The organism is Leifsonia poae (genome assembly GCF_050632195.1).
Taxonomy (GTDB): domain Bacteria; phylum Actinomycetota; class Actinomycetes; order Actinomycetales; family Microbacteriaceae; genus Leifsonia; species Leifsonia poae_C.
Window position 1 is genome coordinate 617120 of sequence record NZ_CP192580.1, and the last position, 56110, is coordinate 673229.

56 protein-coding genes and 1 tRNA gene are annotated in these 56110 nt (G+C 67.1%); 36 read left to right on the forward strand and 21 right to left on the reverse strand.

Features of this window, described 5'->3' with window-relative positions; translation table 11 throughout:
- Positions 1-9: 9 nt before the first annotated feature.
- The 7 genes from ACQ86A_RS03205 (at position 10) to ACQ86A_RS03235 (ending at position 5181) form a co-directional block, all read left to right on the forward strand.
- Positions 10-888, forward strand: a complete 879-nt coding sequence (locus ACQ86A_RS03205; protein WP_431279182.1) for an alpha/beta fold hydrolase — start codon at positions 10-12, stop codon at positions 886-888.
- A gap of 352 nt (positions 889-1240) precedes the next feature.
- A complete protein-coding gene (locus tag ACQ86A_RS03210) occupies positions 1241-2284 on the forward strand; it encodes a transporter (RefSeq protein ID WP_431279183.1) in 1044 nt (347 codons plus the stop codon).
- Between the two features lie 165 nt (positions 2285-2449).
- The gene (locus ACQ86A_RS03215) at positions 2450-3211 is read left to right on the forward strand and encodes a DUF2510 domain-containing protein (RefSeq protein ID WP_431279184.1); all 762 of its coding nucleotides are present in this window, start codon (positions 2450-2452) and stop codon (positions 3209-3211) included.
- Between the two features lie 75 nt (positions 3212-3286).
- Positions 3287-3377, forward strand: a tRNA-Ser gene (locus ACQ86A_RS03220).
- 69 nt (positions 3378-3446) lie between these two features.
- On the forward strand, positions 3447-4007 hold the full coding sequence (locus tag ACQ86A_RS03225) for a suppressor of fused domain protein (protein WP_431279185.1): 561 nt from the start codon (positions 3447-3449) through the stop codon (positions 4005-4007).
- Between the two features lie 369 nt (positions 4008-4376).
- Positions 4377-4718, forward strand: coding sequence for a hypothetical protein (locus ACQ86A_RS03230; RefSeq protein WP_431279186.1), 342 nt, complete (start codon positions 4377-4379; stop codon positions 4716-4718).
- Between the two features lie 229 nt (positions 4719-4947).
- A complete protein-coding gene (locus ACQ86A_RS03235; protein WP_431279187.1) occupies positions 4948-5181 on the forward strand; it encodes a hypothetical protein in 234 nt (77 codons plus the stop codon).
- A 43-nt stretch (positions 5182-5224) separates the two neighbouring features.
- Here the strand turns inward: ACQ86A_RS03235 and ACQ86A_RS03240 are convergent, their stop codons facing one another.
- The 3 genes from ACQ86A_RS03240 to ACQ86A_RS03250 are packed head-to-tail and all read right to left on the reverse strand — an operon-like array spanning position 5225 to position 8536.
- Positions 5225-6385 (reverse strand): Gfo/Idh/MocA family protein, encoded by a 1161-nt coding sequence (locus ACQ86A_RS03240; protein WP_431279188.1) that lies wholly within the window; start codon positions 6383-6385, stop codon positions 5225-5227.
- A complete protein-coding gene (locus ACQ86A_RS03245; RefSeq protein ID WP_431279189.1) occupies positions 6273-7187 on the reverse strand; it encodes a sugar phosphate isomerase/epimerase family protein in 915 nt (304 codons plus the stop codon). The genes ACQ86A_RS03240 and ACQ86A_RS03245 overlap by 113 nt, the downstream gene beginning before the upstream one ends.
- A gap of 47 nt (positions 7188-7234) precedes the next feature.
- Entirely contained in the window at positions 7235-8536 is a 1302-nt protein-coding gene (locus ACQ86A_RS03250) for an MFS transporter (RefSeq protein ID WP_431279190.1), read from the reverse strand.
- A gap of 157 nt (positions 8537-8693) precedes the next feature.
- Here ACQ86A_RS03250 and ACQ86A_RS03255 point away from each other — a divergent pair, with 157 nt between their 5' ends.
- A complete protein-coding gene (locus ACQ86A_RS03255) occupies positions 8694-9296 on the forward strand; it encodes a TetR/AcrR family transcriptional regulator (RefSeq protein WP_431279191.1) in 603 nt (200 codons plus the stop codon).
- Positions 9297-9313: 17 nt separating this feature from the next.
- Here the strand turns inward: ACQ86A_RS03255 and ACQ86A_RS03260 are convergent, their stop codons facing one another.
- Positions 9314-9586, reverse strand: coding sequence for a hypothetical protein (locus tag ACQ86A_RS03260; protein ID WP_431279192.1), 273 nt, complete (start codon positions 9584-9586; stop codon positions 9314-9316).
- Positions 9587-9774: 188 nt separating this feature from the next.
- On the opposite strand from ACQ86A_RS03260, the gene ACQ86A_RS03265 reads away from it, so the two are divergent.
- The 9 genes from ACQ86A_RS03265 to ACQ86A_RS03305 all read left to right on the forward strand — a co-directional run bounded on the left by ACQ86A_RS03265 (position 9775) and on the right by ACQ86A_RS03305 (position 20357).
- The gene (locus tag ACQ86A_RS03265) at positions 9775-10782 is read left to right on the forward strand and encodes a LacI family DNA-binding transcriptional regulator (protein WP_431279193.1); all 1008 of its coding nucleotides are present in this window, start codon (positions 9775-9777) and stop codon (positions 10780-10782) included.
- 231 nt (positions 10783-11013) lie between these two features.
- Positions 11014-12291, forward strand: a complete 1278-nt coding sequence (locus ACQ86A_RS03270; RefSeq protein WP_431279194.1) for an ABC transporter substrate-binding protein — start codon at positions 11014-11016, stop codon at positions 12289-12291.
- A gap of 62 nt (positions 12292-12353) precedes the next feature.
- Complete coding sequence (locus tag ACQ86A_RS03275) at positions 12354-13292, forward strand: carbohydrate ABC transporter permease (protein WP_431279195.1); 939 nt, start codon at positions 12354-12356, stop codon at positions 13290-13292.
- Positions 13292-14218 (forward strand): carbohydrate ABC transporter permease, encoded by a 927-nt coding sequence (locus ACQ86A_RS03280; protein ID WP_431279196.1) that lies wholly within the window; start codon positions 13292-13294, stop codon positions 14216-14218. The genes ACQ86A_RS03275 and ACQ86A_RS03280 overlap by 1 nt, the downstream gene beginning before the upstream one ends.
- A gap of 32 nt (positions 14219-14250) precedes the next feature.
- Positions 14251-15756 carry an alpha-N-arabinofuranosidase gene (locus ACQ86A_RS03285; RefSeq protein WP_431279197.1) on the forward strand — a complete coding sequence of 502 codons (1506 nt, stop codon included), beginning with the start codon at positions 14251-14253 and terminating at the stop codon, positions 15754-15756.
- Positions 15753-16007, forward strand: coding sequence for a hypothetical protein (locus ACQ86A_RS03290; RefSeq protein WP_431279198.1), 255 nt, complete (start codon positions 15753-15755; stop codon positions 16005-16007). Before ACQ86A_RS03285 ends, ACQ86A_RS03290 begins: the two co-directional genes overlap by 4 nt.
- Positions 16004-17056, forward strand: coding sequence for a hypothetical protein (locus tag ACQ86A_RS03295; protein ID WP_431279199.1), 1053 nt, complete (start codon positions 16004-16006; stop codon positions 17054-17056). The genes ACQ86A_RS03290 and ACQ86A_RS03295 overlap by 4 nt, the downstream gene beginning before the upstream one ends.
- A gap of 4 nt (positions 17057-17060) precedes the next feature.
- Positions 17061-19355 carry a beta-L-arabinofuranosidase domain-containing protein gene (locus ACQ86A_RS03300; protein WP_431279200.1) on the forward strand — a complete coding sequence of 765 codons (2295 nt, stop codon included), beginning with the start codon at positions 17061-17063 and terminating at the stop codon, positions 19353-19355.
- 63 nt (positions 19356-19418) lie between these two features.
- Positions 19419-20357, forward strand: coding sequence for a DUF1214 domain-containing protein (locus ACQ86A_RS03305; protein ID WP_431279201.1), 939 nt, complete (start codon positions 19419-19421; stop codon positions 20355-20357).
- A gap of 34 nt (positions 20358-20391) precedes the next feature.
- Here the strand turns inward: ACQ86A_RS03305 and ACQ86A_RS03310 are convergent, their stop codons facing one another.
- The 5 genes from ACQ86A_RS03310 to ACQ86A_RS03330 form a co-directional block, all read right to left on the reverse strand.
- Positions 20392-21558 carry an ROK family protein gene (locus ACQ86A_RS03310; protein ID WP_431279202.1) on the reverse strand — a complete coding sequence of 389 codons (1167 nt, stop codon included), beginning with the start codon at positions 21556-21558 and terminating at the stop codon, positions 20392-20394.
- Between the two features lie 68 nt (positions 21559-21626).
- The gene (locus tag ACQ86A_RS03315) at positions 21627-22967 is read right to left on the reverse strand and encodes an ABC transporter substrate-binding protein (RefSeq protein WP_431279203.1); all 1341 of its coding nucleotides are present in this window, start codon (positions 22965-22967) and stop codon (positions 21627-21629) included.
- On the reverse strand, positions 22964-25435 hold the full coding sequence (locus ACQ86A_RS03320) for a glycosyl hydrolase family 95 catalytic domain-containing protein (protein ID WP_431279204.1): 2472 nt from the start codon (positions 25433-25435) through the stop codon (positions 22964-22966). Before ACQ86A_RS03320 ends, ACQ86A_RS03315 begins: the two co-directional genes overlap by 4 nt.
- Positions 25432-26388 carry a carbohydrate ABC transporter permease gene (locus ACQ86A_RS03325; RefSeq protein ID WP_431279205.1) on the reverse strand — a complete coding sequence of 319 codons (957 nt, stop codon included), beginning with the start codon at positions 26386-26388 and terminating at the stop codon, positions 25432-25434. The genes ACQ86A_RS03320 and ACQ86A_RS03325 overlap by 4 nt, the downstream gene beginning before the upstream one ends.
- Positions 26388-27353, reverse strand: coding sequence for a carbohydrate ABC transporter permease (locus ACQ86A_RS03330; protein ID WP_431279206.1), 966 nt, complete (start codon positions 27351-27353; stop codon positions 26388-26390). The genes ACQ86A_RS03325 and ACQ86A_RS03330 overlap by 1 nt, the downstream gene beginning before the upstream one ends.
- 86 nt (positions 27354-27439) lie before the next feature.
- Here ACQ86A_RS03330 and ACQ86A_RS03335 point away from each other — a divergent pair, with 86 nt between their 5' ends.
- From ACQ86A_RS03335 to ACQ86A_RS03355, 5 genes are all read left to right on the forward strand, one after another.
- Positions 27440-29653: an alpha-galactosidase gene (locus ACQ86A_RS03335; protein ID WP_431279207.1), complete on the forward strand. Its 2214-nt coding sequence runs from the start codon at positions 27440-27442 to the stop codon at positions 29651-29653.
- A gap of 100 nt (positions 29654-29753) precedes the next feature.
- On the forward strand, positions 29754-32234 hold the full coding sequence (locus ACQ86A_RS03340; RefSeq protein ID WP_431279208.1) for a X2-like carbohydrate binding domain-containing protein: 2481 nt from the start codon (positions 29754-29756) through the stop codon (positions 32232-32234).
- A 16-nt stretch (positions 32235-32250) separates the two neighbouring features.
- On the forward strand, positions 32251-32823 hold the full coding sequence (locus ACQ86A_RS03345) for an SGNH/GDSL hydrolase family protein (RefSeq protein ID WP_431279209.1): 573 nt from the start codon (positions 32251-32253) through the stop codon (positions 32821-32823).
- Between the two features lie 46 nt (positions 32824-32869).
- Positions 32870-33790: an acetylxylan esterase gene (locus tag ACQ86A_RS03350; protein ID WP_431279210.1), complete on the forward strand. Its 921-nt coding sequence runs from the start codon at positions 32870-32872 to the stop codon at positions 33788-33790.
- A gap of 27 nt (positions 33791-33817) precedes the next feature.
- Entirely contained in the window at positions 33818-34579 is a 762-nt protein-coding gene (locus ACQ86A_RS03355) for a ParA family protein (RefSeq protein WP_431279211.1), read from the forward strand.
- A gap of 34 nt (positions 34580-34613) precedes the next feature.
- Here ACQ86A_RS03355 and ACQ86A_RS03360 read toward each other — a convergent pair whose 3' ends face one another.
- The gene (locus ACQ86A_RS03360; protein WP_431279212.1) at positions 34614-35369 is read right to left on the reverse strand and encodes an SDR family NAD(P)-dependent oxidoreductase; all 756 of its coding nucleotides are present in this window, start codon (positions 35367-35369) and stop codon (positions 34614-34616) included.
- A gap of 121 nt (positions 35370-35490) precedes the next feature.
- Between ACQ86A_RS03360 and ACQ86A_RS03365 the strand changes: the two genes are divergently transcribed.
- Positions 35491-35820 carry a TetR/AcrR family transcriptional regulator gene (locus ACQ86A_RS03365; protein ID WP_431279213.1) on the forward strand — a complete coding sequence of 110 codons (330 nt, stop codon included), beginning with the start codon at positions 35491-35493 and terminating at the stop codon, positions 35818-35820.
- A complete protein-coding gene (locus tag ACQ86A_RS03370) occupies positions 35817-36062 on the forward strand; it encodes a hypothetical protein (protein ID WP_431279214.1) in 246 nt (81 codons plus the stop codon). Before ACQ86A_RS03365 ends, ACQ86A_RS03370 begins: the two co-directional genes overlap by 4 nt.
- Here the strand turns inward: ACQ86A_RS03370 and ACQ86A_RS03375 are convergent.
- A complete protein-coding gene (locus ACQ86A_RS03375) occupies positions 36043-36609 on the reverse strand; it encodes a TetR family transcriptional regulator (protein ID WP_431279215.1) in 567 nt (188 codons plus the stop codon). The two genes, ACQ86A_RS03370 and ACQ86A_RS03375, sit on opposite strands and share 20 nt — an antisense overlap.
- Before the next feature lie 88 nt (positions 36610-36697).
- Between ACQ86A_RS03375 and ACQ86A_RS03380 the strand changes: the two genes are divergently transcribed.
- Entirely contained in the window at positions 36698-37594 is an 897-nt protein-coding gene (locus ACQ86A_RS03380) for an SDR family oxidoreductase (protein ID WP_431279216.1), read from the forward strand.
- 113 nt (positions 37595-37707) lie between these two features.
- Positions 37708-38478 carry an SDR family oxidoreductase gene (locus ACQ86A_RS03385; RefSeq protein WP_431279217.1) on the forward strand — a complete coding sequence of 257 codons (771 nt, stop codon included), beginning with the start codon at positions 37708-37710 and terminating at the stop codon, positions 38476-38478.
- 70 nt (positions 38479-38548) lie between these two features.
- Here the strand turns inward: ACQ86A_RS03385 and ACQ86A_RS03390 are convergent, their stop codons facing one another.
- Positions 38549-39166, reverse strand: coding sequence for a DUF4097 family beta strand repeat-containing protein (locus ACQ86A_RS03390; RefSeq protein WP_431279218.1), 618 nt, complete (start codon positions 39164-39166; stop codon positions 38549-38551).
- Positions 39167-39442: 276 nt separating this feature from the next.
- On the opposite strand from ACQ86A_RS03390, the gene ACQ86A_RS03395 reads away from it, so the two are divergent.
- From ACQ86A_RS03395 to ACQ86A_RS03405, 3 genes are all read left to right on the forward strand, one after another.
- A complete protein-coding gene (locus tag ACQ86A_RS03395; protein WP_431279219.1) occupies positions 39443-40171 on the forward strand; it encodes a MarR family transcriptional regulator in 729 nt (242 codons plus the stop codon).
- Positions 40172-40391: 220 nt separating this feature from the next.
- Entirely contained in the window at positions 40392-40763 is a 372-nt protein-coding gene (locus ACQ86A_RS03400; protein WP_431279220.1) for a VOC family protein, read from the forward strand.
- 37 nt (positions 40764-40800) lie between these two features.
- Entirely contained in the window at positions 40801-41502 is a 702-nt protein-coding gene (locus ACQ86A_RS03405; protein ID WP_431279221.1) for a hemerythrin domain-containing protein, read from the forward strand.
- Here ACQ86A_RS03405 and ACQ86A_RS03410 read toward each other — a convergent pair.
- Positions 41499-42119: a TetR/AcrR family transcriptional regulator gene (locus tag ACQ86A_RS03410; protein ID WP_431279222.1), complete on the reverse strand. Its 621-nt coding sequence runs from the start codon at positions 42117-42119 to the stop codon at positions 41499-41501. The genes ACQ86A_RS03405 and ACQ86A_RS03410 overlap by 4 nt on opposite strands.
- 74 nt (positions 42120-42193) lie before the next feature.
- On the opposite strand from ACQ86A_RS03410, the gene ACQ86A_RS03415 reads away from it, so the two are divergent.
- The 7 genes from ACQ86A_RS03415 to ACQ86A_RS03445 all read left to right on the forward strand — a co-directional run bounded on the left by ACQ86A_RS03415 (position 42194) and on the right by ACQ86A_RS03445 (position 49130).
- Complete coding sequence (locus ACQ86A_RS03415) at positions 42194-43132, forward strand: ABC transporter ATP-binding protein (RefSeq protein ID WP_431279223.1); 939 nt, start codon at positions 42194-42196, stop codon at positions 43130-43132.
- Positions 43129-44721 (forward strand): ABC transporter permease, encoded by a 1593-nt coding sequence (locus ACQ86A_RS03420; RefSeq protein ID WP_431279224.1) that lies wholly within the window; start codon positions 43129-43131, stop codon positions 44719-44721. The genes ACQ86A_RS03415 and ACQ86A_RS03420 overlap by 4 nt, the downstream gene beginning before the upstream one ends.
- A gap of 222 nt (positions 44722-44943) precedes the next feature.
- Positions 44944-46653: a glycerophosphoryl diester phosphodiesterase membrane domain-containing protein gene (locus ACQ86A_RS03425; RefSeq protein WP_431279225.1), complete on the forward strand. Its 1710-nt coding sequence runs from the start codon at positions 44944-44946 to the stop codon at positions 46651-46653.
- A 46-nt stretch (positions 46654-46699) separates the two neighbouring features.
- Complete coding sequence (locus ACQ86A_RS03430; RefSeq protein WP_431279226.1) at positions 46700-47710, forward strand: alpha/beta fold hydrolase; 1011 nt, start codon at positions 46700-46702, stop codon at positions 47708-47710.
- A gap of 43 nt (positions 47711-47753) precedes the next feature.
- Positions 47754-47936 carry a hypothetical protein gene (locus ACQ86A_RS03435; RefSeq protein WP_431279227.1) on the forward strand — a complete coding sequence of 61 codons (183 nt, stop codon included), beginning with the start codon at positions 47754-47756 and terminating at the stop codon, positions 47934-47936.
- Between the two features lie 80 nt (positions 47937-48016).
- Entirely contained in the window at positions 48017-48709 is a 693-nt protein-coding gene (locus ACQ86A_RS03440; protein ID WP_431279228.1) for a class I SAM-dependent methyltransferase, read from the forward strand.
- Positions 48710-48929: 220 nt separating this feature from the next.
- Positions 48930-49130 carry a hypothetical protein gene (locus ACQ86A_RS03445; RefSeq protein ID WP_431279229.1) on the forward strand — a complete coding sequence of 67 codons (201 nt, stop codon included), beginning with the start codon at positions 48930-48932 and terminating at the stop codon, positions 49128-49130.
- A 59-nt stretch (positions 49131-49189) separates the two neighbouring features.
- On the opposite strand, the gene ACQ86A_RS03450 is transcribed toward ACQ86A_RS03445, so the two are convergent.
- The 8 genes from ACQ86A_RS03450 to ACQ86A_RS03485 form a co-directional block, all read right to left on the reverse strand.
- Positions 49190-49552, reverse strand: coding sequence for a hypothetical protein (locus ACQ86A_RS03450; protein WP_431279230.1), 363 nt, complete (start codon positions 49550-49552; stop codon positions 49190-49192).
- A 132-nt stretch (positions 49553-49684) separates the two neighbouring features.
- Positions 49685-51331 (reverse strand): CDP-alcohol phosphatidyltransferase, encoded by a 1647-nt coding sequence (locus ACQ86A_RS03455; protein WP_431279231.1) that lies wholly within the window; start codon positions 51329-51331, stop codon positions 49685-49687.
- On the reverse strand, positions 51328-52029 hold the full coding sequence (locus tag ACQ86A_RS03460) for a RibD family protein (RefSeq protein ID WP_431279232.1): 702 nt from the start codon (positions 52027-52029) through the stop codon (positions 51328-51330). Before ACQ86A_RS03460 ends, ACQ86A_RS03455 begins: the two co-directional genes overlap by 4 nt.
- Positions 51911-52978, reverse strand: coding sequence for a lysylphosphatidylglycerol synthase transmembrane domain-containing protein (locus ACQ86A_RS03465; protein WP_431279233.1), 1068 nt, complete (start codon positions 52976-52978; stop codon positions 51911-51913). Before ACQ86A_RS03465 ends, ACQ86A_RS03460 begins: the two co-directional genes overlap by 119 nt.
- A complete protein-coding gene (locus tag ACQ86A_RS03470; protein ID WP_431279234.1) occupies positions 52975-53793 on the reverse strand; it encodes an SAM-dependent methyltransferase in 819 nt (272 codons plus the stop codon). Before ACQ86A_RS03470 ends, ACQ86A_RS03465 begins: the two co-directional genes overlap by 4 nt.
- On the reverse strand, positions 53790-54896 hold the full coding sequence (locus ACQ86A_RS03475; protein WP_431279235.1) for a glycosyltransferase family 4 protein: 1107 nt from the start codon (positions 54894-54896) through the stop codon (positions 53790-53792). Before ACQ86A_RS03475 ends, ACQ86A_RS03470 begins: the two co-directional genes overlap by 4 nt.
- Positions 54869-55267, reverse strand: coding sequence for a 6-pyruvoyl trahydropterin synthase family protein (locus tag ACQ86A_RS03480; RefSeq protein ID WP_431279236.1), 399 nt, complete (start codon positions 55265-55267; stop codon positions 54869-54871). Before ACQ86A_RS03480 ends, ACQ86A_RS03475 begins: the two co-directional genes overlap by 28 nt.
- Positions 55267-56028, reverse strand: coding sequence for a zinc-dependent alcohol dehydrogenase (locus ACQ86A_RS03485; protein WP_431279237.1), 762 nt, complete (start codon positions 56026-56028; stop codon positions 55267-55269). Before ACQ86A_RS03485 ends, ACQ86A_RS03480 begins: the two co-directional genes overlap by 1 nt.
- Positions 56029-56110: the final 82 nt, after the last annotated feature.

The following is a 56110-nucleotide window of genomic DNA, read 5'->3' on the forward strand; positions in this document are numbered from 1 at the left end:
GAGGAACCCATGCAGCTGGATTACGCAACGATCACTGGCGTTCGACACGCGACCGCCGCAGTGAACGGGACGCGCCTGCACTACGTAGCTGCGGGAGACCGGGGCGCTCCGGTTCTGCTGGTGCACGGATTTCCGGAGACGTGGTGGGCCTTCCGCAGGCTCATCCCTCTTCTCGCGGCGCATCACCGCGTCTATGCCGTCGACCTCCGCGGGTTCGGCGACTCGGACACGGCCGGCGACGACTACTCGGGTGCCGTCGCGGCCGAGGATCTTCATGCGCTGATCGAGAGTTTGTCCGTCGGACCGATGCACGTGGTCGGTCAGGATGTCAGCGGCGGGGTGGTCTACCGGCTCGCGGCCACGCATCCTGAAGCCGTCATCAGCCTCACGGCGATCGAGTCGGGCTTGGCGGGATTCGGCGCGGAGGGGTTGGCGGATGTGACACACGGCGGGGTCTGGTACATCGGCGCCTTGGCGGCGCCGGGCATCGCGAGCCTGCTGTTCGAGAAGGAAGCGCGCGCCTTCGTGGGGGAGTACTTGTATCCCCTCTACGGGGTAGCGCCATCCGCGGTCGGGTCCGATGACATCGCCGAGTTCGCCCGCACCTACGGCAGACCAGGCGGATTCGCGGGCGCGGCGGGGCTGTACCGCGGCATGCTCACAGAGGGCGACGAGCTGCGGGCGCTCGCGACGGATGCGCCGCTCCGGATGCCCGTCACAGCCATCGGCTCAAGTGGCGGCGGTTTCACGTACGCAGCGTTCAGCAAAGTCGCCGCCGAGGACGTGACCTCGATCCAGCTCGACGGGGTGGGCCACTATGTCGCGCAGGAGGCGCCGGACGCGCTCGCGGATGCGCTGATCGGGACATTCGCGCGCAGCTCTGCCTGACCGCGTGCCGGTCGGCGCGACGTTTACATCGTTCGCGGGTCTCTGATGCACGCTCAAAACCTCGGCACGTCGCTAGACGGGCCCGCCGCGGATGCGCGACCGCTGCCCGCCGTCGAAAGTGGAGTTTCTACCGTCTGAACCGTTTCAGAATGGGAGAAACTCCACTTTCGACGGTCGATCTGGCGCTGCGGCGGCGGTCGGGCAACCTGCCGAGCGTGGTGGTGGCGAGAGTGCCGGATACGCGCCTGGCGGCCGCGAGTCGGCGAGCGGTACTCTCAGTCGCACATCGCCGCCGCACTGGCCGGCGAACCGCGCAGCACAGGATGCCCGCGGCCGGATCGGAGGCGTCGAAATGACCGACCAGACGAGCGTCGCCACGGCGGCTCACAGCTCCCGACGTCCGCAAACCGGGCAACGGATCCCGCTCAACACCCTCGCTATCGCGTTCGGTCTTGCGGGGCTCGCAAACATCTGGGTGACCGCATCCCGGCTGCTCGGCGTCACCGAGGTCATCGGCCAGGTGGTGTGGGCGGGCGTGGTCGTCGCCTGGGTGTGGCTGATCGTGGCGCATCTGCGCCGGGGCGCGCGCAGCTCCGAGACGCTGGCGCAGCAGCTGCGGCATCCGGCGCAGGGTCCGATCGCGGCCCTCGTGCCGGTCGTCGGGATGCTCATCGGCGCCGACCTCTATCGCTTCTGGCCGGTAGGTGGCGAGATCCTGGTCGTGGTGTCGATCGTGGCTGCCGCTGCCTTCGCCGCCTGGATCCTGGCCTTCTGGCACACAGGAGCGCTGACTCCGGAGGCGTTCCACGGCGGGTACCTGCTGCCGACGGTCGCCGCCGGGCTCATCGCGGCCACGACCGCGTCGAAGGTGGGTCTGCCGCTGCTCGCGATCGGCTCCTTCGCCGTCGGCATCTTCTTCTGGATCGTCGTGTCGACCGTCCTGCTCGCGCGTCTGGCGTTCTTCTCGCCGTTGCCTGCGGCGCTGACGCCGACCTGCGCCATCCTCCTGGCGCCGCCCGCTGTGGCGGGAACCGCGTGGTTCACGATCAACGGGGAGCACGCCGATCTCGTGTCAGCCGCTCTGCTGGGGTTGCTCGTGCTCATGGCGCTTCAGCAGGTCGCGCTGATTCCGCGCTATCGAATGTTGCCGTTCACCCTCGGGTTCTGGTCGTTCACCTTCCCGCTCGCGGCGGCCGGCGGCTCTGGAGTGGAGTGGCTGTCGATCAGCGCGTTCCCGGGCTGGCAGTTTGTGGCGTGGACCCTGGTCGCGCTCGTGACCGTCGTGATCGTGGCAGTGGGCATCCGGTCGCTGGTGCTTGTGTCGAGTGTGCGTCGGGGAGTGCTGCGCGCGGAGAGCGTGTTGCGCCGGGCGGACAACGCAGTCGAGCGCGGCTGAGCGTGGTCGCGCGTGGTCGCGCGTGGTCGAGCGCGGTCGAGCGCGGTCGCGTCGACCGCATCCTGACCCGACCTGAAGAGACTCCGTGATCCTCGGCCGATCCAAAGACTCCCACCGATAACATCGGTCCGAATGGGCTGCGAGGTGGCCCGAGGAGGCGGCGTGATGAGCAACACAAACGGACAGACCCCGGCCGGCTGGTACGCCGACCCGAGCGGTTCGCAGCAGCTTCGCTGGTGGGACGGGATGCAGTGGACCGAGCACTACGCGCCCGCCGCGCCGCCTGTTGCGCCGGTTCAGGCTCAGCCGGTTCAGGCTCAACCCGCTCAACCCGCTTATGGGCAGCAGGCTTACGGCCAGACGTATGGGCAGCAGCCGTACGGCGGTGCGCCCGCGACCGCCTACGCCACCGGGCCCTTCGTTCCGGAACGCCCGCCACTCGCATCCGGAACCCGTATCTACAGCGTGTGGATCTGGCTGGTGGTCGCGCTGCCGATTCTGCCCAGCCTGCTGCTGCCGTTCTGGAACCCCTTCGAGGGGATGGCGTCGATTCGCACGTCGCGCGACCTCGAGCACCTCACCAGCCCGTTCGCGCTGTTCGGCTGGGCGTATTTCGCGATCATGATCGTGACGTGGCTCGCCTACGGTCTCGCCGTCGTCTTCGCGTGGCTCGACTACCGCGAACTCAAGCGCGTCGGAGTGGAGCGTCCCTTCCATTGGGCGTGGGCGTTCCTGAGCTCGTACGTCTACGTCATCGGCCGCTCGATCATCGTGCGCAAGGTGGCCGCGGGCCGCGGCCTCGCACCGATCTGGGCGAGCATCGGAGTGGTCGTCGCGAGCTTCATCATCATCATCGCCTGGATATCCCTCGCCTTCGACTCCCTCTACCGCTTCGCCCCCGGCTACGGCGGCGGGTACGGCGCATAACCTGCGAAACGGCTGTCCGAAACACGCTCGGGTGTCCGTTATGATGGCTGTCGTGCGTTCGCTCGCGGACGCTCAGGAGACGTCGCATAGTTCGGCCTAGTGCACCACCCTGCTAAGGTGGAGTGCCCTTTACAGGGCACCGTGGGTTCAAATCCCACCGTCTCCGCACTGAGGCTCTCCATAAATTCAGCGAACCTGTTCTACGAATTCGGCTTCGTTTTGGAGGGCTTTGATCTTGGATGGGCTCGACGAGCATTTCAGAACTCATCTTGGTCGACTCGCTGGAATCCGAAGGTTTTCGGGCACCCCTGAGGGCGTCGACGTAGAGTTCGACCTTCTCACTTTCGAACCGGGTCATGATGGCTTTGCCCCTGTCGTGACGCGGGGTCTGAGTTTGCACCTGCTTTCGATGGGAAGTGACGCAACCGCCCGAATCGAATTGTTGATGCTTGTGCCGGAGTCGCTTTCCGAACTCGCCGAATCGCGCATCTGCGATGTGGCGCTGGACGTGATTCGTTCGCATAGAGCACCGGGGCGTTCCCAAGTGCTCGATCGACGGGGGCAAGTGTTCCCGGGTTCCGAAATGTGTGCTCTGATGTCGGTTGCGTCGGTCTATCAAGCGTCTGGGTTCTTCATCCTCGAAGCGGCGGACGAGCGCATACTGTTTCCCTGGTTGATGCCGATTACTGCCGCGGAGGCCGAATTCGTGCGCTTGAACGGCAGCGATGCCTTCGAGGAGATGCTCGAAGCGTCTGACGTCGACATGCGAGACCCTTACCGCCAGTCGCTCTGCTGATTTTGTCGCCGCTCCACGACGGGATCGCTTGGATTCTGTGTGCGGTCGATCAGCGGCGGATCTGCGCCTGGGGGAGCGCGCGCGATACATTGAGGCCGAAAGTTCTTCAGCTCGGACCCTTCAGGCTTCACAGCTGAACGAGCTCGCGATCGACTCCGGGTTCCGGAGCGGCATTTGGGGGAATGAATGATGATCAGGGCGATTCGCGCTGCTGCCATAGCGACGCTCGCGGGACTTGCACTCGTCGGGTGCGCGACGAGTGCGAGCGTTTCCGATGAGGGGACATCCGACCCAAGCGTCGCGTCAACGCCGTCGGCTCCGGACGTCTCTCAGGTTCTGGCGAGCGGAGCGTTCGAGCAGAGGAACGGTGTGTCCGGTGACGTCACGGTCGAGCGCGATAGCGACGATTTGCGAGTGATCGTGGATTCGTTCCACGCCGGCGGCAACCAGACGAGACTGCTTCTCGTCGATGCCGGGGCGGAACAACTCATCGCGTGCATCCCGGAGTCCGTGGCGACAGCGAGCGTCGGAGGCATTCCGGCCGAACCGAAGTCGAGCTTCCCGTTCGCGTCAGCTTCGGACTTCGACACGGCGCAGGTGCCCCATTTCAAGTCGGTAGTACTTGTGAGGCAACGTGTCGACGGCGACCCCGAATGTATTGAGCCAATCGTGTCCGTTGCTCCGCTCGCCTGGTCTGACGCCAACAACTGACCCGGACCGGCGTCCGGTATTGAGACAGAAACAGGAGGTGATGGTGGCGCGGAGGTTGGTGCGAGCGCTTGCGATGGGTGGCCTTCTTATTGCCCTAACCGGATGCGGTTATCACCCTCCGGGCGGCCTTTCGTTGAACCCGAGCGAGCGATCTCTTCCTCGATGCGAGAAGCGAGAGCCCGTTCCTGTTGAATCACTGGGCGCTGAAGGTCGAGCGCGCTGCGATCTGGTGGGCGTCGAGATCGTGTTCCCGGACCACAACAAGCATCCTGCACCGGACATCCTCGGCCATTCGGTCTTCGGCGGCGGAGCCGACTACCCGCAACGCAGCCTCAGCAACCTCGGGATCTACGGCATTGTCGCTGCAGTCACGACGGACCATCCGAAACATACCGAGTGGTGGGGTACCGATGAAGGAGTAGCAATCGAGAAGAAGTTCGCCGGCGCGAACGACGGCAACTAGAGGGCCCCGCGAGAATCTCGCGGGGGCCCTTCAGCTAGGCAGGTCAGACGGCCGAAGGCTCCCGAGCGCCCAGCACAGCGGCGAACGGGTCGAAGTCGGTCGGGAGGGCCGCGATCGGGTCCACGGTCGAGGCGACCTCGACGAACGAGTGGCGTTCGACGGACTCCTCGATCGCGACCATTGTGTCGAGCACGTGGTAGCCGACGTGGCCGGTGGCGACGTGGAGGTCGCCCGCGCCTCGGATGGTGCGTGCCATCGTGAGCGCGCCGACACCGCGGCCGGACAGCGGACCCTCCTCGGGCAGGATCTGCGCCTCCTGGAAGATGCCGCCGTCGCGGAACTCGATCTCCGGACGGTAGAGCTTGATCGGGCTCCCGCCGAAGTAGTTCGGGTCGCCGAGCACCAGCGTGCCCTCGGTGCCGTTGATCTCGAAGATGCCGTGGCGGAACAGGGCCGTGTCGACGCTCATCTGCGATGCGGCCGTCTCGCCCGAGGCGAATCGGCTGACGACCGCGAGGTGGGTAGGCACCTCGACCGGGAAGGTCGCACCGGCGCGCGGACCGGTGTGGATGCTGCGCGTCTCCTGCGCCTTGGTGCCGACGGCGACGACCTCGGCGATCGGACCGAGCAACTGCACGAGCGCGGTCAGGTAGTACGGGCCGATGTCGAAGAGCGGTCCCGCGCCCTTGGCGAAGAGGAACTCGGGGTCAGGATGGAACCAGTCCGGTCCCTGGGACTGGAACGAGGTCGTCGCCGAGAGCGGGGTGCCGATCGCGCCGTTCGCGATCGCCCGCTTGGCGGTCTGCCAGAGGGGCCCGAGCACCGTATCCGGAGCGATGCCGAGTAGCAGCCCGCGCTCGTCGGCGAGCTCGACGAGAGCCTTGGCCGATGCGCGTTCGATGCCGATCGGCTTCTCGCTCCAGACGTGTTTTCCCGCGTTCAGGGCGGCGGTCGAGACGGCGACGTGTGCCGCCGGGATGGTGAGGTTGATCACGATCTCGACGTCGTCGTTGGTCAGGATCGAGTCGGCGTCGCCGGAGGTCTCGATGCCGTACTTGGACGCCTGAGACGCTGCACGCTCCGTGTTCATGTCACCGACTGCCACGACCCGCACATCCGGATACTGGGCAAGGTTGGTGAGGTACTGGTCGCTGATCATGCCGGCGCCGATGAGGCCGATGCCGACGGGTCCGTTGGTGCTCATCGTGCGTTCTCCAGGGTGCTCGTGAGGTAGTCGAAGCTGGCGGCGACGCCCTCGAAGATGTCGCCCTCGTAGTGGTCGAACTCGACGACCGCGAAGCGGGCGCTGGGGGCCGCCTCGATCGCGTTGCGGAGCGGCACATCCCCTGACCGGCCGGCGTCTGGTCCGTGGGAAGGTTCGCGCTCGACCGGCCGCCGGCCATCGGGCCATCCTTGATGTGCAGGGCATGCACGCGGTCGCCGAGGCGGGTGAGGAGCGCGATCGGGTCCCGGCCGCTGGCGGTCGCCCAATACAGGTCGACCTCGAGCGCGACGGCGGGGTCGAGCTGCTCGGCGAAGATCTCGAGGCCGGTGACGCCGTCGATGACGGACAGCAACTCGTGGTCGTGGTTGTGGTATCCGACCCGCAGACCGAACGTTGCCGCCTGCTCGGCACGCTTGTTCAGGCGTTCGGCGCTGCGCAGGATGCTGTCTCGATCGGCCCAGCGCGGCGGCGCGAGGTACGGGTCGATCACGATCTCGATGCCGAGCTTGGCCGCCGCTTCGAAGGTCTCCTCCGCGGGCGGCACGGTGAGGATGCCGTCGGGGGTGTTCACCTCTTCTTCGATCAGTATGGCGTGGCCGGTCGGCGCCGCGAGTCCGTGGCGGTCGAGCGAGGTCTTCAGCTCGGCGGCGCGACGCACGAAGTCGAACGCTTCGACGTTGGCGAATCCGATCCCGGCGAGGCGGGCGAGCGTTCCGTCGAGGTCGGCGTCGAGAGCCTTGTACACCGAGTAGAGCTGGACGGAGGGTTGGGGCGTGGTCATGAGGTTTCCTTTCGAGGTGGTGCGGTTGTCGGTGTGCGGCGGTCGCGTCAGCGGACGCCGCGGATGGCGAAGAGGCAGAGCGCTCCGACGATGACGAAGACGATCGCGATGGGGAACAGGGCGAGGTAGCCACTGAAGACGGTCACGATGATGCCGCCGAGAGCGACACCGATGGTCTGCGGCAGGGTCGTGGTGATGTTGATGATGCCGAGGTCCTTGCCGACCTCATCCGCCGACGGGAGCACCTGCGTGATCAGCACGTAGTCGACCGAGAGGTAGGCGCCGAGGCCGAGACCGGAGAGGAAGGAGAACAGCCACATGCCCGGGACGGTGGGCGAGATCATCGGGATGATGAACGAGATCACCAGGAACAGGGAGGCGGCGACGATCAGCGGTTTTGTGCGCTTGATCTTGTCGACGATGAATCCGGAGATCGGCGTTCCGATGAGCGTGCCCAGCAGGCCGGCGAGACCGATCACGGGGACGACGCTGACCGCGTCCTTACCGAGTCCGACGTAGGACTGGAGGATGTACAGCGTGTACGCCGTGAGCGGGAAGTACCCGACCATGAGCAGGAAGCGACCGGTGAACGCCCAGGCGAAGTTCGGATGCTTGACCGGGTTGACCCAGAATGTGCGCAGGATCGCGCCGATGTTCAGCGGCGGCTTGGGCACGCCCAGGTTGGAGCGCCGGTTCACCACGACGAAGAGGATCGCGGTGACGAGCACGATCATGCCGACCAGGATGTAGCCGACCACCATCTTGTCCGAGAAGGATGCACCGATGGTCTGGCCGCCGAGGGAACCGACCAGCTGCATGGTCCCCATCACGGCGGAGAACGCGCCGCGACGGATGACCGGCACGCGCTCGGGGATGTGCGCACTGATCGGGGTGAAGACGAAGTTGGTCGCGATCTGCATGAGGAACCAGTAGGCCACCAGCATCGGGATCGAGGTGCCGAACGCCATCAGCACGGTCAGCGCCAGGCTGGCGACCGCTCCGAAGAGGATCCACGGCGCCCGGCCGCCGAAGCGGGTGCGAGTGCGGTCGGAGAGGGTGCCGGCGATCGGGGCGCCGAGCATCGCGGCGATGGCGCCGATCCCGACGATCAGGGAGAGGCCGCCGACCGCGCCGTTCGGGTCGATGCGCTGCACCTGGAGCGCGAGGAAGACGGATTGGACCGCTCCCCAGAGCACCGCGACACCGGCGCTGGCCAGGCCGATCGTGATGAGGAGGCCCCACAGTTTGAGCTGTCGCAGGGATCCGGTTCGGTCGATCAGCGCTTCAGTTGTCTCGACGACGTTCACATTCGATTGAGCGCTCAGAGGCTCGTTGGGCAGAACAGACATCGGTCCTTACTCCTTTGTAATGTCCGTGATCAGGGAGATGGCCTTAGGGCCGATCGAGGGGTGTTCCCGGTGGTCGGGCTTGCGTTGGGAATGAGAGTAACAGTTAAAAGCTCCACGTGGAAGTTTTTATTTTGCGAATGTGGGATAGCCTCGATCCATGGCCGAAGCGAAGACGACACGGCGCCCGCGGGGGCCCTATTCGAAGGGCATCAAGCGCCGGCAGGAGATCCTTGATCGAACGCTGGAGGTGTTCACAAAACGTGGGTTCGAAGGCACGTCATTGCGCGCCATCGGGGAAGCGATCGGCGTCACGCATGCAGCACTGCTGCACTATTTCCCGTCGCGGGAGGCCCTGCTGATCGAGGTGCTGCGCGAACGCGACATCCGCTCGGAGGAGTTCACTGGCGACCAGCCGTTCTTCCCCGGTCTCATCAAGACGGCCGAGTACAACGCGACCATCCCGGGCCTCATCGCCCTCTACACGTCGATGCTCGGAACATCCATCGAGCCGCAGAGCGAAGCTGCTCGGGAGTTCTTCGCGAAGCGGTTCGAGACGGGTCGCGCTGGCATTCAGAAGACCCTCGCCGACGAGGTCGTGCAGCCGATCGCCGTCGACCCCGAGAAGCTGGCATCGTTGATCATGGCTGCGTTCGACGGCCTGCAGATCCAGTGGCTACTCGACCCCAAGGTCGACATCGCGGGCACGCTCGACCTCCTCCGGGCCTTCGTCCCCGACCAGCCGGCCGCCGAACACCCGTAAGCGCTATCGCACGCTCATCACCGGTAGGTGTCGATGAGCTCCCAATTGTCTCCGCCGACTCGCCGAACGTCGAACATCCGTACCTCTGCGCCCGGGCCCATCGAGGCGCCCTGAAACCGCCACCCCGACACCTGGAGGAGCGGATGCGTGAGCGCGTCGTGAATGGCCGGTCGCGTGAGCGGCGTGGGCGTATCCGTCACCACGTATCGCGTTCCGCGCCAGACGATTCGCGTCGGGCGACCCTGCTCGGTCCACACAGCGATGATGTCGGACGCGTGCGCGATGCTCATGAAATGGCCTTCCTTCGATTCCGGATGTCGTGCTCCATTGCACCACACTTTCGAACATATGTTCGAATCATTTTTGGAATGAAGGAGTCGATCTACTAGCTCGCGATCACGCTCGCTGACGCGCGTGAAAGCATCGACAATTCAACGTTGTAGCATTCGAACAGCAGTCAACCAGCAGGGAGAACGACATGGCAGTGACGCTCCGAGAGGTCGCCGAAGCGGCAGGCGTGTCGATCAAGACGGTATCGAACGTGATCAACGGATACCCGTACATCAGCAAGCAGACCAGGGCGTCCGTCGAGGCCGCTGTGGAGTCGCTCGGCTACCAGCCCAACCTCTCCGCTCGCGGACTGCGTTCGGGCCGTACGGGGGCGATCAGCCTCGTGATCCCCGACCTCAAGAACCCGTACTTCGCCGAGTTGGCCGACTCGGTCATGCGTGCGGCGACGAAGCGCGGCGTCGCCGTGTTCATCGAGCAGAGCGGCGGCGATCGCGAGCGCGAGCTGGCCATCCTGCACGGTCCGCAGATGCGCATGGCCGACGGCATCCTGTTCAGCGTGCTTGGCCTGGGGCAGGATGACGCGGCCTTGGTGGACATCCCGAGGCCCCTCGTGCTGCTTGGCGAGCGAATCTTCAACGGGCCGGCCGACCATGTGACGATGAAGAACGTCGAGGCGTCACGGGCTGCTACCGAGCATCTGCTGTCGCTCGGCCGCACCGCCGTCGTCGCGCTCGGCGCGCATCCCGATGAGGTCATCGGCTCGGCCGGTCTGCGTCTGGCGGGGTACCGGCAGGCGCTCGAGGCGGCTGGGGTCGAGTACCGCGACGACCTCGTGGTCGAGGCGGGGGAGTGGCACCGCGTCGACGGCGCGAACGCAATGCGTGCGTTCCTCGAGAGCGGCCGGCACTTCGACGGCGTGGTGGCCTTCAACGACTCGCTCGCCTTCGGTGCGATGCGCGCGATCGAGGATGCCGGCTTCAGAATCCCGCAGGATGTCGCGATCGTGGGCTTCGACGACGTCGACGAGACGCGGTACTCCATCCCGACCCTGTCCTCGATCGACCCGGGCCGCGATGACATCGCGGAGACCGCCGTCAGGCTGCTGCTCGCCCGGATCGAGGGCGACGAGAAGGCGACCTTCGACGAGTACGAGGCGCCCTTCCGGCTGATGGTCCGGGAGTCCAGCGCGAGCTGATCAGCCCGTCTGCGAACGCTCTCAAGCGACCACGAAGTCGACTTGACAGCGCGCCGACTCATGGTTGATAGTGCTCTTACAACGTTGTTGGTAATCGTTGTAGAAATCACAATCCAGAGACCGGATGCGCCGGTCCAGGGCCCGAGGAAGGGCCCGCGGACACGTCGTCACCCTTCTCTTTCGCCACAGTGAGCCCCCAGCGGGCGGATAGTCACATCGAGAGGAAACGCAATGATGCGTAGGACAAGGAAGGTGCTCGGCCTCATCGGCACGATCGCCACCGCTAGCGTCCTGCTGGCCGGATGCTCAGCATCCAGCGGAGGAGACTCCAGCAGTTCAGGCACCGTCACGGTGTGGGTCCGCGACTACGAGAAGGCGATCGTTCAGCCGCTCGCCGACGCGTTCAACAAGTCGCACAAGACCCAGGTCAAGGTGACCCTCATCCCGGCCGCCGACTTCGTTCAGAAGCTTGGAACCGCCGCATCGTCGGGCTCCGCTCCCGACGTCGCCGCGACCGACCTGGTCTTCACTCCGTACTTCGCGTCGGTGGGCGCCCTCGCCGACATCACCGACAAGGTGGACGCCCTTCCGTACAAGGACGACCTGAGCCCGGCGCACGTGAGGCAGTCGAAGTACAAGGGCAAGACGTACGCGGTGCCGTTCACCGGCGACGTCTCCGTCATGTTCTACAACAAGGATCTCTTCAAGCAGGCGGGCCTCGACCCCGAGAAGCCCCCGACAACGTACGCGGAACTCCAGGCCGACGCGAAGGCCGTCAGCGCCCTCGGCGGCAAGAACAAGGGCTTCGTCTTCTCGGCCGCCTGCGGTGGGTGCAACATCTTCGAGCTCACCCCGCACATCTGGGCGAGTGGCGGTGACGTGCTCAACGAGGACGGCACCAAGGCGACCCTCGACTCCTCCGAGGTGACGGATGCGCTGCAGCTGTACCGCGACATGTGGACAGACGGCAGCATGCCCACCCTCGTGCAGACGGACAACGGCCCGAACGCGGGCACGGCCTTCCAGGGTGGAACGATCGGCATGAAGCCGGACGGCACCAGCTTCCTGGGCTCCCTGGTCGCGGCCAAGAAGATCGACTTCGGCGTCTTCCCGATCCCGGGCAAGGACGGCGGCTCGGCCTCGTTCGCGGGCGGCGACAACATGTCGATCATGACCGGTGCGAAGAACCCCGACGGCGCTTGGGAGTTCGTGAAGTGGGCGACCGACGAGCAGGCTCAGAAGATCCTCGCGTCGAAGTCGGTGCTGCCGATCCGCATGGACCTGCTCGACAAGATCTACACGCCGCTCGACCCGCGGTACAAGGTGTTCGCCGACGCGCTCAAGGTGGGCCACACCCCGTACAGCACGATCGAGAACGCACTCTTCAACGACAACAACGGTGTCTGGTCGAAGATGATCCAGTCGGCTGTCTTCAAGGGTGACATCCAGGGCGCCCAGGCCACCGCTCAGAGCGCCGCGCAGGCGCTGCTGGACAAGGCGAACAAGTAGCAGGCGGGCGCGGCCGGCCGGGTGCCGGCCGCGCCCATCCTCGGGAAACGGGAACCACCCTCATGGCTCTACCAACAGCGGTCGGCGGCGCGCTCAAAGCGCCGCGGCCTGCGGGCAGACGACGCAACAGTCTCTCGCGCAGACGCGGTGTGCTCGGCGTCATCTACGTCGCTCCGGCGGCAGTGCTGCTCGGCCTCTTCTTCATCTGGCCGCTCATCCGCACCGTCTACATCTCCTTCTTCGACTACCCGCTTCTCGGGCCGTCGTCGTTCGTCGGCGTGCAGAACTACATCGACGCGTTCAGCGACTCGGAATTCGGTCAAGCCGTCGTCTTCACCCTCTTCTATACGGTGATCACCACCCCGGTACTCCTCGCCGTCGGATTCGGCCTGGCGGCTTTGGTGCGGCGTCGCACTCGCGCCGCGCGCATCTTCCAGACCGTCTACTTCGTTCCGGTCGTGATCGGTCTCGCCTCGGCCAGCTACCTCTGGGTCTTCATCTGGCAGCCGGACATCGGACCGCTCACCGACCTGCTCGCACGTCTCGGGATCGGCGATGCGAGCACCAACCTGTTCGCGAATCCGGGAACCGCGTTCCTCATCGTGCTCGGCATGGTGGTCTGGAAGACGGCGGGCCTGCAGATGCTACTGCTGCTCTCGGGCATCCAGTCGATCCCCGAGGAGGTCGTCGAGGCGTCCCGGATGGACGGGGCCGGTCGCTGGCAGACCTTCCGCCTGATCACCCTTCCGCTGCTCCGCCCGACACTGGCGCTCGTGCTCGTGTTCTCGGTCGCCGGATCGCTGCTGGCGTTCGACCAGTTCTACATCATGACCTCGGGCGGACCGGACAACTCGACGATCACCGCGGTCTTCCAGATCTACCGCACCGGATTCGTGCAGTTCCACCTCGGATACGCCTCGGCGCTGTCCATCCTGCTCATGCTCGTGCTCGGCGCCGTCAGCGTCGTGCAGATGCTCCTGCTTCGAAACGCGGACGACTGATGACCACACAGACAAGCCCCATGGCATCCCCGATCAGTGTTCCGGATGCGCCCGCGCCGATCGCACGGGAGCAGCGCAAGCGTCGGTCGAACCGCATCCTGCCGGCCAGCGCCTGGTGGATCGTCTCGATCTGTGTCGCGATCCTTTTCCTCTATCCGCTGTACGTGCTCGTCACGCAGTCGCTGAAGAATCCGGCGGAGGCGGTCCAGACCCCGCCGACGCTCTTCCCGCACGGGCTGTCGTTCGACAACTTCGCGCAGCTGGGCAGCAACGCCGGCGGGCTGAGTTTGCTCGGCAGCCTCGGCAACTCGCTCTTCGTCACGCTGCTGACGACGGCGATCACCGTCGTGGTGTCGACGTTGGCCGGATATGCGTTCGCCAAGCTGCCGTTCCGCGGCAGCCGGGTCGCCTTCTTCGTCACGCTGATCACGTTCATGGTGCCGTTCCAGGCCATCATCACGCCGATCTACTTGACGCTGAAAGACGTCGGCCTTCAGAACAACCTGTTCGGGCTGACGCTCGTGCTCGCCACGTTCAACCTCCCGTTCGGCATCTTCCTCATGCGCAACTCGTTCGCGGCCATCCCCGCGAGCATCGAGGAAGCGGCGATGATCGACGGCGCGAGCGCGTTCGGAGCAATGCGACGCGTGATGCTGCCGAACGCGGTGCCCGGCATCGTGTCCACGGCGCTGCTCACGTTCTTCGCTGCCTGGAACGACTTCTTCGCCACGCTCATCCTGATCACGGACCAGTCGAAGTACACACTGCCGGTGAGCCTCGGGATCCTCTCGGCGGGGCAGAACAACTCCGTCGACTGGGGTCTGCTCGAAGCGGGCGTGGCCGTGACGGTGATCCCGTGCGTCGTGATCTACCTCGTTCTGCAGAAGTACTACACGGCCGGCCTGCTCAGCGGCGCCGTCAAATGACCATCGACAACCGACCAAGGAAACACGACACAATGCCAGACTCCACCATCATCCTCGATCGCGGCCGCACCGTCGGCCCGGTTCGCAGCCGCACCTTCGGCTCCTTCGTCGAGCACCTCGGCCGGTGCGTCTACGACGGGATCTACGAGCCCGGGCACCCGACCGCGAACGAGGACGGCTTCCGGCTCGACGTCGTGGAACTGGTCAAGGAGCTCGGCTCGACCACCATCCGCTACCCCGGTGGCAACTTCGTCTCCGGATTCCGCTGGGAGGACAGCGTCGGCCCGCGCGAACAGCGTCCGGTGCGTCGCGACCTCGCCTGGCACTCGCTCGAGACCAACCAGGTCGGTCTCGATGAGTTCTCGCGCTGGCTCAAGCTGACGGGCTCCGAGCTCATGCTGGCCGTCAACCTCGGCACCCGGGGCATCCAGGCCGCGCTCGACCTTCTCGAGTACGCAAATCACCCCGCCGGCACCGCGCTGAGCGACCAGCGGATCGCCAACGGCACGACCGAGCCGCACGACATCCGGATGTGGTGCCTCGGCAACGAGATGGACGGCCCGTGGCAGACCGGGTACATGACGGCCGACGATTACGGCAAGCTCGCCGCTCGCACCGCCGCCGCGATGAAGATGGCCGACAAGGACCTCGAGCTCGTGGTCTGCGGCTCGTCCGGCTCGGGGATGCCCACCTTCGGCGAGTGGGAGCGCACGGTTCTCGAGCACTCGTACGAGCACGTCGACTACGTCTCGGCGCACGCCTACTACCAGGAGCGCGGCGGCGACCTCGGCTCGTTCCTCGCGTCGTCGGTGGACATGCAGTACTTCATCGACACGGTCGTCGCCACGGCGGACCACGTCGGGTACAAGCTGAAGAGCAAGAAGAAGGTCAACATCTCCTTCGACGAGTGGAACATCTGGTACCTCGACGAGCACCAGGCGTCCGACGAGGTCAACGACGAGTGGCGCTACGCGCCCCGTCAGCTCGAGGACGTGTACTCGGTGGCCGACGCCGTCGTGCTCGGGAACCTGCTGATCACGCTGCTGAAGAACAGCGACCGGGTGACGTCCGCATCCCTCGCCCAGCTGGTGAACGTGATCGCCCCGATCATGACGGAGCCGGGCGGTGGCGTCTGGCGTCAGACCACCTTCTTCCCGTTCTCGGTCACGAGCCGGCTCGCGAAGGGCGTGGTGCTGCGTCCGGTCATCGATTCGCCCAAGTACGAGACTGCCGTCCACGGCGAGGCCGACCTCGTCGACTCTGTCGCGACCTACGATGACGAGTCCGCGAGCGGCGCGGTCTTCCTGGTCAACCGCGACCAGACCGAGTCGCGAACCGTCACGATCGACGTGAGCCAGTTCGCCGCATCCCGCATCGACGAGGCGGTCACGTTGGCCGATGACGACGTCTACGCCAAGAACACGATCGACAACCAGACCCGGGTCGGCCTTGTCTCGAACGACAGCGCAAGCATCGTCGACGGCCAGTTGACCGTCGTACTTCCGCCCGTCTCGTGGACGGCGATCGCCTTCGCATGATGCGTTCACGTCTGCTGCGGTCGGCATCGGCGATCATCGCCGTGTCGGCCGCGGCGGCGCTGCTCGTGTCGTGCTCAGCGCCGCCGAACGCGACGGTGACCACGCTGCGGGTCGAAGCGGGATCGTCTCAGGGAACCGTTGAGCACGTCGGCGCGGGCGGCCTGTACGCGTTCGCGGATGCGTCGACGCCGGCGGCGGCCACGGTCGCTCCGCTCCACCTGAACCAGGTGGTGCAGCCTCCCCCGGTGTGACGCAGCTCGGTAACGGCGCGACCACGCCGACGGGTGACGCGCTCGTGGTCGCCCCCGCGGTTCGCGCGGCGGGGGCGAAGGAGTTCGTCCGGATGCCCGACATCTATCCGACGTTCCCCTACGAATGGGTCGGCTGGGACGACTGGCTGGCGAAGGTCGACACCATGATCGACCAGGTGGGCTCGTCACCCGACTCTGACGTCATCAACGGTTGGGAGCTGTGGAACGAGCCCGACTGGACCTGGGACACCGTTCAGGCAGGACCGTTCGACGACGGCTGGAACCGCACCTTCACGGCGGTCCGAGCCCTCGACCCCACGACACCGATCGTCGGCCCCAGCTTCAGTGTCTGGAACGACGGCATGATGGCCGACTTCCTGTCGAGCGCCAAGGCGGCGGGCACCCTCCCCGATGTGATCTGCTGGCATGAGCTCACCGACGGCGCCGACGGATGGGAGCAGATCGACGAGCACGTCGCGGCGTACCGCTCCCTCGAGAAGTCTCTCGGCATCTCGCCTCGGCCGATCGCCATCGACGAGTACGGTTCTCCGAAGCAGATGGAGGTGCCCTCGGCGATGACGCACTACCTCGCTCAGTTCGAGCGCACCGGCGTGGCCTCGGCCAGCCGGGCGTACTGGCACGAGTCGGGCACCGTCGGTGGACTGGTTACTCCCTCAGTGGGCAAGCCGACGGGCGTGTACGGCCTCTACGACTGGTACGGCGCGTTGAGTGGCAAGATGCTGCGGGTGGTGCCTTCCGGGAAGCTCGACGGTCTCGCATCCGGAGACGGGTCTACCGTTCAGGTGCTCTTGGCGGGGCAGGCCGGTCAGTCGGGGCAGGCGGCGGTCGCCGTGAGCGGCCTGCGGGCGTCGGCGCACTACTCGGTGACCGTCGAGCGGGTCGCCGGAACCGACCGGGCGACCGTGGGCAAGCCCGCGACGCGCATCCTGTCGACCGAGTCCGCTGCCGTCGACGGCAAGCTGACCGTCGACATCCCCCACATCGACTCGACGAGCGCTTACCGACTCGTCGTCAAACCGAAAGACTGACGAGATGGCTGAAACGCTTCCTGTGGCTGTGTCACCCGCGACCTTGCCCGTCCCGATGCCGCTGCACTCGGTGCGGCTGACCGGTGGACCGTTCCTCCGTGCGCAGGAGCTCGACGGCCGCTACCTGCTGGGGCTCGAACCCTCGCGCCTGCTCGCCCCGTTCTTCCGGGAGGCGGGACTGCCCGTCGAGGCGCCGGCATACGGCAACTGGGAGAGCCAGGGGCTCGACGGCCACACGGCCGGGCACTACCTCTCCGCGACGTCGCTCATGTACGCGTCGACCGGCGACGAGCGCTTTCTCGACCGGGCGAAGACGATGGTCGAGGGGATGCGCCGGGCTCAGGATGCGATCGGCACCGGCTACGTCGGCGGCGTCCCCCAGGGGGAGGCGCTCTGGACCGAGGTCGCTGCCGGCGGAATCCGCCCCGACTCGTTCGCGCTCGAGGGCCGGTGGGTGCCCTGGTACAACCTGCACAAGACGTTCGCCGGACTCGTCGAGGCGTATCGAAGCGCAGGCATCGACGACGCGCTCACGGTTGTGACGGCGTTGGGCGAGTGGTGGGTCGCACTGGCCGCGCGCTTGAGCGACGACGACTTCGAACGGATGCTCGACACCGAATTCGGGGGGATGAACGAGTCGTTCGCCGACCTCGCAGCGCTGACTGGCCGAGTCGAGTTCCTGGCGATGGCGAAGCGGTTCTCGCACCGGGTGATCCTCGATCCGCTCGTCGCCGGCCAGGACGCCCTGACCGGGCTGCACGCCAACACGCAGATCCCGAAGGTACTCGGCTATCAGCGCGTGGCGGAGGTCGGCAGCGCAGAACCCGACTTCGCCGTCGCCTCGCGGTTCTTCTTCGACACGGTCGCAGAGCGGCACTCGGTGACGATCGGCGGACACGGGGTGCGCGAGCACTTCCACGACCCGAACGACTTCACCGGGATGGTCGAAGACCGGGAGGGTCCCGAGAGTTGCAACACGGTGAACATGATCCGTCTCGCCGGTGGCCTGTACGCGTCGACGGGTGAGACGCGATACCTCGACTTCATCGAGACCGCGCTCGTCAATCACGTGCTCTCGGCGCAGCATCCTGAGCATGGCGGGTTCGTGTACTTCACACCGCTGCGCCCGGGTCACTACCGCGTCTACTCCGAGGCGGAGAACAGCTTCTGGTGCTGTGTCGGCACGGGCATGGAGGTTCACGCGCGGCACGCGGCCTATGCGTACGCCACTCGAGGCGACGACCTGCTCGTGAACCTGTTCATGGACTCGGCCGTCGAGTGGCAGGGTCGTCGCGTGACGCAGCTGGCTCGCACCCAGGACGGGGTGGTCACGACGCTCACGATCGACGCGGGACCGGCGCTCCATGCCGCGATCGGCATACGCCTCCCGGGTTGGCTGTCGGGGGAGCCGTCGGTGCGGGTGAACGGAGTGCCCGTCGACGCTCAGACCGAGGACGGGTACGTGGTGATCCGCCGAGATTGGTTTGAGGACGACGTGCTTGAGGTGCACCTGCTGAGCACGCCGCGATTCGAGCACCTCCCCGACGGATCGGGCTGGGTGTCTGTGGTGGACGGCCCCGTCGTCTACGCCGCCGAGGTCGACGGGCCGCCGCTCGATGGCCTCGTCGCCGGTGCCGGCCGGATGAGCCACATCGCGCTCGGCTCGCTGGTGCCGCTCGTCGACGCACCGCTCGTCGAGGGCGACGATGCTGACGCCTTGATCGAGCGCGCCGGTGATGACAGGCTCGTGCTGCACGCCGTGGGCCAGGATGTGCTGCTCCGACCCTTCGCGCAGGTTCACGACACCCGGTACACCGTCTACTTCCCGCAGGGTCCGGATGCGTCCACTCGCCTCGCGGAACTGGCCGAGCGCGACCGTTGGCAGCTCGGGCTCGACGCCCGCACCCGGGACTCGGTGGTGCTCGGCGAGCAGCAGCCGGAATCCGACCACGGGTTCGTCGGCGACGGGAGCGAGTCGGGTCGCGATGGCGGAGTGCCCTGGCGGCGCACCGAGACCGCGATGAGCGTGACGCTGCTCGACTGGATCCGCCTAGCCAAGGTTCTCCGGGTCTCCTGGCTCGACGGGGATGGCGACGTCGACTACGAGATCCTGGTCAACGGGGTCTCGGTCGCGCGGGTCACACGCCCCGGAGCGGACATCTCACCGGTCGTATGCGACAAAGAGTATGCGTTGCCAGCGGCGGTGCGCAGCCAGGACACCGAGCGTGCGACGGTCGAGTTCGTCGCCCGCGGTGGACGTACGGACAGGATCACCGAGGTGCGCCTGCTGTCGGAGTGAGCGCATCCGGAAGCCTGATTCTGACCCGTGACACCCGGTGGATCGGTATGCCACGATGAGCGCGTGACCATCATCGTGAATGCCGACAACTTCGTCCGAGCCGAGAACGACCGGATGCTCCACGACCTTCAGCGGGACGCCGGAGGCATCAACACCTTCTTACACAACCGCGTGCCCGCGGCGATCGACAAGCAGACGGTCATCAGGTTGAACAGGGACACCCTGTACAGCTTCGCCGTGGTGGACATCACCAAGGGGGCGACGTTCAGCCTGCCGGAACACGGCGACCGGTACGTCTCCGCGATGGTCGTGAACGCCGACCACTACATCAACCGGATCTTCCACTCGGCGGGGGAGCACAGCCTCACGGTAGACGAGTTCGGATCGCCGTACGTGGTGCTCGCGATCCGCATCCTCGTCGACCCTGAGAACCCGGCTGACGTGGCTGCCGTCGCGGCGCTTCAGGACCAGATCACGCTGCGGAGCGAGTCCGCGGTGCCCTTCGAGATCCCCGACTACGACAAGACGAGCTTCGACGAGACACGTAACGCCCTTCTGGCGCTGGCGAAGAACATGAAGGACTTCAGCGGCATGTTCGGCACCGCCGACGAGGTGGATCCGGTGCACCACCTCATCGGAACGGCCGCGGGTTGGGGCGGGCTGCCATCGTCAGAGGCGACGTATATCGGCGTCAACCCGAGCAGCCCGGACGAACGGCACGAGCTCACGGTCGGGGATGTGCCGGTCGACGGCTTCTGGTCGATCTCGGTCTACAACGCCGCCGGCTTCTTCGAACCGAACGAGTCAGGCGCGTACACGGTTAACAGTGTTACCGGTGTGCGCAACGACGACGGGTCGATCACCGTGCGCTTCGGCGACTATCCCGCGGGAACCCCGAACGCGATCCCGACGCCCGAGGGCTGGAACTATCTCGTGCGGCTGTATCGCCCGCGTCCCGAGATCCTCAGCGGCGAGTGGACGTTCCCGACACTTCAGAACTGACAGGCGACGATTGCGGTCGCGCGGCAATCGCCGGTTACACCACCAGTGACCGGATGGCCGTAGCGGCAGCGCCCCGCGCCCAGTCCTCGAACGTGTGCGGCCGCACGACGACGCGGCACCGGTCCGCCGACGCGAAGACGTGCTCTGCGTACGACTTGCGCAGCGCATCCTCGATCAGGTCGAAGTTCACCACGCCCTCACCGCCGATGATGACGAGTTCGGGGCCGACCATGTTGACGAGGCTGGCGATGGCGGCGCCGATGACCTTGCCCGCCTCTGCGAACGCCTGAACGGCAGCGGGATCACCGCCGCGGCCGAGCGCGACCGCCTCCTCGATGGAGACATCGCGTTTGTGGGCTCCGGATACGGCGGCGACGATCGCCGCGGTGGCAGCGACCGCCTCGACGCAGCCCCGACGACCGCACGCGCAGATCCGGTCGGGGGAGGTCAGTGGCAGGTGGCCGATCTCGCCCGCCACCCCGTAGGCACCCTCGACGACTTCGCCGTTGAGGTGCAGGCCGCTTCCGATTCCGCGGCCGATGGTGACGATGGCGAACGAGCTCGTCCCGAGGCCCACGCCGAACCAGTGCTCGCCGATGGTGAGAGCGCGCACGTCGTTCTCCACGACGATGCGCGTGCCGAGGCGTTCGGTCAGTGCTGCGCCGAGGTCGACTCCGCGCCAGTCCATCTGGGCCGAGTCGCGCACGACGCCGGTCGCCATGTCGACATCGCCAGAGACGGCGACGCCGATGCAAGCCAGGCGCGACCCGAGCGCGCCGATATCGCCCTGGAGACGGCCGCACATTTCGACGATGGCGTCGGTGACGGCGGCGGGCTCGTGAGACGTCAACGGCATCCGCTCGGACGTGATGATTCGGGTGGTGAGGTCGGTGGCGACGCCGATGAGCTCATCCGCGTTCACCTTCACGCCGAGCGCGACGACGGCGTCGGGGACGACCGCGACCGGGCTGACAGGGCGGCCGGGGAGTCCGGTGAGCGTGGGGTCGAGCGAGTCGTTGATCAGGCCGGCGGCCACCAGCGGCGTCACCGCTTTGGTCACGGCGGCCTGCGAGAGACCGGTCAGCCGGGCGACGTCGATCCTGCTGATGGGACTGCGGGTCAGGATGGTCGTGAACACGCGCGTGGCAGCGTCGGACGACGATCCGAGCAGCGCTGTCCGCGTCTGCGTCTCATCGTTCATCGTGTGCCCTTTCTTCGGGATGGGGTCGGCGGGCGAGGAGCGCGCCCTCGCCCGCCGACCCCGGAGTACTACTGCTTGGCGATGATTTCTTTCGACTGCTCCTGTGCGGTCTTCAGGAAGGACGTGTCGCCCTCACCACTGAAGAATGCCTCAAACATCGGCTGAAGTGTGTCAACCAGCTCTTGTCCGTTCGCCGTGGGCGGCGCCGGGTAGAGCTCGTCGTTCTTCAGCGCGTCGACGAAGCTGGAGATGTCGACCCCGTCTGCCTTCTGAGCGTCGACGGTCGACTGGAGCGCCGCGGCGATCGACGGCAGGAACGTCGCGGTCTTGCCCGCGATGGTCTGGCAGCCGACGGTGCCCATGTACGAGACCCACTTCCAGGTCTGGTCGACGTGCTTGGTGCCCACGAAGATGTTGTTGGCGTTCGAGTTGCTGATCATGCCACGGCCATCCGGACCCTTCACCGTCGGCGCGATGCCGACCTTGAGGCCGGGCACCTTGGTGAGGGTCGTGGCGTTCCAGGTGCCGTCCTGCGCCATCGCGACCTGCCCGGCGCCCATCTGTTCGGAGGAGGAGACGGTGAACTGGCCGAACTTCGGCATCAGGCCGCGGTCGCCGAGGGTGCGCACGTAGTCGAGCGTCTTCGCGAGGCGCTGGTCGTTGAACGGCAGCTCCTTCGGCCACGCCTTGACGTCGCCGCCGAGCTTCCACCCGAGCGTCGTGACGAACGGGTTCCAGGATGTCTGACCGTTGAAGTCTCCCGCAGCCAGCGTTCCGATGCCGTACGTCTTCACGTTGTTCTTGTCGAAGCCGGGCTCGTCGCCGCGCTTGCCGTTCTTGTCGACGGTGAGGTGGGCGACGATCTTGTCGAACGTGCCGCCGTCATCCGGGTTCCAGGTCATGTTCTTGACGGCGTCGTCGGTGAGTCCGGCCGCCTTGACCATGTCCTCGTTGAAGTAGATCGCCGCGCCCGCCCAGTCGAGGGGGATGCCGTACTGCTTGCCGTCCGTGTACTTCCACGAGTCGACGCCGATGTTGAACTTGCTGAGGTCGAAATCGGTCTTCTTGATCAGGTCGTCGAGCGGCATGATCTGCTTCTGACCGGCGTACTGGCCGAGCAGCGGGACGCTGTTCTGGAACGCATCCGGAGCCGTGCCCGAGACGAAGCCTGCCGTCAGCTTGGTGAAGTAGTCGTTGACGTTGTACTGCGAGATCTTGACCGAGATGTTCGGGTTCTCCTTCTCGAACCCGGGGATGCACAGCTTGTAGTTGGCTGCCTGGTGGTCGTCCCAGGTCCACCAGTTGACGGTGACCTTGTCGCTCGACGCGTTGTCGGACGAGCAGGCCGCGAGGCCGACGGCCGCGAGCCCGGCTGCTGCCAAGCCGGCGATGATGCGGAGCTTTTTCATGAGTTCCTCACTGTGATTGCCCGGGCACCTTCGTCGGTGTCGGGGGTGGTTTGGTGTTGTGGTGGGTTCGTGACGACGACCTGTCCCTCGGCGGGGATGCGGACGTCGAAGTCTGAGTCGCCGTAGCTGACGCGTACATCGCGGGGCGTCGGATGCGGGTTGCGCAGCACGGCTTCATCGAGGCTGCCGGCCGACCAGGTCAGGTCGACGGCGATGCCGCCGCGGGCTCGGAGACCGTCGACCCGGCCGAGCGGCCAGGAGGTCGGTAGCGCGGGGAGCAGCGAGATGCGGCCGTCGTGGCTCTGCAGCAGCAGCTCGGCGATCGCGGCGGGGAAACCCAGGTTGCCGTCGATCTGGAACGGCGGATGCGTGCTGAACAGGTTGGGGAGGAGCCCGCCCCATTCGGAGCCGTCGACCGGTCCGTGTCGGCGGGCGTCGCCGTCGTACGGGGTGAGCGCCTGCTGAAGCAGGTCGGCGGCGATGTCACCGTCGCCGAGTCGCGCGCGGAGGGCGATCTTCCAGGCCCACGACCAGCCCATCGCTCCCGGGCCTCGGGCGTCGAGGAATGCCCGAGATGCGTCGGCGAGGTTCGGTGTGGCATTCGGAGTGATGAGGTCGAGCGGGTATAGCGCGACGAGGGCAGAGAGGTGACGGTGTCCCGGCTCGAAGTCTTCGACGTCGGCCGACCACTCGCGCAGCCGTCCGTCGCGGCCGACCGCAAGCGGCGGAATAGTCGCGAGCGCGGCCTCGATCTCCGAGCGCAGCGGGTCGGTAGGGTCGACGGTGTCGATCGCGAGCAGCGCTCGCTGGAGGAGCGCGCCGATCAGTTCGAGGTCCATCGTGGCGGTGAGTCCGAGCGCCTGCGCGCGGCCCTCGTCGTCGCGGTACATGTTTTCCGGCGAGGTGGACGGTGCCAAGAAGACGGTCCCGTCCGGTCGCACCTGGAGCCAGTCGAGGCAGAACTCGGTCGCACCGCGCAGAAGTGGCCAGATCCGGTCCCTGAGCAGGGTCGTGTCTCCGCTGAACTCGTACTGGTCCCAGAGGGAGTGACAGAGCCAGACTCCGCCCATCATCCAGATCGCCCAGCTCGGTGCGCCGTGGCCCATGCCGACCGGCAGACTCCATCCCCAGAGGTCGCTGTTGTGGTGCGCGACCCAGCCGCGAGCCCCGTAGAGGTCGCGGGCGACGTCGCTGCCGGTGTGCGCGAGACGCTCGACCAGTGCGATCAGCGGTTCCGCTTCGTCGGTGAGGCCGAGCGGTCCGGTCGCCCAGTAGTTCATCTGGGTGTTGATGTTGATCGTGTAGTTCGACGACCAGGCCGGGCGCAGCTCGCCGTTCCAGATGCCCTGGAGGTTGGCGGCCGGTCCGCCTGTACGTGACGAGGAGGCCAACAGGTAGCGACCGTACTCGGCGGCGATTGTCGCCTGGAGTGCGTGGTCGTCGCCGCGCAGGATGTCCGCATCCACATCCCAGCGGCCCTCCCGCCTGCCGCCGATCGCGAACCGCGCCCTCGCGGAGCGACGCGTGAACGCATCGCTGGCGGCCGGGGAGGCGTTCTCGGCAAGCGCGTCGAGCGCGCGTCCCCGTGCGCGGTTCCGGATCGTCTCATGGGAGACGCTCCGCCACTCGTCGTCCGCGCCGGCCCACCACGACTCAGCGCGGGTCGACGACGAGAGGGCGATCAGCAGCCGGCTGGCATGACGGATCGTGAGACCGGAGTCGTCCGCATCCGTCGTGCCGTCGCTTCGCACCGCGAGAAAAGCGGATGCGAAGCCGTCGTAGGTTTTAGGGCCGGTGTCGGCGTTGGCGTCGGTGTTCGCGTCTGCGTAGCGCAGCGCCGGGACGACGGACGGTTCGTGCAGCGGTGCGCCGTCGACCGGAACGGCGATGTCGAGCGCCAGCGTGCCGTCGTCAGCAGCGGCCCGTCGGCCGAGCTCTCGCAGAGGCGTCGTCAGCCGAACGTGCACCTCGGGCAGCGGCTGGTCGGAGTCGATCGCGACGATCAGGGTGCGGCCGCTGACTCGCGACACCCGCGTGATGCGCGCGCCGCTGAGCGTCAGCGCCTCCTCCACGACCGCACGGTCGAGGTCCAGGATGCGCGCCGGCGCGCCCTCGGCCGGCGCTGCTCCCGGGATGGTGGCGTACACATCCACGAACGGCAGGAACTCCTGCGTGTATCGGCCCTCGAAGGCCATCAGCAGGTCCTCGGCGCGATCGAGGTCGCCCGCGGCCAACGCGTCGCGAACATCCTGAAGCCGCTCGGGCCCCGCACCGCTTGCAAGCAGGCGACGGAGTTCGTCAGCCGGCCCATTCGGGGTTCCCGACCAGACGGTGGCGTCATTCACCTGGTAGCGGCCATCGGCGCCGCCGAACACCATCGCACCGAGCAAGCCGTCGCCGATGGGCACGGCTTCTTCCCAGTGCGCGGCGGGCTCGCGCCAGGCCAGCTGGAGTGTGTCGTCGGTCATTTGAGCCCCGAGAATCCGATCGAGTTCACGATGCGCTTTCCGAACACCATGAAGAGGATGAGCATGGGCAGCGCCGCGACCAGGGTGGCGGCCATCAGTCCGGCCCAGTCGGGCTGCGTCTGCGGCGACGACTGCTTGAATACGGCGAGCCCGAGGGTCAGCGGCTGCACGGTCGAGTCGGTCGTCACCAACAGCGGCCAGAAGTAGTCGTTCCACACGCCGATGAACCCGAGGATCGACAGCGTGATGATCGGCCCGCTGGTCATGGGGATCGTCAGCCGGAACAGGATGCGCAGCTTGCCGGCGCCGTCGATCAGCGCAGCCTCCTCGATCTCGGTCGAGAGTCCGAGCATGAACTGCCGCAGGAAGAAGATGTTGAAGGCCGAGAACAGCGCGCCCGGCAGGATCATCCCGGCGAAGCTGTTGAGGAGGCCGAGCTCCTTGATGAGCACGAAGTTCGGCAGCAGGGTCAGGATGCCCGGCACCATCAGCGCCGCAAGGAACAGCGAGAATACGAGCTCGCGGCCCCGCCACTGCAGTCGCGCGAACGCATACGCCGCGATCAGTGAGAAGAACACGATCAGCGCGGTCGAGATCGTCGCGTAGATGACCGAGTTCACCAGGTAGTGGAAGATCTGCACGGTCGCGCCCGAGCCGCCCTGCGCGATGGCCTCCTTCGAGTCCTCGAGTCCGAGGACGCGAAGGAATGGTCCGAAGGTGAAGCCGACGGGCAGCGGTGACGACGGATTCGCGATCATCGCGTAGTTGTTCGAGAGCGCCGAGCGGAGCATCCAGTAGAAGGGGAAGATCGTGACGAGCACGATCACGACGAGGTAGATCCAGGCGATGGTGCGGCCGGCGGTGGGACGGCGGCGGCGGCGACGACGGGTCTTCGACTGCGTGGCGGCGGGAGCAGCGGGCGCGGGGGCCGGGGCGGTTGCGGTGGCGGTCATTATGCGTTGTCCGATTCGCTCGCGCGCAGCAATCGCATCTGCACGAAGGTGATCACGATGAGGATGGCGAAGAGGGCCAGTGACATCGCGGACGCGTATCCGAAGTCGAACTGGCCGAAGGCCTTTTGGTAGATGTACATCTGCAGCACGTTCGAGGCGTGCGCCGGCCCGCCCTTCGTGGCGACCGAGACGATGTCGAACACCTGGAACGCCCCGATGACGTTGAGCACGACCACGAGCGCCAGGATCGGGCGGAGCAGCGGCAGCGTCAGCCGGAAGAACATCTTCGGCTCGCTGGCCCCGTCGATCCTGCCCGCCTCGTAGATCGACGGTGGGATGGTCTGCATCCCGGCGAAGATGATGATCGATGTGTATCCCATGTTCTTCCACACGTGGATCAGCGCGAGCGACGGGATGGCCCACTCGCGCGAGGTGAGGAACCGGATGCCGTCGCCCCCGACCGCCTGCACGAGCTGGTTGACGATGCCGAGCTGCGCGTCGAGCATCCACGACCAGACGGTCGCCGCGACCACTCCCGAGATGAGGAAGGGCAGGATGATCAGGCCGCGCAGAACGGTCGAACCGGTCACGCGGTGGAGCACGGCGGCCGTGACGATCGAGACGATCAGGGTGAGTACCACCGCGATGAACACGAAGTAGATCGTGATTCCGAGCGACTGCCAGAACGTGTCGTCCTTGGCGAGGTCGATGAAGTTCTGGATGCCGATCCAGGTCGGCGCGCTCAGCAACCGGTAGTCGGTGAAGCTGAGGTAGACGCCCCGGATGGTCGGGTAGAGCGCGAACACCAGGAACCCGATCATCGCCGGTGCGATGAGGAACCAGGCGAGCTTGGCGTCGCCGCGATGGGAGGGTGCGGCAGCGTTCACCGCGCGACGGGAGCGTCGCCGCGCCGCGCCGGCGGAGCGCGTCGGCTCGATGGCGGTTGGGACGTTGGAGATCGACATTGGTCTTCCTTCTCGGGGTTGCAGAACACACAGTAGGCATGGTTAATTGACACTGTCAAGTAACCCACTTCGCAAGGAGCCCCTCAATGCCCGACGGCTACGGCGCCGTATTGTCCCTCCGCGCATCCGGGACCTCGCTCGTCATCGACACGGTGGGACGGGTGCCTCGCGTGCTGCACTGGGGGGCCGATCTCGGCGCCATCGACACGGCAGAAGCCGAGGCGTTGCGCGAGACCGGGGGACCGGCCGTGCTCAACAATTCTCCGGATGTGCCCCGCGCATTCAGCCTGTGGCCCACCGAGTTCGAGGGTTGGGCGGGCACTCCCGCGCAGGAGGGGCACGCCGCCGGCTCGGCGACCACTCCGCGCCCGGAGACGATCGCTGTGCGCTACTCGCCGCAAGGCGACGACGGTGGGAACGGCGGCACGATCGAGATCGACCTGGTCGACGCGATCACCGCCCTGCGCTCCACGATGTCGCTGCGCCTCGACCCGTTCGGCGTGCTCTCCGTCGACATCTCGGTGGTTCGGGATGCGTCGCTCGCGCCCGACACGGCCGCCACCCCGTACACGCTCGACGCCCTCCGCGTGCTCCTGCCCGTGCCAGAGCGAGCCACGGACATCCTCGATTTCACCGGCAAGTGGTGTCGCGAGCGGGCACCGCAGCGCGGCCCGATCTTCTTCGGCAGTCATGTGCGCCGGGCGCGTCGCGGAAAGCCCGGACACGACGCTCCCTTCCTCGTGGTCGCCGGCACGAGCGACCTCTCGTTCGGCCGCGGCGAGGCCTGGGCGAGCCATCTCGCCTGGAGCGGCGACGCCGAGTACGTCGTCGAGAAACTCACCGAGGGAGCGGGTCCGTTCTCGTCGGTGCTCGGCGTGGGAGAGGGTCTCCGGCCAGGCGAGATCGCGCTCGCCGACGGCGACCGCTATGTCGCCCCGACAGCGCTGTTCGTCTGGTCGGGGGAGGGTCTCGACGGGATCGCGCACCGCCTGCATCGCCGATTGCGCGCGCGTCCGTCGCATCCGTCGACGCCGCGTCCCCTCACCTTGAACTCGTGGGAGGCGGTCTACTTCGACCACGATCTCGACCGGCTGACCGCTCTGGTCGAGCGCGCCGGCCGCGTCGGTGTGGAGCGGGTCGTGCTCGACGACGGCTGGTTCCATGGCCGTCGCGACGCCAACGCCGGACTCGGTGACTGGTTCGTCGACCGGTCCGTCTGGCCGGACGGGCTCTCGCCGCTGGTCGACATCGTGCGCTCGCACGGCATGCAGTTCGGGATCTGGTTCGAGCCCGAGATGATCAACCTCGACTCGGATCTCGCACGCGCGCATCCTGACTGGGTGCTCGGACCGCGGCAGGCGCTCGGGGCGACCGCGCGCGACCAGTACGTGCTCGATCTGACGCGTCCCGAGGTCTACGAGCACGTGCTCGAGCGGATCAGCGCGATCGTCGACGAGTACGGCGTCGACTACATCAAGTGGGACCACAACCGCGACCTCTCCGAGCCCGTGAGCGGCTATGCGGGCATCGACCGACCCGTGGTGCACGAGCAGACTTTGGCGCTCTACCGGATGCTCGACACCCTGCGGGCCCGGCACCCCCGGCTCGAGATCGAGACCTGCTCCGGCGGAGGCGGCCGCGTCGACCTCGGCATCCTCGACCGCACCGACCGCGTCTGGGCGTCGGACTGCAACGACCCGGTCGAACGCCTTCAGATCGAGCGCTGGACCAGGATGCTCGTGCCGCCCGAGCTCATCGGCTCGCACCTCGGCGCACCGCGTTCGCACACGACCTCCCGCCGCACCGATCTGTCGTTCCGGCTGATCGTGGCGCTGACGGCGCACGCGGGCATCGAGTGGGACCTGCAGGAGGCCGGCGACGACGAGCTCGAGCGTATCGCGCAGTGGGGAGCGGTTTACCGCGAACTGCGGGGGCTCATCCACAGCGGCCGGGTCGTCAACGCGGACCTCTCCGACGACACCACTGCGCTCTCCGGATTCGTCGCGATCGACGGCAGCCGGGCGATCTATACCTGGGCGCGGCTCGGGACATCCGCGCCCGGCCAGTCGGGGCGGGTGCGGTTCCCCGGGCTCGACGCCAGAGCGCGCTATTCGGTGCGCATCCGGGACGAGTTCGGTCCGGCGAGCCGGCACCAGAGCGCCGATCCGTCGTGGATCGCCGCAGCCCTCCGCCCGGACGGCGTGACCCTGCCCGGCTCGGTGCTCGCCGCCGCCGGGGTTCCCCTGCCCACGCTCAACCCGCAGCAGGCGATGCTGTTCGACCTCGTCCGGCTGCCGTGATGCAGCCGGGCAACGGCGTGCATCCGCGCCCCACAGACGGCCCACCGCAGTAACGCTCCGGCGCACCGACGCGCTCGAGTTCTTCAGAGAGGAAGATCGCATGACACGCCAGACACGTGCGCGACGGGGGCTCACCGCTCTTGTCGCCACCATCGCGGCCCTGGGCCTGGTGGCAGCCGCCGCCGCGCCGGCCGGCGCGAGCCCGACCGACACTCCCACCCCGACACCGACGAGCGCGGCCACCGCCGCGCCGGCCACCGCCCCGGCATCCGCGCCGACCACCGCCCCGGCCCCCGATGCCTGGGCGCTCAAGCCGTACATGGGCTGGAGCAGCTACAGCATGCAGGTCTACACGGGCAACCCGAAGTGGATCACCGCCGACCAGCTCATCGCCCAGTCGGACGCCATGCACGCCAAACTGCAGAAGGCGGGCTACAACTACATCAACGTCGATTCCGGATGGACCGACCACGTCGACGCCAACGGCCGACCGGCCCCGAGTGACACGCTGTACCCGCAGGGGCTGAAGAAGGTCATCGACCACGTGCACGCGAATGGACAGAAGTTCGGGGTGTACCTCATCCCCGGCATCTCGCCCGATGTGTACGAGAAGGCGTACCCGATCGCGAACGCCCCCGGATGCACAACGCACGACATCGTGAAGCAGCCGCTGCAGCAGGCCGATTACTGGAAGATCGGCTACCGCATCGACTTCACCAACCCGTGCGCCCAGAAATACGTCGACTCCATCGCCGACCAGCTCTCGGCCTGGGGAGTGAACTTCCTGAAGTTCGACAGCGTGACGCCCGGCTCCGGAGTGAGCGACCTGTCGCTCGACGCCCGCGACGATGTCGCCGCCTGGTCGAAGGCGCTCAAGAAGCGCGGGATCTGGTTCGAACTGTCCTGGGCGCTCGACATCAACTACGCCGACACCTGGAAGCAGTATGCGAACGGCTGGCGCGTCGAGTGGGATGTCGAGTGCTACTGCGCGGGTGTCGCGTTGACCCAGTGGGACAACATCGCTCGCCTGTTCCCCCGAGCGGCCGACTGGTGGCGTCACGCCGGCCCCGGCGGTTGGAACGACTTCGACTCGCTCGACGTCGGCAACGGCACGATGGACGGTCTGACTCAGGATGAGCGCCGAACGGCGACCACGCTGTGGGCGATTTCCGCCGCCCCGATGTACGTCGGCAACGACCTGACCAAGCTCGACCAGTTCGGCGTCGACCTGCTTACGAACCGCGAGGTCGTCGCCGTGAACCAGACCGGAACGCCTGCGCAACCGGTCTCCACGTCGACCGACAAGCAGGTCTGGTATGCGCCGAACGCCGACGGCAGCTACACCGTCGCGCTCTTCAACCTCGGCCGCACCGATTCCGACATCACAGCGAACTGGTCCGACTTGGGCCTCACCGGCGCCGCATCCGTCCGCGACCTCTGGGCGGGCAAGGACCTCGGCACGTTCGCGTCCAAGTTCACCGGCCAGACCATCCCGATCCACGGCGTGCGACTGCTCAAGGTGACCCCACAGAAGGGCTCGACCATGGCGCTGAACGATGACGCGCAGCGCGTGACGTACGACGGGAGCTGGACCCGCAACGGCGGCAACGAAGTCCCGGCGACGACCCAGCCGCTGCAGGTCGCGGTCGGGAACTCGTCTGCAGGACAGGTGCCGACGCCTCCCGCCTCAGGCCGGATCGTCGCGGTGAACGACGACGACCCAGCCATCGCCTATAGCGGCAGCTGGGGACAGAGTCGGGGCCGCGGCTTCGGCGACTACAAGGATGACGTCCACTACGTCGAGGGCGACGGCTCGTCGTTCCAATACACCTTCACCGGAACCGGCATCGACTACGTGACCGAGCTGGACGAGTCTCAGGGCGACGTGGACGTGTATCTCGACGGCCAGTTCCAGAAGACCGTGAGCACGGGTCGGGATGCGGGACAGCCGCGACAGGCGCAGCAAGCGGTGTGGAGCGTGAGCGACCTGCCCAACGGATCGCACACCCTGCGAGTCGTCAAGAAGTCGGGCTCGTACATGCTGGTGGACAAGCTGGATGTGACGCTCGCGAGCCTGCTGCAGCCGGACACTGCCGTGTTCGACAAGGCGAAGCCGGCTGATGTGCCGGTGACCCTGCTGCGAGACGGCGGCGAACTCGCCAGCATCACGAACAGCGGCGCGGCTCTCAAGCGCGGAACGGACTACTCCGTCTCGGGCACGACGGTCACGATCCGGTCGTCCTACCTGGCCGGCCTCGCCGACGGCACCGTCGCGCTCGGGTTCCAGTTCCGCGGGGATGCGCACGACGACATCCACGCGACGGCCAAGAACGGCGACACGGTCGGTCTCGCCTTCCGTGGCACCGGGGTCTCCTGTATCGGCGCGACATCGCCCGACCAAGGAAAGGCCGAGGTCTATCTGGATGGCAAGCTGGTGAAGACGGTCGACACGCACTCCGACTCGCGCAGAACGGGACAGACCCTGTTCAGCGTGAGCGGTCTCCGCGACGGCGACCACCGCATCTCCGTGAAAAAGTGTCGGGTGACGTGCTGCGGCAAGACGTCTTCCAGTACACCCTGAAGGGCTAAGGAGTCCCATGTCCCCCATCGCCCGATTCGTCTTCGTCGGCGACTCGATCACCGACTGCGGCCGCGATCGGAGCGATCCCACGTCGCTCGGCGAGGGCTACGTCCGCATCATCGCGGACACCCTCGCCGGGCGCGGCGGAGACGTCGACGTACGCAACGTCGGCGTCTCCGGCGACCGCGCGGTCGATCTCGAGGCCCGCTGGGCTCAGGATGTCGTGGTCGCCGAGCCGGATGTCCTCACCCTGTACGTCGGCGTCAACGACATGTGGCGCCGTTTCGACAGCGACGACCCCACATCGCCCGAGGCCTTCGAGGCAACGCTGCGGCGGCTCCTGGATGCGCTGCCCGAGCACGGCCCTCGCTTGCTGTTCATCGAGCCCTTCTTCCTCCCGTTCGCCCCCGGGCAACAGGAGTGGGTCGACGATCTCGACGCCAAGCGCGCGGTGGTCCGTCGCGTCGCCGCCGAGCACGGTGCGACCCTCGTCCCGCTGCAGGAGCGCATGTCCGCCGCGGTGGCCGAGTCCGGCCTCGACGCGATCGCTCCCGACGGCGTGCATCCCACCCCCTCGGGCACCGGATGATCGCCGACGCCTGGCTGGACGCGTTCGAGCACGCGCATCCCGCCCCATGACTTCGATGACATCCCCGCGCTTCGACGCCCTGCTCGGGCACGACCCGCTGCCGACCCCCAGCGACTACCGCGCCTTCTGGGCGACCGCACTCGAATCCGCGCAGCGGTTCGGGCTCGACACCCGCGTCGATCCGGTCGACACCGGTCTGTCCGCGATCGACGTGTTCGACTTCTCATTCCGCGGCACGGACGGGCGCCTCGTGAGCGGATGGCTGCGGCTGCCGCGGCACCGCCCGCATCCACTTCCCGCCGTGCTCCACGCGAACGGATACGGCGCCGGCCGACTGGCCCCGATCGACGATCTGACGTGGTCGGCTGCCGGCTTCGCCCACCTGGTGATGAACACGCACGGCCAGGGCGGCGGAAGCACCGGTCACCTCCTCGACCGGATCGACGACGCCGAACACTCGTACTACCGGGGCGTCTTCGTCGACGGGGCGCGCGCGGTCGAGGCTCTTCGCGGTCTCGACGAGGTCGACGCAGCACGCGTGGCGGTCATCGGCAACAGTCAGGGCGGCGGGATCGCCCTCGGCGTCGGAGCACTGGTCCCCGGTCTCGCGGCGGTGCTCGCCCAGGCCCCGTTCCTCACGGATGCGCCGGTCGCCCTGCAGTACGCGGCGCAGGGGCCCTGGACGGAACTGCGCGGTTATCTCGCCGAGCATCCCGAACGTGCCGCCGCCGTTGCGCGAACGTTGGCGTACGTCGACGGCGTCACGTCTGCACGGCACGCGACGGCGCCCGGATGGATCTCGGCCGGGCTCGACGACGACATCTGCCCACCGCAGACCGCGGCCGCCGCGGCTGCGGCGTATGCGGCGCCGATCACGTTCCGCGAATGGCCGAACGCCGGGCACGAGGCCGGAGCCTCCGCCGACCGACAGGCGGCGATCGAGGTGCTCAGACAGCACCTCGTGTGAGCCGACCCGACGCCTAGGATGTGCTGTGTGAAGGTCGTCGCGGTCTACAGCATCAAAGGCGGGGTCGGTAAGACGACGACCGCCATCAACCTGGCGTGGACCGCAGCCGCCAAACTGCGGGTGCTCGTCTGGGACCTGGATCCGCAGGGCGCAGCGACCTACCTGCTCGAGGTGAAGCCCAAACTCAAGGGCGGCGCCGAGGCGCTGGTCCGCGGGAACACGGCCACCGGCGCGGCTGTCCGCGCAACCGGGAACAAGAACCTCCACGTACTGCCCGCGGACGACAGCCTTCGCGAGCTCGACCTGATGTTCGACGCGGCCAAGAACTCCACCCACCGCGTGGAGAAGATCCTCAATTCGGTTGCCGCCGACTACGACCTCGTCGTGTTGGATTGCCCGCCGGGCGCTTCGCTGGTCGCCGAGAACGCTGTCCGGGCTGCAGATCTGGTTGTGCTGCCGGTCGTGCCTGCGCCCCTCGCGCTGCGATCGCTCGACCAGGTCGACGCGATCGTCGCGGAGTCCGCGCATCCCGCGCCCATCCTGGCTTTCCTGAATATGGTCGATCGCCGCAAGGTGTCGCATCGCTACGCGGCCGAGACCCTGCCCCGCGATCGGACAGAGGTGGTCGACGTCATCGTCCCGGCCGCCATCGCCATCGAGCGGATGGGCACCGAACGTGCCCCTGTCGTCGCATACGCGCCGCGGTCTGTCGCCGCCGTCGCCCTGGCCGAGCTCGCAAATCAGATCATCGACAGGGTCAAGGCCAAACCCGCCAAGCGCAAGCATTGACGGGTTCGGGTACTGCGCCTTCTCTGTGTGACGCTCAGACCGCAGTGCGCCCGGCGTCGACGGGGAAGATCGCCCCGGTGATGTAGCTCGCCCGCGGCGAAGCCAGGAAGCCGATCGCTTCGGCGATCTCCTCGGGCTGAGCGCCACGGCGGAGGAGGGTCGTCGCTGCAAGGCCGTCGATGTTGGCCTTGTCGGAGCCGCCCGTGTAGACAGGGCCCGGAGCGACTGCGTTCACACGGACACCGCTGGCTCCGTATTCCGCCGCCCACGACTGCGCGAGGGATGCGACGGCCGCCTTGGTGGCGCCATATGCGGCGCCGCCCGCGAGGCCGATGGTACCGGCCATGCTGGCGAGATTGATGATGCTCCCGCTGCCCTTGGCGGCCATCTTCGGCCCGATCGCTGCGACGAGCAGGTAGACCGATTGCACGTTGGATGCGAACAGCCGGTCGAGCGTCGTGCCGTCCAGATCGGCGGTCGCGCCGAACCAGGAGAACCCTGCGTTGTTGACGAGGATGTCGACATCGCCCGCTTCTTCCGCCAGGCGCGTGGCCGCCTCAGGGTCACCGAGGTCCGCGGCCACGAATCGGGCCTTGCCGCCGGAGAGCTCGATCTCTTCGACGACCTGAGCGCCCCTTGCCGCATCGCGTCCGTGGACGATGACGGTGGCTCCCTGCTTGGCGAGCTGGAAGGCGGTTGCCCGGCCGATGCCGGATGTCGCGCCGGTGACGAGAGCGGTCGAGCCCTCAAGGTCCCGGACGGTGTTCGCGAGTGCGGGGGTGGCAGTCATGATGTCTCCTGAGTGTTGGTGAAGCTCTTTGTACCGATCTGTCTAAAACGTTAGACCGGGTTGTCTAAAAAGGCAAGACTCATTCTCGGTTTAGACAGATCTGTCTGATATTCTGAGGACCATGACGATCTCCGCGGGCAAGCGATTGAGTGCACGAGACCGCCTTCTTGCCGCGAGCGACGAGCTCTTCTATACCGAGGGCATCCACTCGGTCGGCATCGATCGGGTGCTCGAGCGGGCGAATGTGGCCAAGGGATCCTTGTACTACAACTTCACCGGTGGCAAAGACGAGCTAGTGGAGGCATACCTCGACAACCGTCACGGAGTTTGGAAGGCCACCGTGGAGGCGGGCGTGTCAAAGCAGACAGATCCGGCTCAGCGGATACTCGCCGTGTTCGACACCCTGGGAGAGCTTTTGCGAAGCCGGACTACCGCGGCTGCGCATTCATGAATGCGACGGCGGAGGCGCGGCCAGACAGTGTCGAGATGCAGGCCGCAGGGCGGTTCCGTTCCTGGGTGCACGGGCTCTTCCTCGACCTGGCGACGCAGTTCGGCGCTGCCGATCCGGCGACACTCGCCCGACAGCTCGTCGTCCTCTACGACGGCGCGACCACGACATCCCAGATGGACCACACGGCAGGGGCTGCCAAGACTGCGCGCGACCTCGCGCAGCTCATCCTGAACTCGGCGTGACGTCGCGCAGTTGGTCGACCGTCGCGTGGATGCACTCCACCCAGTCGTCCGACGGAGTGCCGGCGATCCAGGATTCGAACCCCACCTTGAAGACGGTGACACCGGTCTCGGCCGCGAGAGTCGCGCCCGGTTCTGCGACCCCTCGCTGACGGAGCGCCTCCGCGACGGCGGTGCTGATGGATGCCATCTTCATCAGCTCGCGTTCGCGCAGCGCCGGGTTCGCAGCAATGATCTGCGCGCGCCTGATCGAGTGGGCGCGGTCGAGGAAGACCGTTCCGACGCCCTCCATCGCGGCGATGACGATGTCGATCGGGCGCAAAGAGTCTGGGGCCATCCTGATCGATTCGAGGATCGCCTGTTCCAGCATTTCAGAGCCCTGGAACAGCACCTCGCGCTTGTCGGCGAAGTAGCGGAAGAAGGTCCGCTCGGTGACGCCGGCCCGCTCTGAGATCTCGAGCGCGGTCGTCTGCTCGAATCCCTGCTCCGCGTAGAGCTCCATCGCGGCCTTCGCGAGGCGCCCACGCGCATCCGGTGCCCAGCGTCCCATCGGGCCAGTATACGGTCGCGCTCCTCGTGATGTCGGTGACTGACATTAAGTGCTACGGTGATGACAGCAACTGACATGAGGAGGAAGAATGCGTATTTTCATCACCGGAGCATCCGGATGGATCGGCACTGCCGTCACCCAGGAGGTCCTCGCCGCCGGGCATGAGGTCACCGGTCTCGCCCGCAACGACGACTCGTTCGCCAGACTCCAGGCGGCGGGCGTGACGCCGCACCGAGGAAGCCTCGACGACCTGGACAGCATGCGAGACGCGGCAGCCGCATCCGATGGCGTCATCCACCTGGCCTTCAAGCACGACTTCTCCGACATGGCGGGGGCCGGCGCCACGGAGCGCGCGACCATCCAGATGTTCGGCGACACCCTCGCCGGGTCGGATCGCCCCTTCCTCTTCGCCTCGGGAGTGGCTGGACTCGCCCCCGGCCGCGTGGTCACCGAGGACGATGAGGTCCCGTTCGGCGGACCCGACTCGCCCCGCGGCGGCGCCGAGCAGCTCGCCCTCTCGTTCGCCTCGCGCGGCATTCGTCCGGTCGCCCTGCGGTTCGCACCGACGGTCCACGGCCAAGGCGACCATGGCTTCACATCCGTGATCTCCGGCGTCGCCCAGGAGAAGGGGGTCTCCGGATACGTCGGTGACGGCTCGAACCGCTGGCCCGCGGTGAACCGCGCCGATGCCGCGAAGCTTGTCGCTCTCGCACTCGAGAACGCCCCCGCCGGATCCCGCGTGCACGCCGTCGGCGAGGAGGGCGTCTCCGCTCTCGAGATCGCGACCGCGCTCGGCGATGCGCTCGGCGTGCCCACCCGCTCGATCGCCCCGGACGCGGCAGCCGAGCACTTCGGCTGGATCGGCATGTTCTTCGCACTGGACATCCCCGCTTCCAGCGCCAAGACCCAGGCATCGCTCGACTGGACGCCGACGAACCCCGGTCTGATCGACGACATCGAGTCGGGCTACTACGGTACGAAGTAATCGCACCGCCGCTCGATCTTCGGCGTGGATGTCACAGCACGGGATGCTGCCCGGTCTGAGTTGGTGAAGGCCGTGGAGCACTCGCTCCGCGAGCTCCCAGTGAAAGGAATCCCATGAAGATCGTGGTCATCGGCGGTACAGGTCTGATCGGTCGGCCTCTGGTCGCGGCGTTGCGCGAGGCGGGACACGAAGCCGTCGCCGCGTCGCCGTCGACGGGAGTGAACACGGTGACGGGCGAGGGTCTCGCCGAGGTGCTCTCCGGCGCGGACGTCGTGGTCGACATCCCGAACTCTCCGTCGTTCGAAGACGGGCCCGTGCTCGACTTCTTTGAGCGCTCAACCAGCAATCTGGTCGAAGCGGAGAAGGCAGCGGGCGTCGGCCACCATGTCGTGCTGTCGATCGTCGGTGCCGACCGGATGCCCGACATCGGCTACATGCGCGCGAAGGTGGCTCAGGAGAAGATTGTGACCGACAGCGGCGTTCCGCACACGATCGTGCGCGCGACGCAGTTCTTCGAGTTCATCCCCGCGCTGGCGGAGGGTGGGGCCGACGGCGACACGATTCGCCTGTCGCCCGTGCTCATGCAGCCGATTGCCGCGGCCGACGTATCGGCCGCACTCGCGAACGCCGCGCTGCTGGCGCCGAGCAACGGGATCTCTGAACTGGCCGGTCCTGAGCCTCTCCGGCTTGCCGATCTGGGGCAGCGCGTCCTCGCGGCACGAAACGACCCGCGCACGGTGATCGAAGACGTTTCCATGGGCTACTTCGGCGGAACCGTCACCGACGCGTCCCTCGTTCCGGGGAACGATCCTGAGATCACCTCGGTCGAGCTGGCACCGACCAGCTTCGAGGAGTGGCTGACCGAGTCGTCGACTCGGAGCTGACAGGCGCATCAGAAGCAACGAAGAAAGGGGTGCGAGGCAATCGCCCCGCACCCCTTTCTTGGCGCGACTCTCAGAGCGTGCGCGCCGCGATGTCGCCGGCGGTCGTGGTCGCGTGGATCTCCAGGGCGACATCGCCGCCCGTGTTGGCCAGGGCGTTCGTGATCCGGCCGTGCGTGGTTCCCGCGTTCAGGCTGGTGGTGACGCCGGCAGGCACACCAACGGTCACGTCTCCCAGCTGGGTGCTGAGAACGACCTTGCCCTGCAGGGCCTCATCGACTCGCACATCGCCGCGAGCCGTTGCGACCTCAGCGGGGCCGGTGAGACGGCCGATCGTGATGTCGCCGTCGAGCGTTCCGAGGGTGGCGCTCGATGCCTCGTCCAGCTTGATCGGGCCGTACGAGTCGTGCACGGTCACGTCGCCCAGTCGGCCGGCGCCGCGGAGCTCCGCACCGGCCTTCGCTTCGACACGGGAGCCGGCGGGCAGCTGCACCGTCACCTCAACGGTGCCCGACGGCCCGAAGGCGGCATTCTTCTCGGGGGTCGCAACCCGCAGGACGCCGTCGGTGAACTCGACGGTGGTCCGCTCCGCTGCTTTCACGTCGCGGCCCTTCGAGGCATCCGCGGGTCGCACATCCACGATCGTGTCAGTACGCGCTGCGGCGACGAACCGGAGGTGACCGGCGGGCACGTCGAGAACGGCGGTGATGGGACGGGGGTGTTGTACTTCGGCATGGCGCTCACTCCTTCAGTGGTACTGCTCAGGATGTTTCGGACAAGAGAAACGCTACGTTGCGTTTCGCAATCACGCAACAACTATGTTGCGTTAGATCGGTAAATATGCCGATCAAGAGGTAGATAATGTTGCACTGGTCCACAACTGAACGCAATTTTAATACGGCCATCCGTTGCATTAGTGCGCCGATGAACGCTACGCTCGACGTGTCGACGGCGGAGGAGGCCCAGGATGCCCGCAGGTAGACTCACGAAGCAGGAGCGGCAGCAGATCGCGCTCGGTCTGGCTGACGACCTCGCGTATGCGGAGATCGCGCGCCGCCTCGACCGCCCGACGTCGACGGTCACGCGGGAGGTCATGCGCAACGGCGGCCCGACCGGTTATCGTGCCGACCTGGCGCAGCGCGCCACAGAACAGCGCGCTCACCAGAGTCGGGGTGCCGCGCCTCGCGCTGCGCCTTCATCCGTCGCCGACGGAGTCGACTCGCGGGCGGTTCGCGAGTACGAGGAGCAGTTCACCACTCTGTTCATGCAGTCGGGCCTGCCGCGCGTGGCAGCGGGTGTTCTCACCAGTCTCTACACGACCAACGCCGGCAGCCTCACTGCAGCGGAGCTGGTGCAGCGGCTGGGGGTGAGCCCCGGATCGGTCTCCAAGGCGATCGCGCTTCTCGAGAGCCAGGGCCTCGTCATCCGGGAACGCACCGAGGGCCGACGCGAGCGATACATCGCCGACGGAGACGTGTGGTTCCAGTCGATGATCGCTGCGGCTCGATCCAACGCCCAGATCGCGGAGACCGCACGCCAGGGAGTGCGCCTCCTCGGGGCTAACACCCCCTCGGGCACACGCCTGGAGAACATGGCCCGCTTCATGGATTTCGTCGGCGAGAGCATCGCCCGCGCCGCCGAACAGGCCCGCGGGCTCCTGATGGTCGACGGGGCGGGCCAAGTCAAAGACGAGTGACCGCAATCTGTGCAGGATTGCAACCTTTGATCAGACCCACCACGGGCAGCGCCCCCGGCGTAAAATCTCAGCCATCGATTGGTTCGCCAGCGCCTGTCGTCCGGAATACCCGGAACGGACGGACGAGGAGCTGCGACCACACCGGCGCAGTACCGCGATGCGGTCGAGTTCCCACCCCGGAGTAAGACCGCTGTACCACGCCCTAGGAGGCGTATTTCCCATGCTCAAAGAAGCGCACGCAGTGCTGCCCGCATCCGATCTCAAACGCGCACAGGACTTCTATCACGACGCCCTCGAATTCGATCCGGATGCCGCGGCGGACGGCAACCTGATCTACCGCCTCGATGGCGGCACGTCGTTCGAGATCTACGAGACGGGCAATGCCGGCTCGGCCCAGAACACCCAGATGTGCTTTCTCACCGACGATCTCGTGGCCGACATGACCAGGTTGCGCGGGCGTGGTGTCGCCTTCGAGGACTACGACTTCCCCGGTCTGAAGACCGAGAACGGAATCGCGACGGTCGGCGACACGCGAGCCGCCTGGTTCAGAGACAGCGAAGGAAACTTCATCTGCTTGACCGAAGGAATGTAGAGTTCGATCGCCAGGTCGTCGTCGAAGGAGAGCGATCATGCCCGCTACAGCCCTGCCGTCAGAGGGAGCCGCGCCGAACGGCGGTCCCGTAAGCGCCAAGACCTGCGATGCGCGGGGTATGGCCGAGATCCACCGGATGTTCCGCGCGGGGTTCCGCGAGGCACCGGCTCTCATCGCGGGCGTTGCAAGCGGTGATTCCGCGCACGCCGACGTCGTCGGCGACCACCTCGCGATGCTGTCCGTCTCCCTCCATGCTCACCATGAGGGCGAGGACTCGCACCTGTGGGGCACTCTCGAGGAGCGCGCGCCCGCCTGCGCCGTTCATGTCGAACGGATGAAAGAGCACCATGCCCAACTCCTCGTTCACCTGACCGAGATGGATGGTGCGCTGCCCCGTTGGCGCGCCTCGGGCCTGGCCGCGGATGCTGCACCCGTTCAGGATGCTCTCGACGGCATCAACGCGGCACTCGCCATCCATCTGCCCGACGAGGAGGCGAACATCGTTCCCGTCATGGAGAGGACCATGACGCCGAAAGAGGTCGACTGGTTCGGCGAGCACGGGCGCAAGGCCACGCCCAAGGGCAAGAACTGGGAAGCGCTGGGCGCGATCCTCGCTTCCCAGCCCGACGGCGGCGCTGAGTGGCAACGCGAGCACCTTCCGGCTCCGGCCCGTCTGCTCTGGCGGATGGTCGGCAAGCGCAAGTACGAGAAGAACCGGTCGCAGCTGACCGGAAGCTAGCCGGCGCCGGCCAATGGCTCGGTCAGGTACCGCTGGATCGACGGCGCTACCTCGGCGACGAGCGTCTCGTGGCTGAGGCGGGCGATCGGCGGCACTTTGACGACATAGCGGGCCATCGCGACCCCGAACAGATGCGCTCCTGCGAGGGCGATGCGGTGCATCCGTTCGTCGCCCAACGCACCGCCGTTCGGGTGGTCGCGGATGCGGGTGCCCATGACTTCGATCAGCATCTCGGCCGCTCGACTCGACGTGACGGCGGAGCGGACGAGGGAGAAGAGGATGGGCCGCGTCTCCGGCTCCTCCCACAGGCGGAGGTACGAGTCGGCCACTCGGGCGCCGAGACCGTCGATGTCGCCCACGAAACTCGCGGCCATCCGCTCGGGGATAGCAGTGCGATCGACCAGCGTAGCCGCGAACAGGGTGTCCTTGTCTTTGAAGAAGTGCCGGATGAGCGCCGGATCGACTCCTGCCCGGGTGGCGATCGCGCGGATGGACGCACCCTCGAAGCCGCGCTCCGAAAAGAGGTCGCGTGCGGAGTCGAGGATAGCGTCGCGGGTTCCGCTGTCGCCGCCGCGTCGACCGGTCGGACGCTTGCGCATTGCCTCGGTACCCGCCATGCGTGTAGCTTACTCTCCAAGTGGGGATTTCCTCACCTGGAGAGTTCGTTCGACCGACGTCGAAGGGGAAGTCCATGAACGCGGACGCGGTAATCGAGGTCGAGGGGCTGACGAAGTCCTTCGGCAAGTTCCAAGCGCTCAGGGGCCTCGACCTGACAGTCACAAGGGGCGAGGTGCACGGCTTCCTCGGTCCGAACGGAGCCGGCAAATCCACGACCATCCGAGTGCTGCTCGGGTTGCTTCGCGCGGACGGTGGAACGGTGCGTTTGCTGGGCGGCGACCCGTGGCGCGACGTGGTCGACCTCCACCGACGCCTCGCCTACGTGCCGGGTGACGTGTCCCTCTGGCCCGGGATGACCGGCGGCGAGGCCATCGATCTTCTCGGCACCCTGCGCGGCGGCCTCGACGAGAAGCGACGTGCCGACCTGATCGAGCGGTTCGAGCTCGACCCCACCAAGCGCGGACGACAGTACTCCAAGGGCAACAAGCAGAAGGTGGCGATCGTCGCCGCACTCGCGTCGGACGTCGAACTGCTGGTGCTCGACGAGCCGACGAGCGGGCTCGACCCCCTGATGGAGAACGTGTTCCAAGAGGTCATCGGAGAGGCCAAGAACAATGGTGTGACCGTGCTGCTGTCGAGTCACATCCTGGCCGAGGTCGAGAACCTCGCCGATCGGCTCAGCATCATCCGTGACGGCCGCATCGTCGAAGACGGCACGCTCGCCGAGCTTCGCGGACACACGCGCACGTCCATTCACGCTGTTCTCGATCGGGTTCCGGATGCGAGCGAGCTGGCAGCGTTCCACGATGTCAGCCTCGACGGCAGCAAGCTGACCGGAACCGTCGACTCCGACCGGATCGGTGAGGCGATGAACCTGATCGCGCCGTTCGGGATCGCGGCGCTCACGGTGGAGCCGCCATCGCTCGAGAGCCTTTTCCTGCGGCTCTACGAGAGCGAGAACGCCACTGAGCCCGCTAGCGCGACGAAGACCGAGCCGGCGGCAGGGCGATGAGCACCGCGCTCACGGGTACGGCGCCGCTGCTCCGCACCTCGGTCAAACACGACGGCCGAAGCTTCGCACCCTGGATCCTCATCGTCTCGGCCCTGTCCGCGTCGTCCGTGCTCGTCTATCCCTGGATCTTCCCCGACCAGCAGGATCGCGCGGGGCTGGCGACGGCGATCGGCGCGAATCCTGCACTCGGCCTGATCTTCGGCCCGGCGTTCGACATCAGCACCACCGACGGATTCAACGCCTGGCGCAGCCTCGCCATCGGCGGATTCCTGGCCGCGCTCGCAGCGATCTTCGCGGTCACGCGGGCGACCCGCGGTCAGGAGGACTCCGGCCAAGCCGAGTTGCTCGCGTCCGGCGTGCTCGGGCGGGACAGCCGTCTGCTGGCGGGCGTCGGCCTGGCGCTCGTCGGTTCTCTCGGACTCGGTGTGATCGCCGGCGTCGTCACCGGATTGTGCGGTGGCAACTGGCAGGCGTCGATGCTCCTCGGTGCAACGTTCACGGCGACGGGGTGGATGTTCACAGCCGTCGCAGCGGTGACGGCTCAGATCGGGTCCGACTCGCGAACCGCCAACTCGATGGCGGTCGGCACGCTCGGTGTGCTGTTCATCCTCCGCGGCTTTGCATACTCGGTCGAGGCGCCCAAATGGACGGTCTGGATCAACCCACTGGGCTGGATGACCGAGACCCGGCCGGCGAACGGCGACCACTGGTGGCCGTTGCTGCTCGCGCTCGGCCTCACGGTCATCCTGATCGGCATCGCGTTCGCGCTTCAGGCCCGGCGTGACTTCGGGCAGGGCGCGATCGCGCCGCGTCCGGGTCCGGCCCGGGGGAAGGACCGGTCGACGTGGCGCCTCACCTTCCGCGTGAATCGCGGCCCGGTCATCACCTGGACGATCGCGTTCCTCGCGCTCGGCGTGGTCTTCGGCTTCTTCGCCACCTCGATCACCGACATCCTGAGCTCGGACAGTGCGGTTGCGCAGGTGCTCGCCGCGGGAGCGACGACTCCGGATGCGCTCGTGTCGGCGTTCCTCGTCACCATCCTGAGCCTGGTCGGCATCATCGCCTCGATCCCCGGCGTGCAGATCATGCTCAAGCTGCGCACCGAGGAGATGGAGGACCGCGTCGAAGTGGTGATCGCGACCAAGGTACGTCGCCAGCGCTACTACGCGAGCAGCGTCGTGCTCGCCCTGGCCGCACCCGCGGTCTACGTTCTGATCGCCGGAACGGTCATCGCGACCCTCGCCTCGACGGCGGACATCGGCGTCAATTTCGGAGACGCGATTCTGCAGGCGGTCGTCACCGTCCCAGCGGTCTGGACGGTCGTCGCGGTCTCGGTCGCGGTGGTCGGGGCGCGTCCGCAGGTCAGCATCGCGGCATGGCTCGGGGTTCTCCTCTCGTTCGTGCTCACGCTGCTCGGGCCCACGTTCAAACTCTGGGACTGGATCCTCGCGATCAGCCCGTTCTGGCACATCCCGAACGTCACACTCAGCGACGCGGATGCGTGGGGGCTGCTCTGGATCAGCCTCGTCACCGCATTCTTCGTCGCGGTCGGCTTCGCCGGGTTCCGCCGCCGCGACCTCGCTCGCTGACAGGCGAACACAGGCTGCTGTGATACCGTCCTCGACGGCCGAGGAATTCCTCAGCTGTAGAGAAAATAGAGAGCACGCGCGCGCCCGAGCGCCGAACCGATGATCACGCAAGACGAACCCCGAACCCGCGCCCTCCGAGGCAGGGGAGCAATTCTTACGGCGCTCCGACTGACGCGGGCCGGACTACTCCGGTTCCTTCTCGTCATCCTCGCTCTGCAGGCGGTGAACTACTTTGCTGTGCTGCCCGCGATCAACGGGCTCTTCGGCCTCGCGCTCACCTCGGCGCACCTCGAGCAAGTGACCGACCGCACTCTCGGGGATCTCCTGGTCAGCCCGCTGGCCGACCTGTTGCTGCTCGCGATCGCTGCCATCGCGCTGATCGCCCTCACACTGCAATTGTCGGCGACGGTCGTCATGGTCAATCGGCAGCAGACCGGTCGAGCGCTCACCTTCTCCGGGATCGCGGTGGACACGGCGCGCGCGATCCGCCGGGTGATGCACCACCAATCGGCTGTGCTCGTCGTGTACCTCTTCGTGCTCGCGCCCCTGGGCGGTCTGGGGCTGTTCTCCGTGATCACGCGTGGGGTGTCGATCCCACCGTTCGTCACGCGTGAGTTCATGAAGACCACGGCAGGCGGATTGGGTTACATGGCTGTCATCGGCATCCTGATGTACCTCAATCTGCGCTTGATCCACACGCTCCCGCTGATGTTCGTCGGGGGCAGGCGACCCTTCCGGGCGCTCGTCGACAGCGTTCGGGCCACCCGTCGGCGGTTCTGGCGCACCCTGCTGCTGATCGCCGTTCCGGTCGCTGCCGGGGTGCTGATGACCACGGCGCTCTGCGAGGCTCTCATCGGCGTCACGGATGCGGTGAGCCGGGTCTGGCCTGACGCCGCGGGCGTCGTCGGCTCCGTCAGCATCAGCGCCGGGCACACGATCGGGTTCTTCCTCACCGGCGCGGTGACCGTCGTGGTGGCTCAGCTCCTGGTCGCGGACTGTCGCGAATTCCTGGGCCTGGCGCCGATCGAACTCGGGGTTCAGATCGCGTCCAAGTCGCGGCGCGCGAAGGCGACGCTTGTGGGCGCGCGAGTCGCCGTGGCGTCGGTGATTCTGGCCAGCGGCGTCGCGGCGGCTCCTGTCCGCGCGGCTGACGAGCCCGCATCCGTCGACACCGTGGTGCTGGCGCATCGGGGTTACTCGGGCGGCGGGGTGGAGAACACGATCGCCGCGCTGGATGCTGCCGCCAAGCTTCATCCCGACTATGTCGAGACCGACATGCAGGAGACCAAGGATGGCCGCTTCGTCGCGAGCCACGACACCAACCTGCTCATGGTCGCCGGCCTCAACGAGAACATCTACGACATGACGGTCGACCGGGTCACGAAGGTCGTGGAAACCGAGGGCGGGTTCACCGGAACGATCCCCACGATGACCGACTATGTGAAACGCGCCGCGAAGCTCGGCGTGCCGCTGCTCATCGAGCTGAAGGTCCACGGCCACGAATCGCCCGACTACATCGACCGGTTCCTCGCCGAGCTCGATGCCGCCGGGGTAACCGACCAGAACATCTACCACTCTCTCAGCCCCGAGGCGGTGCGCGGTCTGAAGGAGCGTCGTCCTGAACTCCGGGTCGGCTACACGATCGCGATGAGCATCGGGGCGGTCCCTCAGCTCGACTGCGACTTCTACGTCATCGAGCAGGCGTCGTTCAACACGGGCTTCCTCGCGGACGCGCACGCGGAGGGGAAACCCGTCTACGTCTGGACGGTCAACGATCCGGTGACGATCCGCAAGCTCATGCGCGACCGCGTCGACGGAATCGTCACGGACATCCCGAACGTCGCGGAGGAGAGCCGCACGCAGTTCGACCGGACGGACGAGACGGCCTTGCACGTCGCGGACGCGTTGAGCTACCTCGACGCTCTCCGCTAGCGCTCCGCTTGTTCGACGTGCTGCGGTGCGGGTCCAGAATGGGGGCATGCAGCAACGCATCGGTCGGGTGACGACAGCCGACGGCGCGCAGCTCGCGTTTTCCACGGTCGGCACGGGACGCCCGGTCGTGTACGTGTCGGGCTGGCTCAGTCATCTACAGCTGAGCTGGGAGGTGCCGGAGGAGCGCGCCTTCTACGAGTCGCTCGCGCAGGGATGCCGTCTGGTGCGGTACGACCGTGCAGGATGCGGCCTCTCGGCGCCGTCCGACCGGCCGCCTTCGCTGGCGTTCGAACTCGAGCAACTCGCCGCGGTCGTCGCAAGTCTCGGTCCGGAACCGTTCGACCTGGTGGGTACGTCGATGGGGGCGCTGGTCGCGGTGGCGTGGGCGGCCGCGCATCCTGAGACCGTGCGACGGCTCGTGCTCTACGGCGGCTGGGTGCGCGGCCCTGAGATCTCACCACCCGATGCGCGTGACCACATCCTGGGCCTGGTCGAGTCGCACTGGGGGCTCGGCTCCGACGTGCTCACCGACATCTTCGCTCCGGATGCGCGGTCCTCGACCCGCGAGACGCTCAGCCGCTACCAGCGTGCCTCCGCCTCGCCCGCCACCGCCCGAGCGTTACTCGCCATGAGCTACGACCTCGATGTGACCGACCTCCTCGCCCAGGTGAGCGCCCCGACGTTGGTGGTGCATCGGGATGAGGACCGCGCCGCGCCGGTAGAGCAGGCTCGGGCACTCGCCGCGGGCATCGCCGGCGCCGAACTCGTGGTGCTGCCCGGCCGCTCGCACATGCCGTACGTGGGTGACTCGCACGCTCTCGCGTCGACGATCCGCCGCTTCCTAGGGTTGCGCGCTTCGCGAGCCGGCGCCGGAACCCTGACGCCGCGGCAGGATGAGGTCGCGGCGCTGATCGCCGCCGGGCACACGAACCGCGAAATCGCGACGCGACTCGGGATCGACGAACGGTCGGCTGAGGGGCATGTCGAACGCATCCGGACCCGCCTCGGCTTTCGATCACGCGCGCAGATAGCCGTGTGGTACGCCACCCAGAAGTGAGCTGTTACGCGTACGGTTGGTTTATTCAGTCGAGGAACGGGGCGTGACCATGGCATCGTCGCAGTCGGCTCGCAGCATTGTGACCGCAACGGGGCGGGCCATCGGCAGCTTGTTGGCGCGCATTGCGAGGATTCTCATGATCGTCGTCGGCGGAATGAATGGTGGACGTTCAGCGGATGAATCCGCGAGGTCGCTCTATGAGGCCAAGAAGGACTACCGGCCGTAGCTCTCGCTGTTTGTCGCGCCGCTCGGAAGTGAGGTAGTTCCACGCCTGACGGGGTCGGCGCGGTCTTGCACTCTGGAGCGATGGACAACGACACGACCACACCCGACACTGCTCCTGCCGAACCCGACACCTCGTCAGACCCGCACTTCGAGCTGCACAGCGCACGAGGCCCATTCAATGCCGCCTTCTTCCGCGTGATGGGACCGTACCTGGAGTCGAGCCTGCGTCGGCGCAAGCGCCAGGTCTTCGCAGACCTCCCTCGCACGGTCGTCGAGATCGGCCCAGGGGTCGGCGCCAACCTCCGCTACCTCGGCGCGGGCGACACACTCGTCGCCATCGAACCCAACCGCTACATGCATGATCAGCTGAGGGATGCGGCGCGCAGCCACGGCGTTAACCTCGACCTGCGCGAGCGCATGGCCGAGCAGACGGGCCTCCCGGATCACAGTGTCGACACGGTGATCTCCTCGCTGGTGCTCTGTTCGGTGCAGGATCCCGCGGCAGTGCTCGCTGAGATCCGTCGCATCCTGAAACCCGGTGGCACGTTCCGCTTCGTCGAGCACGTGGTCGCCGATCCCGGAACGCCGACACGTGCCGCGCAGCGGATCCTGCGTCGCCCCTGGGCCTGGACCTTCGAAGGATGCTCGTGCGAGCGCGACCTCGAAGGTTGCGTGCGCGCCGCCGGATTCGACACGGTTGCGGTCGAGCATTACCGCGTGCACACCCCGTTCCTCCCGTTCAACACGCACATCGCGGGGACCGCCCGGGCGTAGAGCTTGCCAGTAGGCTCGGGCCAGCCCGCGACTCAGCGCCGAGAAGGGACAGCCGGAAATGCCGCGGGTCACGCGATGGCGGTAAGCAGCTTCCTATTTCTGATCTACCGAGCGTTCACTCTGACCTTGATGCGTCCCGACCTGCTGGCTTTAGCACGGGCTGACGGCGGCTTTTCCTTATGATCGAGCAATGTTCCGGCACCTGAGGGAGGAGAACCGAATGGCTGAGCAGACCGACGCAGAGTTCGCGGCACTGGCGGCGAGGCTGACTGATCCGGCGACCGGGGTGCCTGTGGCGGCGAACGTCTCGACGGGCGCTGATGCGGCCGCCGGGGGCCTCGAGTTCTTGCTGGCTGAGTACGGGTCGCCGGAAGCCCTGGACGCGGCTTTGCGCCCAGCGGGCCGGCCTCGGCTGAACTGATTCCGCGCTCTGGCCAACCGATTCAGGAGCGCCTGCCGAAACTACGAATGCAGCGCGACTCAAGCCGCCACGCGCCTCCGGAGCGCCATCGTCGTGGTGATGGCGAGCAGCACGACGCCGATCGCGTCGACGATGACCGTCTCGGGCACGAGGGTGAAGGACCACGATTCGGTGATGCCGAACAGGCCGACCGTCAGCGCCAGTAGTAGGGCGAGGAGGCTCGCGATCGTGAAGAGCAGGCTGAGCACAGTGGCGATCTTGAAGAGCGCGCCGCGGAGGATGAGCATCCCGATCGCCAGAACGATCCCGGCGACGGCGTTCAGGATGAAGAGGACGCCCAGAAGGCCGCCGACACCGTCGAACACGAGGAAGAGATGGATCCCGGCGATCGCCAAGAGGACGATCGCGCTGAGGATTCGCATGACCCGAAGGCCACGGCCGCTGTCAGTCATCTGAACACCTGCTTTCGATTCGAGCCTCCGCCAAGGTAGGCCACTTAAACGACACGAGCGGGCCGCGCAAATGGTTCAATCCGTGGTCATGCGCAAACGCGACTACGGGCCGTACGCGTCGAGGAACCGGTTGCGGAACGCATCCATCCGCCACACCGGAGCGGTCGGCGAGGGAAGCATCCCCGGCTGCCACTTCCACGACGAGATCCGGTCGATGACCGCCGCGTCCTTCGAGATGATGCTGATCGGAACCTGGTGGTTCGCGCCGGCCCCGCTGACCACCGTCGCAGGCTGGTGGTCGCCGAGCACAACCAGCACGAGGTTCGGGTCGTCGAATGTGGTGAGGAACGAGAAGAGGCTGCTCATCGAGTACTCGATGGACTGGCCGTACAGCTGCTGCACGTGGCGCGGATCCTGCCACACAACGCTCGGCGGGAGCCCCTGCGCCGGCTGCGGGCCGTAGATCGAACCGTCGCCGATCGAGTCCCAGGGCACCAGATGCGGCAGCGGCGTCCACGGCGTGTGCGACGAGACGAAGTCGATCTCGGCCATCAGCGGCTTGTGCGGCTTCGACAGCTCACTCTGCTGAAAGTACGACCACGTGTATTGGTCCGGGATGCGAGCGTAGCTGAAGCGCGGACCCGCGTACCCGACATTGGTCGCGTTCAACTGCTTGCCGTACTGGTAGAACGAGCTGCCGACCGGCCACGGCTTCGTATCGGATGGCACGTCGCTGACGGTCTGCCAGCCCGCCTTCTTGAAGGCACTGCTCAGCGTCAGCCGATTTCCTGCCGTGACCTGGTCGTACTTCTGCTGCGAGTCGACCCAGAGCCCGGACTGCAGTGTCGAATGGGCCAGCCAGCTGATCCCGCCGAACGTCGACGAGGTGAGGAAAGCGCTCCGCTCGGAGTAGCCGCTTGCCGCGAGCTGCTTGTTTCCCTGCTTGAGCACCGCATCCACCCCGGGAGAGAAGGACGTGTTCTGAACGGCGACCTGGCCGTAGCTCTCGATGAAGGCGACGATGACGTCCTTGCCCTTCAACCCCGTGAGCAGGTCGGACGCCGGCAGGTGGGCATACGCATCCGTCGCCCCGGCTTTGTCGAAGGCGGCCTGATCGCGAGCGGCGACGCTCACCTGATCGACCTTGGCGGCGGCAGCGTCGACGGTGTCCGCCGCGGCGACCGGCTCACCCGGCACGATCTGCGCGCCGACCAGCGCGAGCACGAGCCAGCTGGCGGTCACCGCGGATGCCCCGATCACCGCCGGCCTCCGGTGACGCCGAGCGACGCGGGCGAGGTGAAGGAACGAGGCAGCGACAGCCACAACGGCCCCCGCCGCGACGACGATCACCAGGGCCAGGATGGCGAGCGCCGCGAACGATCCGGTGGAGTCGCTGACCACGCCGTATCCGTCGACCAGTTCCGACCAGCCGCTCACGACGTTGAACGGCTTACCGACCGTCGCCGTGAATTCTCGGTCGAGAGCCGCGCTGATCGCCGCCAGCACGAGCAGGGTGGCGACGACGATCGCGACCGTCCGGCGTACCCACCGCCAGGGCACGAACGCCAGAACGATCAGGGTCAGGATGCTCTCGAGCGGCACACGCACGAGAGCCAGCGCCGATCCCGAGCCGATCAGTCCGGGCGCCAGCGAGAACACGAACAGGGTCACCGCCGACAGAACGGTCGCGATGGTCGTTCTGACGGGATGCGCGCCGACCGGTTCGCGATGCTCCCGCGTGCGACTCACAGTCCGCCTCGGTCGTCGAACCGGTCGGACAGGGCATAGCGCAGGAGCACCACATCCCCGATCTGCCGCACCTCGGCGAGGGTCGCGCGGCGATCGCTCGTCCACGGGAAGGCGGCGTCGCCGACGAACCGGGGCGCGCGCTGATCGCCGACGAAGATCGGCGCCACCGCCAAGTGCAGCTCGTCGACGAGGTTCTCGGCCAGGAACTGCGTCAGAGTGATCCCGCCGCCCTCGACCATGAGCCGCTTCGTGCCGCGGTCCGCCAGGTCGGCGAGCAGGTCGGTCATGGTCACGTCTTCACCCAGCTCCACCACGGTGGCCGAATCGCCGAGTCGCTCCCGGATGCGTCGCCCGGCCGACCGTGGGCAGTAGACCAGCTTCGCCGCGTCGCCGTCAGTGAAGAACGCAGCATCCGGATCGAGATCTCCGGTTGCTGTCACGGTCACCTTCCACGGCGAGCGCTCGAGCCCCGCCGCCGCGCGCTCACCCTGTCGGTCGGCACTGCGCACGAGCAAACGCGGGTTGTCGCGTCGAACAGTACGGGCACCGACGAGGATCGCGTCGTTGCGAGCGCGGACCTCATCGACCCGATCGAAGTCCGCTGCGTTCGAGAGTGCGAGCTTCGGCGGGAGCGCGGTGTCGAGGTACCCATCGAGGGAGATGGCGCAGCTCAACGTCACGTACGGTCGGTCGGTCACGATGGTTCCTCCTGGAGCTGACGGATGCGAGCCTCGTCACGATCACGCCGGGCACGATCGAGATGATGGCGAGAACGCCGAACAGGGTGGCGGCGGAGACGCCCGCGGATGCGCCGAAGCCGGCCACCGCGAAGGCCCACCCGGCGACGCCCTCGCGGGGACCCCATCCGCCGACATTTAAAGGGATGGATGCGGCAAGGAGCACGACGATGGCGAGAGTCACCACCTGCACCGGTGGAACGTTCACGCCTACGGCTGTCGTCGCTACAGCGAACGTTGCGACATGGCAGGCGACGACGACGATCGACGCGCCGACGACCTGGGCGGACACGGCCGGTGAGCCCAACCCGGCACGCACTTCGACCACTTCGTGTCGCAGCGCGCGTCTGAACCTTGCACTGGCCACCGTGGCAGCGAGAGCGCCCACGGCGAGCGCGGCGAGCCCGATCCCGATCACGGGAAAGAGGAAACCCTCGTACTCGGCACCGAAGAACGCGAGCACCACCACCGTGAGCCCCAGCTGCACCACCTGTCCGACCGTGCGTTCCACCACGACAGCGCGCGCGGCCTTGGCCACGCTGTCAGCGTTTCGGCCGTGATCGACCGCTCGCTGCACATCCCCGACGACACCGCCCGGAAGCACGGTGTTCAGAAACTGCGACTGGTAGTACATCTTCACGGCCGTCGACCAGCGCAAGGCGACGCCGAGTCGTCGAGCTATGAGCTGCCACCTCCAGGCTGCGGCGGCCGTCGCGATTGCGGCGAACACAATCGCCGCACCGATCGCCGGGGCGTCGAGACTCAGAAGCCCGTGCACGAACGGGCCGGTCCCGACACGGGCGACCACCGCCACGAGCACGCCCCCGCCGACGACAATGCGAATCGTGAGACGAAACCCTCTCGACGCTACGATCTCTCGGGCACGGGATGCGGTGAGCCGGCCGGTCATCGCGGCCACGCCAGCAGGTCGAGGTGGTACACCACGGCGGAGAGCTCTCCGCGGTCGAGTTGTGCCTGGCGATGCTCGCGGTACCCTGCGTGATCGCTCTGCAGTTGCGGATCCTGCTCCTCGGCCGCGTCGATCCAGCCCTCGAACCATTCGCGGAGCAGGTCGGGTTCGCGGTCGGTGAGGTGCCAGGTCGTCCGTGCCTTGCGTACGTGCCAACCGGCATGGCCGAAGAGCCCGTGGACGATCGGAGCGCCATAGCGACCGAGGAGCTGACGGCCGTCGACCTCGCGCCGCTGGTGAGCGTTGAAGGCAGTCCTGAAGTGCTTGTCGCGCGCATCCCAGGGCCGGAGTTCAACCTCGCCGGTCACGCTGAGCGAGAGAAGCGTCGGTGCGCCGACCGCGAGGCAGGCTTCGACGATCGCGTGTGCCTCGTGAGCGGTCAGCACGTCGAGGAGGGCCGATGCCGTTACGAGGGAGGCGCCCGCCAGATCGGCGGCTTCGAGGGAGCCGAGCTCGCCGACTCGGAGGTCGATCGAGACCGGGACGCCGTCCCGGTCGAGAGGGCGCGGTCCGTCGAGGGCTCGCCGGGGAAGGGTCGCGTTCCAGTCGTGTAGCACCCACGACTGCGGGCCGGGCAGGAGCGGCGCGAGCCAGCGCATCATCGAGCCGGTGCCGCTGCCGAGATCGTGAACGGTGATCGGCCCCGGTGGGAGGAGGGTTGGGATGGCTTCGGCGAGCGCGCGGGCGCGGGCGCGTGCGTCCTCCGCCTCGCGAACGGCAAGCCAATCGCTGCTGACCTCGAGAACCTCGCTCACGATCGCGGCGCCGATCCGGCGGCGGCGTTGTCGGTGAAGTTGTCGTCTGTGAGGGTGCCCGTAGTCTCCGCGAGCACTGACCCGACGATGGCCGTGGTGCCGCTCCACGGCCGAACCGCATCCCGCGCAGCGAGCGCTGCAGTTTTCGCTTCCGACCGCCAGGCCGGGCTCGCCCACCACCGGCGCAGCACGACGCTCAGAGCCCACGGGTCGTCCGGCGGCACGATCATGGCAGCTTCACTGCCCCCGATCGCCTCAGAGATCCCCCCGACACCGCTCGCGAGAATGGGGATGCCATGCGCGAGCGCTTCGGCGACCGCCATGCCGTAGCTCTCCCCGCGCGAGGGCATGATCGCGAGGTCGGCGCGACCGTACGCATCCTGAAGCGCTCGGCCGGTGAGTACGCCGGTGAACGTGACCCGATCTGTGAGGCCGGCTGAGGCGATTTCGGCGGTCAGCTCGGCGACGAAGTCGGGGGCGGTCGCGAGTGACCCGACGATCGTGCACGTCCAGTCGTAGCGGTCGGCGAAGCCTGCGAGGGCTCGTACGAGCACATCCTGACCCTTATGCGGAGCGACCGTCGCCACGCAGAGCAGCCGCCCGCCCGAGTCGGACGCGGTCGTCGCGGGTGCTCGGTCGGTTCCCGGATGCGCGACCACGATCCTGTGCGGATCCGTCGCATCCTGCGCGATCAGCTCGGCGCGGGTCCAGTCGCTTGTCGCGATGATCCGGTGCGCGGCTCGGAGGGCACGGCGCTCCCGCTCGCTGATCTCGGCCGCGACCATGTGCACGAGAACGATTAGGCGCAGGCGCGATCCGTTGTCGGTCAACGCGTCGGGCTCGCGAGCGGCGAGCAAGCCGTCGATCAGCACGAGGGCGTCCTCCGGGAGGTGCAACAGCGCCGTCGCGGTCTGCCCGTACCCGTTGTCGGGGACGAGGACCATCCGCACATCCCAGCCCGTCGCTCGTAGGCCGTCACGAACCCGCTGGTCGTACACGTTGCCGCCGCTCACTCGCTCGCTGACGTCGATCATGTCGGGAACGACGAAGAACACAGGGGTCTCCGGATGCGTGTTCACAGTGACCTCGAATAACTCGCCCACGCGATGTGCGACTCACGCAGTGTGACCGTGATCGAGGTCAGGCTCTGCCCCTTGCCGAGCGAGCCGTCGGCGACGCGGTCGGCCAGACGGTCGGCGATCACCCTGCACAGCATCTCGGTCGTCGTGTTCATCCCCGCGAATTCGGCTTCGTCGTCGAGATTGCGGTAGGTGAGGGAGCCGGTGATCTGCGAGAGTGCATCCGCCGCCTGGCCGATGTCGACCACGACACCGTCACGGTCGAGCTCGTCGGCGCCGAACGTCGCGTCGACGACGAAGGTCGCTCCGTGCAGTCGTTGCGCGGGGCCGAACGTCTCGCCTGTGAAGCTGTGGGCGACCATCATGTGGTCTCGCACCGTCACTGTGAATGGCATTACGCATCCCCCCAGTCGATCGTGTGGCACAGGTCGGAGCTCGGCCCGGCCGCGAGCGTCGTCATCACGTCGGGCAGATCCCGCCACGACGACTCGGCCGTGAGCAAGGCATCGAAGGCCGGGTCTCTCAGCAGTTCGAGGGCGAGGGCCAGACGGTCGCGCGTGGTTCTGGTGGCGCGGCGACGGCTGGACACCGCACCGACCTGGCTCGCGCGGATGGTCAAGCGGCGGGAGTGAAAATCCGCGCCGAGGGCCAGCGTCACCGGGCGATCCGCGTACCAGCTGGCCTCGATCACCTCGCCGTCGGTAATGGCCGTTTCGAGGGCGAGCCGCAGGCCGGCGTCTGAGCCGCTCGTGTTGATGACGAGGTCGCGGTCGTGCGGTGCCGCATCCGGTTCGGCGAAAGCCACGCCGAGCCGCTCGGCGACGCTGCGTCGCGAAGGGTCGAGGTCGACGAGGGTGACATCGACGCCAGGGATGCCGTGGGCCAGCCGCGCGACGCAGCAGCCGATCATCCCCGCTCCGACGACGGAGATGCGGTCGCCCAGCACGGGAGCGGCATCCCATAGCACGTTCACTGCGGTCTCGACGGCGCCCGCGAGAACGGCTCGCCGCGAGGGTACGCCATCCGGAACCGCTGTAACGGAGTCGGCCGGAACGACGAAAGCGGACTGGTGCGGGTACAGCGTGAACACCGTTCGGCCGAGCAACTCGGCCGGCCCCTGCTCGACGACACCGACGTTCAGGTAGCCGTACTTCACGGGCCAGGGAAAGTCGCCCTCCTGAAAGGGGCTCGCATCCGCGCATTCTCGCTCGCGGGCACGTGCCCGCCGAACACCGACG

Bases quoted from the DNA above. Each gene is read 5' to 3' on its own strand.
- ACQ86A_RS03385 (WP_431279217.1), top strand. From the start codon at position 37,708: ATGAAGATCGTGGTCATCGGCGGTACAGGTCTGATCGGTCGGCCTCTG.
- ACQ86A_RS03465 (WP_431279233.1), bottom strand. From the start codon at position 52,978: ATGACCGGCCGGCTCACCGCATCCCGTGCCCGAGAGATCGTAGCGTCG.
- ACQ86A_RS03375 (WP_431279215.1), bottom strand. From the start codon at position 36,609: ATGGGACGCTGGGCACCGGATGCGCGTGGGCGCCTCGCGAAGGCCGCG.
- ACQ86A_RS03345 (WP_431279209.1), top strand. From the start codon at position 32,251: ATGTCCCCCATCGCCCGATTCGTCTTCGTCGGCGACTCGATCACCGAC.
- ACQ86A_RS03320 (WP_431279204.1), bottom strand. From the start codon at position 25,435: ATGACCGACGACACACTCCAGCTGGCCTGGCGCGAGCCCGCCGCGCAC.
- ACQ86A_RS03420 (WP_431279224.1), top strand. From the start codon at position 43,129: ATGAGCACCGCGCTCACGGGTACGGCGCCGCTGCTCCGCACCTCGGTC.
- ACQ86A_RS03450 (WP_431279230.1), bottom strand. From the start codon at position 49,552: ATGCGAATCCTCAGCGCGATCGTCCTCTTGGCGATCGCCGGGATCCAT.
- ACQ86A_RS03210 (WP_431279183.1), top strand. From the start codon at position 1,241: ATGACCGACCAGACGAGCGTCGCCACGGCGGCTCACAGCTCCCGACGT.
- ACQ86A_RS03440 (WP_431279228.1), top strand. From the start codon at position 48,017: ATGGACAACGACACGACCACACCCGACACTGCTCCTGCCGAACCCGAC.
- ACQ86A_RS03270 (WP_431279194.1), top strand. From the start codon at position 11,014: ATGATGCGTAGGACAAGGAAGGTGCTCGGCCTCATCGGCACGATCGCC.
- ACQ86A_RS03245 (WP_431279189.1), bottom strand. From the start codon at position 7,187: ATGACCACGCCCCAACCCTCCGTCCAGCTCTACTCGGTGTACAAGGCT.
- ACQ86A_RS03240 (WP_431279188.1), bottom strand. From the start codon at position 6,385: ATGAGCACCAACGGACCCGTCGGCATCGGCCTCATCGGCGCCGGCATG.
- ACQ86A_RS03255 (WP_431279191.1), top strand. From the start codon at position 8,694: ATGGCCGAAGCGAAGACGACACGGCGCCCGCGGGGGCCCTATTCGAAG.
- ACQ86A_RS03430 (WP_431279226.1), top strand. From the start codon at position 46,700: ATGCAGCAACGCATCGGTCGGGTGACGACAGCCGACGGCGCGCAGCTC.
- ACQ86A_RS03285 (WP_431279197.1), top strand. From the start codon at position 14,251: ATGCCAGACTCCACCATCATCCTCGATCGCGGCCGCACCGTCGGCCCG.
- ACQ86A_RS03250 (WP_431279190.1), bottom strand. From the start codon at position 8,536: ATGTCTGTTCTGCCCAACGAGCCTCTGAGCGCTCAATCGAATGTGAAC.
- ACQ86A_RS03415 (WP_431279223.1), top strand. From the start codon at position 42,194: ATGAACGCGGACGCGGTAATCGAGGTCGAGGGGCTGACGAAGTCCTTC.
- ACQ86A_RS03480 (WP_431279236.1), bottom strand. From the start codon at position 55,267: ATGCCATTCACAGTGACGGTGCGAGACCACATGATGGTCGCCCACAGC.
- ACQ86A_RS03410 (WP_431279222.1), bottom strand. From the start codon at position 42,119: ATGGCGGGTACCGAGGCAATGCGCAAGCGTCCGACCGGTCGACGCGGC.
- ACQ86A_RS03350 (WP_431279210.1), top strand. From the start codon at position 32,870: ATGACTTCGATGACATCCCCGCGCTTCGACGCCCTGCTCGGGCACGAC.
- ACQ86A_RS03290 (WP_431279198.1), top strand. From the start codon at position 15,753: ATGATGCGTTCACGTCTGCTGCGGTCGGCATCGGCGATCATCGCCGTG.
- ACQ86A_RS03405 (WP_431279221.1), top strand. From the start codon at position 40,801: ATGCCCGCTACAGCCCTGCCGTCAGAGGGAGCCGCGCCGAACGGCGGT.
- ACQ86A_RS03275 (WP_431279195.1), top strand. From the start codon at position 12,354: ATGGCTCTACCAACAGCGGTCGGCGGCGCGCTCAAAGCGCCGCGGCCT.
- ACQ86A_RS03365 (WP_431279213.1), top strand. From the start codon at position 35,491: ATGACGATCTCCGCGGGCAAGCGATTGAGTGCACGAGACCGCCTTCTT.
- ACQ86A_RS03360 (WP_431279212.1), bottom strand. From the start codon at position 35,369: ATGACTGCCACCCCCGCACTCGCGAACACCGTCCGGGACCTTGAGGGC.
- ACQ86A_RS03335 (WP_431279207.1), top strand. From the start codon at position 27,440: ATGCCCGACGGCTACGGCGCCGTATTGTCCCTCCGCGCATCCGGGACC.
- ACQ86A_RS03300 (WP_431279200.1), top strand. From the start codon at position 17,061: ATGGCTGAAACGCTTCCTGTGGCTGTGTCACCCGCGACCTTGCCCGTC.
- ACQ86A_RS03380 (WP_431279216.1), top strand. From the start codon at position 36,698: ATGCGTATTTTCATCACCGGAGCATCCGGATGGATCGGCACTGCCGTC.
- ACQ86A_RS03395 (WP_431279219.1), top strand. From the start codon at position 39,443: ATGCCCGCAGGTAGACTCACGAAGCAGGAGCGGCAGCAGATCGCGCTC.
- ACQ86A_RS03325 (WP_431279205.1), bottom strand. From the start codon at position 26,388: ATGACCGCCACCGCAACCGCCCCGGCCCCCGCGCCCGCTGCTCCCGCC.
- ACQ86A_RS03280 (WP_431279196.1), top strand. From the start codon at position 13,292: ATGACCACACAGACAAGCCCCATGGCATCCCCGATCAGTGTTCCGGAT.
- ACQ86A_RS03330 (WP_431279206.1), bottom strand. From the start codon at position 27,353: ATGTCGATCTCCAACGTCCCAACCGCCATCGAGCCGACGCGCTCCGCC.
- ACQ86A_RS03260 (WP_431279192.1), bottom strand. From the start codon at position 9,586: ATGAGCATCGCGCACGCGTCCGACATCATCGCTGTGTGGACCGAGCAG.
- ACQ86A_RS03370 (WP_431279214.1), top strand. From the start codon at position 35,817: ATGAATGCGACGGCGGAGGCGCGGCCAGACAGTGTCGAGATGCAGGCC.
- ACQ86A_RS03315 (WP_431279203.1), bottom strand. From the start codon at position 22,967: ATGAAAAAGCTCCGCATCATCGCCGGCTTGGCAGCAGCCGGGCTCGCG.
- ACQ86A_RS03215 (WP_431279184.1), top strand. From the start codon at position 2,450: ATGAGCAACACAAACGGACAGACCCCGGCCGGCTGGTACGCCGACCCG.
- ACQ86A_RS03265 (WP_431279193.1), top strand. From the start codon at position 9,775: ATGGCAGTGACGCTCCGAGAGGTCGCCGAAGCGGCAGGCGTGTCGATC.
- ACQ86A_RS03445 (WP_431279229.1), top strand. From the start codon at position 48,930: ATGGCTGAGCAGACCGACGCAGAGTTCGCGGCACTGGCGGCGAGGCTG.
- ACQ86A_RS03340 (WP_431279208.1), top strand. From the start codon at position 29,754: ATGACACGCCAGACACGTGCGCGACGGGGGCTCACCGCTCTTGTCGCC.
- ACQ86A_RS03205 (WP_431279182.1), top strand. From the start codon at position 10: ATGCAGCTGGATTACGCAACGATCACTGGCGTTCGACACGCGACCGCC.
- ACQ86A_RS03310 (WP_431279202.1), bottom strand. From the start codon at position 21,558: ATGAACGATGAGACGCAGACGCGGACAGCGCTGCTCGGATCGTCGTCC.
- ACQ86A_RS03400 (WP_431279220.1), top strand. From the start codon at position 40,392: ATGCTCAAAGAAGCGCACGCAGTGCTGCCCGCATCCGATCTCAAACGC.